The 57,671-nt window shown below is 66.7% G+C and carries 49 protein-coding genes, 1 tRNA gene and 1 pseudogene (1 of these 51 only partly in view); 28 read left to right on the forward strand and 23 right to left on the reverse strand.

Features of this window, described 5'->3' with window-relative positions; all coding sequences use genetic code 11:
- The first annotated feature begins 96 nt into the window (after positions 1-96).
- The 3 genes from BLT59_RS15920 (at position 97) to BLT59_RS15930 (ending at position 3,395) form a co-directional block, all read left to right on the forward strand.
- Entirely contained in the window at positions 97-1,470 is a 1,374-nt protein-coding gene (locus BLT59_RS15920) for a dicarboxylate/amino acid:cation symporter (protein ID WP_091782316.1), read from the forward strand.
- Positions 1,471-1,481: 11 nt separating this feature from the next.
- Complete coding sequence (locus BLT59_RS15925; protein WP_091782043.1) at positions 1,482-2,408, forward strand: ROK family protein; 927 nt, start codon at positions 1,482-1,484, stop codon at positions 2,406-2,408.
- A 90-nt stretch (positions 2,409-2,498) separates the two neighbouring features.
- Complete coding sequence (locus BLT59_RS15930; protein WP_091782046.1) at positions 2,499-3,395, forward strand: bestrophin family protein; 897 nt, start codon at positions 2,499-2,501, stop codon at positions 3,393-3,395.
- Positions 3,396-3,399: 4 nt separating this feature from the next.
- Here the strand turns inward: BLT59_RS15930 and BLT59_RS15935 are convergent, their stop codons facing one another.
- Entirely contained in the window at positions 3,400-3,978 is a 579-nt protein-coding gene (locus BLT59_RS15935) for a histidine phosphatase family protein (protein WP_091782049.1), read from the reverse strand.
- 172 nt (positions 3,979-4,150) lie between these two features.
- Between BLT59_RS15935 and BLT59_RS15940 the strand changes: the two genes are divergently transcribed.
- The 3 genes from BLT59_RS15940 (at position 4,151) to metH (ending at position 10,193) form a co-directional block, all read left to right on the forward strand.
- Positions 4,151-5,161 carry an ArsR/SmtB family transcription factor gene (locus BLT59_RS15940; protein ID WP_091782052.1) on the forward strand — a complete coding sequence of 337 codons (1,011 nt, stop codon included), beginning with the start codon at positions 4,151-4,153 and terminating at the stop codon, positions 5,159-5,161.
- A 56-nt stretch (positions 5,162-5,217) separates the two neighbouring features.
- Entirely contained in the window at positions 5,218-6,138 is a 921-nt protein-coding gene (metF, locus tag BLT59_RS15945; RefSeq protein WP_091782055.1) for a methylenetetrahydrofolate reductase [NAD(P)H], read from the forward strand.
- Positions 6,139-6,440: 302 nt separating this feature from the next.
- The gene (gene metH, locus BLT59_RS15955; protein WP_091782061.1) at positions 6,441-10,193 is read left to right on the forward strand and encodes a methionine synthase; all 3,753 of its coding nucleotides are present in this window, start codon (positions 6,441-6,443) and stop codon (positions 10,191-10,193) included.
- Positions 10,194-10,328: 135 nt separating this feature from the next.
- Here the strand turns inward: metH and BLT59_RS15960 are convergent, their stop codons facing one another.
- The 3 genes from BLT59_RS15960 to BLT59_RS15970 all read right to left on the reverse strand — a co-directional run bounded on the left by BLT59_RS15960 (position 10,329) and on the right by BLT59_RS15970 (position 13,900).
- Positions 10,329-11,333 carry an SMP-30/gluconolactonase/LRE family protein gene (locus BLT59_RS15960; protein ID WP_091782064.1) on the reverse strand — a complete coding sequence of 335 codons (1,005 nt, stop codon included), beginning with the start codon at positions 11,331-11,333 and terminating at the stop codon, positions 10,329-10,331.
- A gap of 51 nt (positions 11,334-11,384) precedes the next feature.
- Positions 11,385-13,115, reverse strand: a complete 1,731-nt coding sequence (araD, locus tag BLT59_RS15965) for an L-arabinonate dehydratase (protein WP_091782067.1) — start codon at positions 13,113-13,115, stop codon at positions 11,385-11,387.
- Between the two features lie 65 nt (positions 13,116-13,180).
- Complete coding sequence (locus BLT59_RS15970; RefSeq protein ID WP_091782070.1) at positions 13,181-13,900, reverse strand: ribonuclease activity regulator RraA; 720 nt, start codon at positions 13,898-13,900, stop codon at positions 13,181-13,183.
- A gap of 192 nt (positions 13,901-14,092) precedes the next feature.
- Here BLT59_RS15970 and BLT59_RS15975 point away from each other — a divergent pair, with 192 nt between their 5' ends.
- From BLT59_RS15975 to BLT59_RS15995, 5 genes are all read left to right on the forward strand, one after another.
- Positions 14,093-14,794 (forward strand): GntR family transcriptional regulator, encoded by a 702-nt coding sequence (locus BLT59_RS15975; protein ID WP_091782073.1) that lies wholly within the window; start codon positions 14,093-14,095, stop codon positions 14,792-14,794.
- Positions 14,795-14,921: 127 nt separating this feature from the next.
- Positions 14,922-16,592, forward strand: coding sequence for a thiamine pyrophosphate-binding protein (locus BLT59_RS15980; RefSeq protein ID WP_091782076.1), 1,671 nt, complete (start codon positions 14,922-14,924; stop codon positions 16,590-16,592).
- Between the two features lie 61 nt (positions 16,593-16,653).
- Positions 16,654-18,231: an aldehyde dehydrogenase (NADP(+)) gene (locus tag BLT59_RS15985; RefSeq protein ID WP_091782079.1), complete on the forward strand. Its 1,578-nt coding sequence runs from the start codon at positions 16,654-16,656 to the stop codon at positions 18,229-18,231.
- A gap of 80 nt (positions 18,232-18,311) precedes the next feature.
- Positions 18,312-18,386: transfer RNA gene (locus BLT59_RS15990), tRNA-Gln, on the forward strand.
- Between the two features lie 120 nt (positions 18,387-18,506).
- The gene (locus tag BLT59_RS15995; protein WP_139174053.1) at positions 18,507-20,411 is read left to right on the forward strand and encodes a DUF6538 domain-containing protein; all 1,905 of its coding nucleotides are present in this window, start codon (positions 18,507-18,509) and stop codon (positions 20,409-20,411) included.
- A gap of 616 nt (positions 20,412-21,027) precedes the next feature.
- Here the strand turns inward: BLT59_RS15995 and BLT59_RS16000 are convergent.
- On the reverse strand, positions 21,028-21,762 hold the full coding sequence (locus tag BLT59_RS16000) for a GntR family transcriptional regulator (RefSeq protein ID WP_091782085.1): 735 nt from the start codon (positions 21,760-21,762) through the stop codon (positions 21,028-21,030).
- 117 nt (positions 21,763-21,879) lie between these two features.
- On the opposite strand from BLT59_RS16000, the gene BLT59_RS16005 reads away from it, so the two are divergent.
- From BLT59_RS16005 to BLT59_RS16020, 4 genes are all read left to right on the forward strand, one after another.
- Entirely contained in the window at positions 21,880-23,253 is a 1,374-nt protein-coding gene (locus BLT59_RS16005; protein ID WP_091782088.1) for a class-II fumarase/aspartase family protein, read from the forward strand.
- Between the two features lie 61 nt (positions 23,254-23,314).
- The gene (locus BLT59_RS16010; RefSeq protein WP_091782091.1) at positions 23,315-24,655 is read left to right on the forward strand and encodes an MFS transporter; all 1,341 of its coding nucleotides are present in this window, start codon (positions 23,315-23,317) and stop codon (positions 24,653-24,655) included.
- Positions 24,656-24,703: 48 nt separating this feature from the next.
- Positions 24,704-25,561, forward strand: a complete 858-nt coding sequence (locus tag BLT59_RS16015) for a 3-oxoadipate:acetyl-CoA acetyltransferase (RefSeq protein WP_091782094.1) — start codon at positions 24,704-24,706, stop codon at positions 25,559-25,561.
- A complete protein-coding gene (locus BLT59_RS16020; RefSeq protein WP_091782097.1) occupies positions 25,558-26,004 on the forward strand; it encodes a PaaI family thioesterase in 447 nt (148 codons plus the stop codon). The genes BLT59_RS16015 and BLT59_RS16020 overlap by 4 nt, the downstream gene beginning before the upstream one ends.
- Positions 26,005-26,072: 68 nt before the next feature.
- On the opposite strand, the gene BLT59_RS16025 is transcribed toward BLT59_RS16020, so the two are convergent.
- From BLT59_RS16025 to BLT59_RS16040, 4 genes are all read right to left on the reverse strand, one after another.
- On the reverse strand, positions 26,073-26,924 hold the full coding sequence (locus BLT59_RS16025; protein WP_091782100.1) for a fumarylacetoacetate hydrolase family protein: 852 nt from the start codon (positions 26,922-26,924) through the stop codon (positions 26,073-26,075).
- A 14-nt stretch (positions 26,925-26,938) separates the two neighbouring features.
- Entirely contained in the window at positions 26,939-27,595 is a 657-nt protein-coding gene (locus tag BLT59_RS16030) for an alpha/beta hydrolase (RefSeq protein WP_091782104.1), read from the reverse strand.
- The gene (locus BLT59_RS16035) at positions 27,592-28,914 is read right to left on the reverse strand and encodes an MFS transporter (RefSeq protein ID WP_244514013.1); all 1,323 of its coding nucleotides are present in this window, start codon (positions 28,912-28,914) and stop codon (positions 27,592-27,594) included. Before BLT59_RS16035 ends, BLT59_RS16030 begins: the two co-directional genes overlap by 4 nt.
- 152 nt (positions 28,915-29,066) lie before the next feature.
- On the reverse strand, positions 29,067-29,609 hold the full coding sequence (locus BLT59_RS16040) for a carboxymuconolactone decarboxylase family protein (protein ID WP_139174054.1): 543 nt from the start codon (positions 29,607-29,609) through the stop codon (positions 29,067-29,069).
- Between the two features lie 122 nt (positions 29,610-29,731).
- Between BLT59_RS16040 and BLT59_RS16045 the strand changes: the two genes are divergently transcribed.
- The 7 genes and pseudogenes from BLT59_RS16045 to BLT59_RS16075 form a co-directional block, all read left to right on the forward strand.
- A complete protein-coding gene (locus BLT59_RS16045) occupies positions 29,732-30,667 on the forward strand; it encodes a LysR substrate-binding domain-containing protein (protein ID WP_244514014.1) in 936 nt (311 codons plus the stop codon).
- Between the two features lie 74 nt (positions 30,668-30,741).
- Positions 30,742-31,392 carry a polysaccharide deacetylase family protein gene (locus tag BLT59_RS16050; protein ID WP_091782113.1) on the forward strand — a complete coding sequence of 217 codons (651 nt, stop codon included), beginning with the start codon at positions 30,742-30,744 and terminating at the stop codon, positions 31,390-31,392.
- A 201-nt stretch (positions 31,393-31,593) separates the two neighbouring features.
- On the forward strand, positions 31,594-32,970 hold the full coding sequence (locus BLT59_RS16055; protein WP_091782117.1) for an MFS transporter: 1,377 nt from the start codon (positions 31,594-31,596) through the stop codon (positions 32,968-32,970).
- Positions 32,971-33,191: 221 nt separating this feature from the next.
- Complete coding sequence (locus BLT59_RS16060) at positions 33,192-33,425, forward strand: ferredoxin (RefSeq protein WP_091782120.1); 234 nt, start codon at positions 33,192-33,194, stop codon at positions 33,423-33,425.
- Positions 33,412-34,701, forward strand: coding sequence for an NAD(P)/FAD-dependent oxidoreductase (locus BLT59_RS16065; RefSeq protein ID WP_244514015.1), 1,290 nt, complete (start codon positions 33,412-33,414; stop codon positions 34,699-34,701). Before BLT59_RS16060 ends, BLT59_RS16065 begins: the two co-directional genes overlap by 14 nt.
- A 21-nt stretch (positions 34,702-34,722) precedes the next feature.
- The gene (locus tag BLT59_RS16070) at positions 34,723-36,003 is read left to right on the forward strand and encodes a cytochrome P450 (RefSeq protein WP_091782124.1); all 1,281 of its coding nucleotides are present in this window, start codon (positions 34,723-34,725) and stop codon (positions 36,001-36,003) included.
- Between the two features lie 104 nt (positions 36,004-36,107).
- Positions 36,108-36,485, forward strand: a pseudogene (locus BLT59_RS16075) (LysR substrate-binding domain-containing protein); the annotation flags it as partial.
- 153 nt (positions 36,486-36,638) lie between these two features.
- On the opposite strand, the gene BLT59_RS16080 reads toward BLT59_RS16075, so the two are convergent.
- From BLT59_RS16080 to BLT59_RS16090, 3 genes are all read right to left on the reverse strand, one after another.
- Positions 36,639-39,371: a bifunctional diguanylate cyclase/phosphodiesterase gene (locus BLT59_RS16080; RefSeq protein ID WP_091782126.1), complete on the reverse strand. Its 2,733-nt coding sequence runs from the start codon at positions 39,369-39,371 to the stop codon at positions 36,639-36,641.
- Between the two features lie 392 nt (positions 39,372-39,763).
- On the reverse strand, positions 39,764-40,156 hold the full coding sequence (locus BLT59_RS16085; protein ID WP_091782129.1) for a response regulator: 393 nt from the start codon (positions 40,154-40,156) through the stop codon (positions 39,764-39,766).
- Between the two features lie 61 nt (positions 40,157-40,217).
- A complete protein-coding gene (locus BLT59_RS16090; RefSeq protein ID WP_244514017.1) occupies positions 40,218-40,688 on the reverse strand; it encodes a Ros/MucR family transcriptional regulator in 471 nt (156 codons plus the stop codon).
- A 316-nt stretch (positions 40,689-41,004) separates the two neighbouring features.
- On the opposite strand from BLT59_RS16090, the gene BLT59_RS16095 reads away from it, so the two are divergent.
- On the forward strand, positions 41,005-41,961 hold the full coding sequence (locus tag BLT59_RS16095) for an AraC-like ligand-binding domain-containing protein (protein WP_139174055.1): 957 nt from the start codon (positions 41,005-41,007) through the stop codon (positions 41,959-41,961).
- Positions 41,962-42,302: 341 nt separating this feature from the next.
- Here BLT59_RS16095 and BLT59_RS16100 read toward each other — a convergent pair whose 3' ends face one another.
- The gene (locus BLT59_RS16100; protein ID WP_244514023.1) at positions 42,303-43,190 is read right to left on the reverse strand and encodes a LysR family transcriptional regulator; all 888 of its coding nucleotides are present in this window, start codon (positions 43,188-43,190) and stop codon (positions 42,303-42,305) included.
- Positions 43,191-43,314: 124 nt separating this feature from the next.
- On the opposite strand from BLT59_RS16100, the gene BLT59_RS16105 reads away from it, so the two are divergent.
- From BLT59_RS16105 to metG, 3 genes are all read left to right on the forward strand, one after another.
- On the forward strand, positions 43,315-44,100 hold the full coding sequence (locus tag BLT59_RS16105) for an alpha/beta fold hydrolase (protein WP_091782139.1): 786 nt from the start codon (positions 43,315-43,317) through the stop codon (positions 44,098-44,100).
- Between the two features lie 90 nt (positions 44,101-44,190).
- Positions 44,191-44,739: an MBL fold metallo-hydrolase gene (locus BLT59_RS16110; protein ID WP_091782142.1), complete on the forward strand. Its 549-nt coding sequence runs from the start codon at positions 44,191-44,193 to the stop codon at positions 44,737-44,739.
- A 194-nt stretch (positions 44,740-44,933) separates the two neighbouring features.
- On the forward strand, positions 44,934-46,616 hold the full coding sequence (gene metG, locus BLT59_RS16115) for a methionine--tRNA ligase (RefSeq protein ID WP_091782145.1): 1,683 nt from the start codon (positions 44,934-44,936) through the stop codon (positions 46,614-46,616).
- A gap of 228 nt (positions 46,617-46,844) precedes the next feature.
- Here the strand turns inward: metG and BLT59_RS31325 are convergent, their stop codons facing one another.
- The 7 genes from BLT59_RS31325 to BLT59_RS16145 form a co-directional block, all read right to left on the reverse strand.
- Positions 46,845-47,006, reverse strand: coding sequence for a hypothetical protein (locus BLT59_RS31325; RefSeq protein ID WP_175544029.1), 162 nt, complete (start codon positions 47,004-47,006; stop codon positions 46,845-46,847).
- A gap of 79 nt (positions 47,007-47,085) precedes the next feature.
- Entirely contained in the window at positions 47,086-48,249 is a 1,164-nt protein-coding gene (locus tag BLT59_RS16120) for a GlxA family transcriptional regulator (RefSeq protein ID WP_091782148.1), read from the reverse strand.
- A 90-nt stretch (positions 48,250-48,339) separates the two neighbouring features.
- Positions 48,340-49,059: an ABC transporter ATP-binding protein gene (locus BLT59_RS16125; RefSeq protein WP_091782150.1), complete on the reverse strand. Its 720-nt coding sequence runs from the start codon at positions 49,057-49,059 to the stop codon at positions 48,340-48,342.
- A complete protein-coding gene (locus BLT59_RS16130; RefSeq protein WP_091782153.1) occupies positions 49,056-49,847 on the reverse strand; it encodes an ABC transporter ATP-binding protein in 792 nt (263 codons plus the stop codon). The genes BLT59_RS16125 and BLT59_RS16130 overlap by 4 nt, the downstream gene beginning before the upstream one ends.
- Positions 49,844-51,070, reverse strand: coding sequence for a branched-chain amino acid ABC transporter permease (locus BLT59_RS16135; protein ID WP_091782156.1), 1,227 nt, complete (start codon positions 51,068-51,070; stop codon positions 49,844-49,846). Before BLT59_RS16135 ends, BLT59_RS16130 begins: the two co-directional genes overlap by 4 nt.
- Before the next feature lie 28 nt (positions 51,071-51,098).
- Positions 51,099-52,010 carry a branched-chain amino acid ABC transporter permease gene (locus tag BLT59_RS16140; protein WP_091782159.1) on the reverse strand — a complete coding sequence of 304 codons (912 nt, stop codon included), beginning with the start codon at positions 52,008-52,010 and terminating at the stop codon, positions 51,099-51,101.
- Between the two features lie 23 nt (positions 52,011-52,033).
- Positions 52,034-53,197 (reverse strand): branched-chain amino acid ABC transporter substrate-binding protein, encoded by a 1,164-nt coding sequence (locus tag BLT59_RS16145; protein WP_244514018.1) that lies wholly within the window; start codon positions 53,195-53,197, stop codon positions 52,034-52,036.
- A gap of 217 nt (positions 53,198-53,414) precedes the next feature.
- Between BLT59_RS16145 and BLT59_RS16150 the strand changes: the two genes are divergently transcribed.
- Positions 53,415-54,392 carry a dipeptidase gene (locus tag BLT59_RS16150; RefSeq protein ID WP_091782162.1) on the forward strand — a complete coding sequence of 326 codons (978 nt, stop codon included), beginning with the start codon at positions 53,415-53,417 and terminating at the stop codon, positions 54,390-54,392.
- 5 nt (positions 54,393-54,397) lie between these two features.
- Entirely contained in the window at positions 54,398-54,928 is a 531-nt protein-coding gene (locus tag BLT59_RS16155) for a 4-vinyl reductase (RefSeq protein ID WP_091782164.1), read from the forward strand.
- 36 nt (positions 54,929-54,964) lie between these two features.
- On the opposite strand, the gene solA is transcribed toward BLT59_RS16155, so the two are convergent.
- From solA to BLT59_RS16170, 3 genes are all read right to left on the reverse strand, one after another.
- Positions 54,965-56,125: an N-methyl-L-tryptophan oxidase gene (solA, locus tag BLT59_RS16160; protein WP_091782325.1), complete on the reverse strand. Its 1,161-nt coding sequence runs from the start codon at positions 56,123-56,125 to the stop codon at positions 54,965-54,967.
- 292 nt (positions 56,126-56,417) lie between these two features.
- Positions 56,418-57,356, reverse strand: coding sequence for an arginase family protein (locus BLT59_RS16165; protein ID WP_091782166.1), 939 nt, complete (start codon positions 57,354-57,356; stop codon positions 56,418-56,420).
- Positions 57,353-57,671, reverse strand: partial view of a M20/M25/M40 family metallo-hydrolase gene (locus BLT59_RS16170; RefSeq protein WP_091782168.1) — the 3' portion only. Its footprint extends 938 nt past the window's final position; only the last 319 of its 1,257 coding nucleotides appear in the window; its start codon lies off the right edge, out of view; the stop codon is at positions 57,353-57,355. Before BLT59_RS16170 ends, BLT59_RS16165 begins: the two co-directional genes overlap by 4 nt.

Consider the following 57,671-nt stretch of genomic DNA (forward strand, 5'->3'; position numbering starts at 1 on the left):
CCGCGGCAGATAAGCGTGCGGCCGTTGAGGCGCGGGATGATTGTCGCTAGCGTGCCCGCAAATCGGGAGGGTGCGCGGCAGTCGCACGGGATGGACATGGCACAGGCAATCCACGCGACGGCTCCCGCCGCAGCGCCCCGCGAGCCCTGGTACAAGGTGCTCTACATCCAGGTCCTGATCGCCATCGCCCTGGGCGTGCTGCTCGGCTGGTACGATCCGGCCACCGGCAAGTCGATGAAGTGGCTCGGCGACGCCTTCATCGGCCTGATCAAGATGATGATCGCACCGATCATCTTCTGCACCATCGTCCACGGCATCGCGTCGATCGGCGACCTGAAGAAGGTCGGCCGCGTCGGCCTCAAGGCCTTGGTCTATTTCGAGGTGGTCTCCACCATCGCACTCCTGATCGGCGTTATCGTCGGCGAGGTGATCAAGCCGGGTGCCGGCTTCAACGCCGACCCGTCGAAGCTCGACGCCAGCAAAGTCGCGACCTATGCCAGCAAGGCGGCCGCCGATTCCACCGTCGCCCACATCCTGGCGATCATCCCGAAGAGCTTCCTCGACCCCTTCGCCACCGGCGACCTGCTGCAGGTGCTGCTGATCTCGATCCTCACCGGCGTCGTGGTGACGAATCTCGGCGATCGCGCGGCCTCGGTGAACCACGCGATCGACACCGCCGGCCAGATCTTCTTCCGGATCATCGGCATCATCGTGAAGCTCGCCCCCGTCGGCGCCTTCGGCGCCATGGCCTTCACGATCGGCGAGTACGGCATCCAGAAGGTCTATGACCTCGCGTGGCTGGTCGGCACCTTCTACATCACGGCGATCCTGTTCGTGCTGGTGGTACTCGGAACGATCGCCCGGGTGGCAGGCTTCTCGATCCTGCGCTTCCTCGCCTACATCAAGGACGAATTGCTGATCGTGGTCGGCACGTCGTCCTCCGAGACGGTGCTGCCGCAGCTCATGACCAAGATGCGCCGCCTCGGCGCCTCGGATTCGGTGGTCGGCCTCGTGGTGCCCACGGGCTACTCGTTCAACCTCGACGGCACCAACATCTACATGACGCTGGCGACGCTGTTCCTGGCGCAGGCGGTGGGCGTCGACCTCAACTTCACCCAATACGCGACCATCATCCTGGTGGCGATGCTGACCTCGAAGGGCGCCTCGGGGGTCACCGGCGCGGGCTTCATCACCCTGGCGGCGACGCTGTCGGCGATCCCCAACAGCCCGGTCCCGGTCGCCGCCATGACCCTGGTGCTCGGCATCGACAAGTTCATGTCCGAGTGCCGCGCGCTCACCAACCTCGTGGGCAACGGTGTCGCCTGCGTGGTGGTCAGCCGCTGGGAGGGCGAGCTCGACGTCGCCAAGCTCAACGAGGTGATGGCCCACCCGGTCGCCATCGGCACCCAAATCGCCGACGAGTCGCCGCAGCCGATGGGCACCGATAGCAAGGTCGCCGCTGCCGAGTGAGCGGGTCAGCCGTGGCAGGAACCGACAATCGCCCGCGCCTCGGCATCGATCTCGGCGGCACCAAGATCGCCGGGATCGTGCTCGGCCGCGACGGTTCGACCCTGGCCCAGGCCCGGATACCCGCCCCACGCGGCGCCTACCGGGCGACCGTCGAGGCCGTCGCCGATCTGGTCCTCCGTCTCGAAGCCGGGGCCGACGCGCCCTGCAGCGTCGGCATCGGCATGCCGGGGAGCCTGTCGCCGGCCACGGGGCTCGTCCGTAACGCCAACTCCCACTGGCTCAACGGCCATCCCTTCGCGGCCGATCTCGAGGAGCGGCTTGAACGTCCCCTCCGGATCGAGAACGACGCCAATTGCCTGGCGGTGTCCGAGGCGATCGACGGGGCCGCCGCCGGGGCCCACGTGGTCTGGGCGGTGATCCTGGGCACCGGCGTCGGCTCCGGCATCGCCCTCGACGGGCGGGTGCTGACAGGCCGCAACCGCATCGCGGGCGAATGGGGCCACGGTCCCCTGCCGGCGCCCCGCGACGACGAGCGGCCGGGTCCCGCCTGCTATTGCGGCCGCCGGGGCTGCGTCGAGACTTGGCTGTCCGGTCCGGGGCTCGCGGCGGATCACGCGCGGCGGCACGGCGGCAGCCCCACCGCCGAGGCGGTCGTCGTCGAAGCGCGGGCCGGCGGCCGGGAGGCGCAGGAGACGCTCGCCATTCACATCGAGAGGCTCGGGCGCGCGGCCGCCCAGGTGGTGAACCTGCTCGACCCGGATGTGATCGTGATCGGCGGTGGCCTGTCGCGGATCCCGGAACTGATCGACGGCCTGCCGGCCGCGATCGCCCCCCATGTCTTCTCCGACACGTTCGACACGCCGGTGCGGGCGAGCCTGCACGGCGACGCATCGGGCGTGCGCGGGGCGGCGTGGCTGTGGGAGGCGGAGGCCGTCTGAAGCCGATCGGGCAGCGCCGCTCACAGAGACGTCGCTTGCGGGCCCGAAGAGGGCAGGGCAGGACGGCAGCGCCGTAGCCCCGAAAACCCGATGATCGTCCGCACCCGGCCCAACCTGCTAACCCTGCTGTTCACCCTGCGCGGCTCGATCCTGCCGCGGGTGGCGCCCAAGCTCGCGGGGATCGTCGCGGTCTCCTGCGCGGTGGTGTGGGCGGAGTCGCGCTGGCCCGAGCTGTTCCCGATCACCGCGGGGGTCACGCCGTTCACGGTGGTCGGCCTCGCTCTCTCGATCTTCCTGAGCTTCCGCAACAATGCCTGCTACGAGCGTTGGTGGGAGGCCCGGAAGCACTGGGGCAACCTGATCGGCGAGGTGCGCAACCTCGCCCGCGCCCTCCCGGCCCTGCTGCCGGAGCGTGAGGCAGCGGTCCAGCTCCGGCGCCTGTCGGCCTTCGCGCACGGGCTCCATGCCCGCCTGCGTAACCTCGACGAGGCTGCCGCGGTGGATCGGATGAGCCCCGGATCGGACCTGTCGGGCCCAAATCCCACCGACTCGGTCCTGGCCGCCATCACCCGCGACCTCGCCTTTCTGACGCGCGGAGGCCAGCTCAGCGACATCCAGTTCGGCATCCTCGAAGCCCGGATCGACGCGCTGTCGGGCGTGCACACCGCCTGCGAGCGGCTCGCCAACACGCCGCTCCCCTTCGCCTACACCCTCCTGGTGTACCGGACCGCATGGCTCTATTGCCTGCTCCTGCCGGTGGGTCTCACGGGCTCTCTGGGCTGGGCGACCCCGGTCGTGGTGGCGCTCGTGGCCTACACGTTCTTCGGCCTCGACGCCCTCGGGGACGAACTCGAGGAGCCGTTCGGCACCGAGCCCAACGACCTGCCCCTCGACGCCCTGGTCCGCGCCGTGGACCGGATCGTCCATCACGCCCTCGGCGAGCCGATGCCCGAGGCCCTGGCACCGGACGGGTGCTGGCTGCGCTAGCCGCCTACCCGTTCCAGGCGCGTAGCACGGGCTCGGTGCGGTCGTGCTCGTAGCCGAGCACCGAGACGCTGGCAGTGCAGAGGACGAGAAGCGCGCCGCCCTCCGGCTCCAGGCCGATCCATCGCGCGGCGAGCACCCGCAGGAAGTGCGCGCTGGAGAAGACGACGAGGTCGTCGTCCCGGGCGCGGGCGCGGGCGATGACCCGGTCCGCCCGGGCGCCGACGGCCGCCGCGGTCTCGCCCTCAGGGCAGCCGTCGCGGAACAACCGCCAATCCGGCCGCTCGGCCAGGATCGCCTTCGTGGTCCGGCCCTCGTAGGCGCCGTAATCCCATTCCGCGAGATCCGGATCGATGACGCGGCCGCCGAAACCCGCCAGCGCGCAGGTCGTGGCCGCTCGGCTCGACGGGCTCGACCAGACCTCCGCGTAGGCGCGCACCGCCAGGCGCGGGGCGAGGGCGCGCGCCGCGGCCTCGCCTTCCGGGGTCAAAGGGATGTCGCTGCGCCCGGTATGCTGACCGGACCGGCTCCAGGCGGTCTCGCCGTGGCGAACCAGCGTGATCTGCGGGAACGGGCTCTCGGACATGCGCGCCTCCTGGGCGCGCGCTCCGCGGCCCTGCCATCAACCCTGCCAACAACGCGGCCGCCGCGCTTCGGTCTCATCGGCGCGGCAAAACCGTCTCGAGCGGTCTCAAGATCGCGCTCGCACCCGAACATCGTGCTTGCACCCGAACCGAAACGGACATAAACATATCTTTATGTCTATCGAACGCAGGCCAGAAGCGGGGGCGATCCCCTTTCCGGAAGCCCTAGGCGTCCTGCGTGCCGCCGCGGAGGAGACGCGCCTGCGCATCCTGGCGCTGCTCGTCGAGGGGGAGCTGTCGGTCTCCGATCTCACCGACATCCTCGGTCAGTCGCAGCCGCGGATCTCCCGGCACCTCAAGCTCCTGGTGGAAGCCGGGCTGGTCGAGCGCCACCGCGAAGGGGCCTGGGCGTTCTTCCGGCTGTCCGATGCCCGCGCCGGCTTGGCGGATCCGCTCCTGTCCGGCCTCGACCGGACCGCGCCGCCGCTCTCGGAGGACCGCGCCCGGCTCGACGCCGTCCGAGCCCAGCGGGCGGAGGCGGCCACGACCTTCTTCGCGCGGCTGGCGCCCAAATGGGACGAGCTGCGCTCCCTGCACGTACCCGAGGCGATCGTGGAGGCGTCGGTGCTCGACGCGCTGGGCGACCGTCCCATCGGCAGCCTGATCGATCTCGGCACCGGTACCGGCCGCATGCTCGGCCTGCTGGCGCCCCGGGCCAGCCGCGCGACCGGGCTCGATTCGAGCCACGCCATGCTGTCCGTCGCCCGTGCCAACCTGGAGCGCCAGGGCCTCGCGCGGGTGGACCTGCGGCAGGGCGACATTCACGCGCCGCCCTTCGCGCGGGCGAGCTTCGACCTCGTGGTGGTCCATCAGGTGTTGCATTATCTCGACGACCCGGCCCGGGCTCTGCGCGGCGCCGCGCGCCTCGTGGCCCCGGGTGGCCGCCTCTTGGTGGTGGATTTCGCGCCGCACGAGCTCGAGTTTCTGCGCACGGGCCAGGCCCATCGCCGGCTCGGCTTCTCGGCCGATCAGGTCTCCGGCTGGCTCGCCGAAGCCGGGCTCGCCACGGTGGCCACCCGCGATCTGGCGCCGCGCGAGTCTGGCCAGCTCACCGTCACCCTCTGGCTGGCTCAGGATGGGCTGGCCGACGCCGACACAGAACAGCCTCAGCGCGCCGTCGCCTGAGACACTGACCTCCGCAGACTTCGTCTGAACCGACCGACATAGAGGACGAGACCCCGATGCGCCGTTCCACCCACCGCGCCAGCCGCGACGGCTACCACCCGATCCGCGTCTCGATCGAGTTCTTCCCGCCGAAGACCGACGAGATGGAGAAGATCCTCTGGAACTCCATCGAGCGCCTCGCGCCGCTGCAGCCGAGCTTCGTCTCGGTGACCTACGGGGCCGGGGGCTCGACCCGGGAGCGCACCCACAACACGGTGGCGCGCATGGTCCGCGAGACCGGCCTGAAGCCCGCCGCGCACCTTACCTGCGTCGACGCCTCCCGCGAGGAGATCGACGCGGTGGTCCAATCCTACTGGGACGCGGGCGTGCGCCACATCGTGGCTCTGCGCGGCGACCCGGCCGAGGGCGTCGGCCACGCCTACCGGCCGCATCCGGAGGGCTACGCCTCGACCGCCGAGCTGGTGGCGGGGATCAAGCGGATCGGTGACTTCAAGGTCTCGGTCTCGGCCTATCCCGAGAAGCATCCCGAGGCGGCCTCCCTCGACGCCGACATCGACGCCCTGAAGGCCAAGGTCGATGCCGGGGCCGATCAGGCGATCACCCAGTTCTTCTTCGAGAACGAGATCTACCTGCGCTACCTGGACAAGGTCCGGGCCGCCGGGATCACGATCCCGATCATCCCGGGCATCCTGCCGGTGCAGAACTTCAAGCAGGCGGCGAACTTCGCCCGCCGCACCGGCGCCTCGGTGCCCTACTGGCTGGCCGCCCGGTTCGAGGGGCTCGACGATGATAAGGAGACCCGCCGCCTCGTCGCCGCCGCGGTGGCGGCCGAGCAGGTGCTCGACCTCGTGGACGAGGGCGTCAACGACTTCCACTTCTACTCGATGAACCGCTCGGATCTGGTCTACGCGATCTGCCACCTGCTCGGCCTGCGCGCCCAGGCGCCGAAGCTGGCGGCTGCGAAGGCGGCGGCTTAATTTTCGAGGCCGCGCTCGACGCCCCCGATCCGTCATCGCGAGCGCAGCGAAGCGACCCAGGGCAGCGCGACCTCCATCAGCGTGGCGCGGCTGGATTGCTTCGCTTCGCTCGCAAAGACGGGGATGTTTCCGCGCCCACGGCACGGAAGCGTCTCAGAGAACGAAGTTTTCCACCCTCCTGAGGTGCCGCGGCAGCGGCCTCGAAGGAGAGGTCCAAGGAACACCGAGATATCTGGAGGGCTCCTTCGAGGCCTCCGCTTCGCTCCGGCACCTCAGGATGAGGTGATCTGACAGGACGCATGATGACCGCTTTTGCCCCCGTCGACGGCACCGAGATCGCGAAGGCCCTGCGCCAGCGCGCGGCGGAGAAGATCCTCGTCCTCGACGGGGCGATGGGCACCGTGATCCAGCGGCTCAAGTACTCCGAAGAGGACTTTCGCGGCGACCGGTTCAAGGATCACGGCCACGATCAGAAGGGCAACAACGACCTGCTGATCCTGACCCAGCCCGACGCGATCCGGCAGATCCACCTCGACTACTTCCTGGCCGGCGCCGACGTCTGCGAGACCAACACCTTCTCGGGCACCACCATCGCCCAGGCCGATTACGGCATGGAGTCGATCATCCACGAGCTGAACGCCGAAGGAGCGCGGCTCGCCCGGGAAGCGGCCAAGCTCGCCGAGGCGAAGGACGGCCGCCGCCGCTTCGTGGCCGGCGCCATCGGCCCGACGAACCGCACCCTGTCGATCTCGCCGGACGTGAACAACCCGGGCTTCCGGGCCGTGACCTTCGATCAGGTCAAGCAGGCCTATGTCGAGCAGGTCCGCGGCCTGATCGACGGCGGCGCCGAGCTGATCCTGATCGAGACGATCTTCGACACGCTGAACGCCAAGGCCGCGGTGGCGGCCGCGTGGCAGGTCTTCGACGAGACCGGCATCCGCCTGCCGATCCAGATCTCCGGCACGATCACGGATCTCTCGGGCCGCACCCTGTCGGGCCAGACCCCGGCGGCGTTCTGGCACTCCCTGCGCCATTCCGAGCCGCTGACCTTCGGGCTCAACTGCGCCCTCGGCGCCCGCGAGATGCGCGGCCACATCGCCGAGTTGTCGCGGATCTGCGACACGCTGGTCTGCGCCTACCCGAATGCCGGCCTGCCGAACGAGTTCGGCCTCTACGACGAGAGCCCGGAGGCGATGGGCAAGTTGGTCGGCGAGTTCGCCGAATCCGGCCTCGTCAACATGGTCGGCGGCTGCTGCGGCACCACCCCGGACCATATCCGCGCCATCGCGGAGGCCGTCGCCGGCAAGGCGCCGCGGCCGATCCCCGAGGTGCCGCGCCTGATGCGGCTGTCGGGCCTCGAGCCCTTCGTCCTGACGAAGGAGATCCCCTTCGTGAACGTGGGCGAGCGCACGAACGTCACCGGTTCGGCCAAGTTCCGCAAGCTCATCACCAACGGCGACTACGCGGCGGCGCTGGACGTCGCCCGCGATCAGGTGGCGGCCGGCGCCCAGGTGATCGACGTCAACATGGACGAGGGCCTGCTCGACTCCCAGAAGGCGATGGTCGAGTTCCTGAACCTCGTCGCCGCCGAGCCCGACATCGCCCGGGTGCCCGTGATGGTCGATTCCTCGAAGTTCGAGGTGATCGAGGCCGGCTTGAAGTGCATCCAGGGCAAGCCGATCGTGAACTCCATCTCCATGAAGGAGGGCGAGGAGAAGTTCATCGAGGCGGCACGCGTCTGCCGCTCCTACGGGGCCGCCGTCGTGGTGATGGCCTTCGACGAGCAGGGCCAGGCGGATTCCTACGAGCGCAAGGTCGAGATCTGCACCAAGGCCTACCGGATCCTGACCGAGCAGGTCGGCTTCCCCCCCGAGGACATCATCTTCGACCCGAACATCTTCGCGGTGGCCACCGGCATCGAGGAGCATAACGGCTACGGCGTCGCCTTCATCGAGGCGACCCGCACGATCCGCGAGACCCTGCCGCATGCCCACATCTCGGGCGGCGTCTCGAACCTGTCTTTCGCGTTCCGCGGCAACGAGCCGGTGCGCGAGGCGATGCACGCGGTGTTCCTGTTCCACTGCATCCAGGCCGGCATGGACATGGGCATCGTCAATGCCGGCCAGCTCGCCGTCTACGACGAGATCCCGGCCGAGCTCCGCGAGCTCTGCGAGGATGTCGTCCTCAACCGCCGCGACGATTCCACAGAGCGCCTGCTGGAGGCGGCCGAGCGGTTCAAGACCGGCGCCTCGGCCCAGGCCAAGACCGCCGACTTGTCCTGGCGCGAGGCCCCGGTCGGGAAGCGCATCGAGCACGCGCTGGTCAACGGCATCACCGAGTACATCCTGGCCGACACCGAGGAGGCGCGGCAGGGCGTGGAGCGCCCGCTCCACGTGATCGAGGGCCCGCTGATGGCCGGCATGAACGTGGTCGGCGACCTGTTCGGCGCGGGCAAGATGTTCCTGCCGCAGGTGGTGAAGTCGGCCCGCGTGATGAAACAGGCGGTCGCCTATCTCGAGCCCTACATGGAGGCCGAGAAGCTCGCCAATGGCGGCGATGGCAAGCGGCAGGCCGCAGGCAAGGTGCTGATGGCGACCGTCAAGGGCGACGTCCACGACATCGGCAAGAACATCGTCGGTGTCGTGCTCGCCTGCAACAACTACGAGATCATCGACCTCGGCGTGATGGTGCCGGCCGCCAAGATTCTGGACACCGCCAAGCGCGAGAAGGTCGACATCGTCGGCCTGTCCGGGCTGATCACGCCCTCGCTCGACGAGATGGTCCACGTGGCCGGCGAGATGGAGCGCGAGGGCTTCGACGTGCCGCTGCTGATCGGCGGCGCCACCACGAGCCGCGTCCACACGGCGGTGAAGATCCACCCGGCCTATGCCAAGGGCCAGGCGGTCTACGTCACCGACGCGAGCCGGGCTGTCGGCGTGGTGTCGAGCCTGATCTCCAAGGAGACCCGCGGCGCCACGATCGAGAAGGTCCGGGCCGAGTACGCCAAGGTCGCCGACGCCCACAAGCGCTCGGAGGTCGACAAGCAGCGGCTGCCGCTCGCCAAGGCACGGACCAACGCCTTCACGATCGACTGGTCGGGCTACAAGCCGGCCAAGCCGACCTTCACCGGCACCCGGGTCTACGGCTCCTACGAAGTCGCCGACCTCGTGCCCTACATCGACTGGACGCCGTTCCTGCAGACCTACGAGTTCAAGGGCCGCTTCCCGGCGATCCTGGACGATCCGGAGCAGGGCCCGGCCGCCCGCGCGCTCTACGAAGATGCGCAGGCGATGCTCAAGCAGATCGTGGCGGAGCGCTGGTTCAACCCGAAGGCGGTGATCGGCTTCTGGCCGGCCAACAGCGTCGGCGACGACATCGCGCTCTATACCGGGGAGAGCCGGTCGGAGCGGCTCGCCACCTTCCACGGGTTGCGCCAGCAGCTCTCGAAGCGCGACGGGCGCGCCAATACCTGCCTGTCGGACTTCGTGGCCCCGGCCGAGACCGGCATCGCCGACTACATCGGCGGCTTCGTGGTCACGGCCGGCCTGGAGGAGGTGCGGATCGCCGAGCGCTTCGAGCGGGCGAACGACGATTACCGGGCGATCCTCGTGAAGGCGCTGGCCGACCGCATCGCCGAGGCCTTTGCCGAGCGCATGCACGAGCGGGTGCGCAAGGAGTTCTGGGGCTACGCACCCGAGGAGGCCTACGCCCCCGAGGAGTTGATGAAGGAAGATTACGCCGGGATCCGCCCGGCCCCGGGCTACCCGGCCCAGCCCGACCACACCGAGAAGTCGACGCTGTTCGACCTGCTGAAGGCCGAGAGCCGGATCGGCGTGAAGCTCACCGAGTCCTACGCCATGTGGCCGGGCTCCTCCGTGTCAGGAATCTATATCGCCCACCCGGAGGCGCACTATTTCGGCGTCGCCAAGGTGGAGCGGGATCAGGTCGAGGATTACGCCGCCCGCAAGGGCATGGACATCCGCGAGGTCGAGCGCTGGCTCGGACCGATCCTGAACTACGACCCGGCGCGGTATCTGGCGCAGGCTGCGGAGTAAGCGGGGGGCACCACCGTCATCGCGAGCGTAGCAAAGCGACCCAGGGCAGCGCGACATCGGTCGGCGTGGCGCTACCCTGGATTGCTTCGCTCCGCTCGCAAGGACGGCACGGCGGCCCGAACCGCCCATCCAACCTCAGCAGGTCCCGGCGCCCCGCGTATTCACGTAGAGCGCATAGACCGAGTGCGACGCCGTCATCAGCAGCAGGTTGCGGTTGACGCCGCCGAAGCACAGGTTGGCGCAGCGCTCCGGGAGACGGATCCGGCCGATCAGCTTGGCCTGCGGCGACAGCACGATGACCCCGTCCTCGGCCTCGCTCATACCCCAGCCGCACCAGAGGTTGCCGTCGACATCGACCCGGAACCCGTCCGGCGTGCCGGTGCCGGCATCGTAGAACACGCGCCCGTTCGCGGTCTTGGTGCCGTTCTCGACCACGTCGTAGACGCGGATCAGCCGGTTCGGCTTGGCGCGGGCCTCGATGACGTAGAGCTTCGACTCGTCCGGCGAGAAGCAGAGCCCGTTCGGACCCGCCACGCCCTCGGCCGCGACGCTGGCCTGCCCCGTCTTCGGGTCGATCCGGTAGATGTTGCCGGGCAGTTCCGGCGCGGCCATCGACTCGTGCGGGTTCGGCCCGAAGGCCGGATCGGTGAACCAGACCGCGCCGTCGGAATGGCAGACGACGTCGTTCGGCGAGTTCAGCGGCTTGCCGTCGAACCGGTCGAGCAGCGTGGTGAGGCTGCCGTCATGCTCGGTCCGGGTGACGCTGCGGGTCCTGTGCTGGCAGGTGATCAGCCGGCCCTGCCGGTCGCGGGTGTTGCCGTTGGCGTAGTTCGACGGCTTGCGGAACACCGAGAGGGTGCCGGACGCCTCCTCCCACTTCATGATCCGGTCGTTGACCACGTCGCTGAACAGCAGCGATCCCATGTCGCCGAACCAGACCGGCCCCTCGGCCCAGCGGAAGCCCGTGGCGACCCGCTCGACCGTCGCGGAGGCGAGCCGGTACTTGGCGAAGGCCGGATCGAGGATCTCGACGGATGGATCCGGCACCCGCTGCGACGGTTCCCAACCGGCTCCGGCCGCCCGCGCGGCGCCGAGCAGGGCCGCTCCGGCGAGCAGACCCCGGCGTGCGATCGTGACCATGGTACCTCCCTGTGATGTGGCCCGCCGCCTGTTGCCGACGGCTCGGGCCGCTCAGTGAATCTCGGGTTCCGGAATACCGCCGGCGCCCTCCAGAAAGTCGAAATCGCAACCCTCGTGCGCCTGCCGCACGTGCTGTGCGAACAGACGGTTGTAACCACGCGGATAGGCCCGGTCCGGCGGCACGAAGGCCTTGACCCGCGCGGCGATCTCGTCCGCGTCGAGGTGCAGGTGGATCCGCCGCCCGGGCACGTCCACCGTGATGCGGTCGTCGTTGCGCACCGCCGCGAGCGGACCGCCTGCGGCCGATTCCGGCGCGACGTGCAGGATGCAGGCGCCGTAACTGGTCCCACTCATCCGGGCATCCGAGATGCGGACCATGTCGCGCACACCCTGCCGGAGCAGGACCTTGGGGATCGGCAACATGCCCCATTCCGGCATGCCAGGGCCGCCGATCGGGCCGGCATTGCGCAGGATCATCACGTGGTCTGGGGTGACGTCGAGGTCGAGGTCGTTCACCGCCGCGCTCATCGCGTCGTAACTGTCGAAGACCAGCGCGGGACCGGTATGCTGCAGCAAACGCGGGTCGGCGGCTGGCGGCTTGATCACGCAGCCGTCGGGGGCGAGGTTGCCGTACAGGATCGCGGTTCCACCCATGGCCACGATCGGCTGGTCGAGCGGGCGGATCACGTCGTCGTTGAACACCCGCATGCCGACGAGCCCGTCGCCGATCGTGCCGCCGGTGACCGAGCGGGCGTCGAGGTGGAGGAGGGGAGACAGGCGCGCCATCAGCGCGCGGATGCCGCCCGCGATGTGGAAATCCTCCATCAGCCACTGACCCGAGGGCCGGAGATTGGCGATCACCGGCACCCTCTGGGCGAACTCGTCGAACTCGGTGAGCTTCACCGGAATGCCGGCTCGGCCCGCCATGGCGACGAGGTGGATCATCGCGTTGGTGGAGCCGGCGAGCGCGTTGTGGACCACCAGGGCGTTGTCGATCGAGCGGCGGTCGAGGATGTCGGAGGGTTTCAGGTCCTCCCAGATCATCTCGACGATCCGCCGGCCGCAGGCGCCGGCCATGCGCGGATGGTCGGCATCGGCCGCCGGGATCGACGCCGAGCCCGGCAGCGAGAGCCCTAGCGCCTCGGTGATCGACGTCATGGTCGAGGCCGTGCCCATCGTCATGCAGGTGCCGGCGGAGCGGGCGATGCCTGCCTCCATGTCGTTCCATTCCTGCGTGGTGATGTTGCCGGCCTCCTTCTCGGCCCAGTACTTCCAGACGTCGGAGCCGGAGCCCAGGATCGTCCCGCCGAAATGCCCGCGCATCATCGGTCCCGCCGGCAGGAAGATCATCGGCAGGTTCATGGAGATCCCGCCCATGACGGTGCCGGGCGTGGTCTTGTCACAGCCGCCCATCAGCACCGCGCCGTCCACGGGATGCTGGCGCAGCAGCTCCTCCACCTCCATGGCGAGGAGGTTGCGGTAGAGCATCGTGGTCGGTTTGACGAAGTTCTCGGACAGCGACAGCGCCGGCAATTCGATCGGGAATCCGCCCGCCTGCCAGACCCCGCGCTTCACCTGCTCCACGCGCTCGCGGAAATGCTGGTGGCAGGGGTTGATGTCGCTCCAGGTGTTGATGATGCCGACGATCGGCTTGCCGCTGAAATCCGCCCGCTCGTAGCCCATCTGGAGCATGCGGGAGCGGTGGCCGAAGCTGCGCAGGTCGGTGGCGCCGAACCAGCGCTGGCTGCGCAGGTCGTCCAGGGTCTTCTTGCGCGCGGTCATCGCTCTGTCTCCGGCCTCACGCGCGGTCGAATGGGCCGCCGGCAGGCCGGGCGGCACGGAGGCGTTCAGCGTCCGGTGCGTTCCCGCCAGGCGGCGAAGTCGGTGAGGCTCTGTTCGTCGGTGGCAGGGTAGAGGCCGAGGATCGAGCGCCCCTTGCGCACCTCCTCGGTCACGAAATCCTCGTAGGCGGTCATCTCGACGGCCTCGTCGGCAACCGCTTCGGCGAGATGGGCCGGGATCACCGCGACGCCGTCGCCGTCGCCGACGATGACGTCTCCGGGGAAAACCGGCGCGTCACCGCAGCCGATCGGCACGTTGACGTCGATGGCCTGGTGGATGGTGAGATTCGTCGGCGCCGAGGGACGCACATGGTAGGTCGGCATCTCGAGTTGCGCGATCTCGGCGGCATCGCGGAAGCCACCGTCGGTGACGAGCCCGGCGCAACCTCGCACCATCAGGCGGGTGGCCAGGATCGAACCGGCGGAGGCCGCCCGCGCATCCTTGCGGCTGTCGATCACCATCACGGCGCCGGGCGGACACTCCTCCACGGCCTTGCGCTGCGGATGCGCGCGGTCCCGGAACACGGTGATGGGGTTCAGATCCTCGCGGGCCGGGATGTAGCGCAGGGTGAACGCCTCGCCGACCATCGTGGGGCCGCCGGCCTTCAAGGGACGCACGTCCTGGATCATCTGGTTGCGGAAGCCGCGCTTGTAGAGGGCGGTCATCAGCGTTGCCGTGCTGACCGACTTCAGCTTGGCGCGCGTCTCGGCGGACAGCCCGGCCATACGTAACTCCTCCCTGGGACCCGGTCTGCGCGATCGTGATCGATGACGATCACGCGCCGCTTGGGCCGAATTTGGTTTCGGCCTCTGCTGGACACGGACTGATATCCCAGGTCTTGAGTAGCACGGTGCGCAGCGCCATTGTCAACCAGCGCGGGTTGCGACGGACATGGTTTGATATCGACGAGGAAGCTCTTGGCCGGATTGGGATTTGCGGGCAGCGGACAGCCGCCGCCGGAGGACACGCGCAGGCCGCGCTCGCTCGCCGAGACCGCCTACGACGCCATCGAGCAGATGATCATCAGCCGCCGTCTCGCCCCGGGCGCCATGGTCTCCGAAGGCGAACTTGGCGCGGAGCTGGGTCTCGGCCGGACTCCGGTCCGTGAAGCACTGGCGCGGCTCAAGACGATCGGATTCGTGGAAGTCCATCCGCGGCGCGGCGTCCTCGTCACCCAGGTCGACATCATCAAGCATCTCGAATTGCTGGAGGTGCGCCGTCCCCTTGACGAGACGGTGGCGCGCTGCGCGATCGCGCGCGGCACGGAGGAGGACATGGCGCGCCTTCTGGACCGCGTCACCGGCCTGCGGAACGCCGCGCAGGCCCGCGATCGGGAGGCCTATTTCCAGCACAAGCGCGCCCTGCACGAGGGCTTGGTCGGCGCCGCCTACAACCCGACCCTGACCGGCACCATGACGCCGCTCCACGCGCAGTCGCGCCGGTTCTGGTACACCTACGAGCCGACCGCGAGCTTCGTGGATTGCGCGGGGATCCACGCGGACATCCTGTCCGGACTCGCGGCGCGGGACGAGGCGGCGGCCCTTGCCGGAATCGGGGCGCTGTTCGACTTTCTCGACCGGATGACCCGCCGGGCCCTCGACCGGCGTCCCCTTGTCTGACAGTCTGATCAGCTCGAACCCGCCCCTTTCCTGACCTGAGATATCAGATGCATCTCAGCTGCGGGTGGAACGGCGGCTGATCCCAGCAAAGAGCTGGGATGCGGCTCGAGCGCCAGGGAGAAACGTCTTGAGCGGATTGCCCCCACGCACCGGCGCGCAGGTGCTCGTCGACCAACTCCGCGCGCAGGGGATCGAGCGCGTGACCTGCGTTCCCGGGGAAAGCTACCTCGCGGTGCTCGATGCCCTGCGCGACAGCGGCATCGACGTGCTGGTCTGCCGGCAGGAGGGCGGCGCGGCGATCATGGCTGAGGCCGCCGGCAAGCTCACGGGCCGCCCGGGAATCTGCTTCGTCACCCGGGGGCCTGGCGCCACCAACGCTTCCGCCGGCGTGCACATCGCGCGCCAGGATTCGACGCCGATGATCCTGTTCGTCGGTCAGATCGCTCGGCGGATGCGGGACCGCGAGGCCTTCCAAGAGGTCGATTACCGGCAGATGTTCGGCGGCGTCGCCAAGTGGGCGGTGGAGATCGATGACGCCGCGCGCATCCCGGAGATCCTGGCCCGGGCCTTCCGGGTCGCGATGCAGGGCCGCCCGGGCCCCGTCGTTGTCGCTCTGCCGGAAGATATGCTCGACGACGTCGCGGCCGTGTCCGACGCGCCGCGCGTCGTCCCGGCCGCGCCGGCTCCGTCGGGGAACGATGTCGCGCGCCTGCGGTCGATGCTGGCGGAGGCGCGGCGGCCGGTGGTGCTGCTCGGCGGCTCCCGCTGGACGCAGGGCGCCGTCGCAACCCTGGTCGCCTGGGCCGAGCGCCACGATCTGCCGGTGGCGGTCTCGTTCCGGCGGGCGCAGCTCTTCCCCGCCGACCACCCGAACTTCGCGGGCGAACTCGGGATCGGGCCGAACCCGGCGCTGCTCGCCCGGATCAAGGAGGCCGACCTGCTGCTGATGGTGGGCGGGCGCCTCTCCGAGATGCCGGCGCAATCCTACGGCCTGCTCGGCATCCCCGATCCTGGGCTGCCGCTGGTTCACGTCCATGCCGACGCGGCGGAGCTCGGCCGCGTCTACCAGCCGGCACTGGCGATCGAGGCGGCGCCCGAGACATTCTGCGCCGTCCTGCCGGATTTCGTCCCGACCGCGAGCGGGCGGGCCGCCGAGGCCCACGCCGCCTATCGCGCGTGGTCTGAGACGCCGGAGCCGAAGCCCGGCGCGTTCCAGTACGGGGAAGCGATCACGTGGCTGCGCGAGCGTCTGCCGCCGGACGCGGTGATCTGCAACGGCGCCGGCAACTTCGCCACCTGGGTCCACCGCTACTACCGGTTCCGCGCCTTCGGCACGCAGCTCGCGCCGACCTCGGGCTCGATGGGCTACGGCCTGCCCGCGGCCGTGATGGCCAAGCGCAGCCATCCGGAGCGGATCGTCGTTGCGCTCGCGGGCGACGGCGACGTGATGATGACCGTGCAGGAATTTGCCACCGCCGTGCAATACGGGATCGCCATCGTGGTGGTCGTGCTCGACAATGGCATGTACGGCACGATCCGGATGCATCAGGAGCGCGAGTATCCCGGCCGCGTCTCGGCGACAGAGCTTCGCAATCCCGATTTTGCAGCGCTCGCCCGCGCCTGCGGCGGCCACGGCGAGTTCGTGGAGCGCACCGCCGAATTTGCCCCCGCCTTCGAGCGCAGCCTCGCCTCCGGACTGCCGGCGATGATCCATTGCCGCGTTGATCCCGAGGCGCTCACCCCGACCATGACCCTCGCGGCTATCCGCGAGAAAGCCCTGGCGGCACAGCGGGGCTGATTGCCCATCGCGCGTCCGTCCCGGTGCGGCCCGCCCGCACCCAAACGAAGAGGAGCAGCTCATGACCCTGCGCGGCGAGAACCTGATCGGCGCCGAGGCGCGGCGCGGCACCGAGGCGGCCTTCCGGGCCGTCGCGGCGGCCACCGGCGAAGCCCTGGAGCCGGATTTCCCGGGCGCGAGCCGGAGCGACCTGGACCGGGCCTGCGCGCTCGCCGAGGCCGCTTTCGACACCTACCGCGAGACCGATCCTGAGGCGCGGGCCGGCTTCCTTGAGGCGATTGCCGCGAACATCCTAGAGATCGGGGACGATCTCGTCACGCGCTGCATGGCCGAGACGGGGCTGCCCCGGCCGCGGATCGAAGGCGAGCGCGCTCGGACCGTGGGCCAGCTGCGCCTGTTCGCCGGCGTGGTCCGCGAGGGCAGCTCCGTCGGGGTGCGGATCGATCCGGCCCTGCCGGACCGCAAGCCGCTGCCCCGGCCGGACCTGCGCCTGCGCCGGATCGCCGTCGGCCCGGTGGCAGTGTTCGGCGCCTCGAACTTCCCGCTCGCCTTCTCGGTCGCGGGGGGCGACACCGCCTCGGCCCTGGCGGCAGGCTGCCCGGTGGTGGTCAAGGCCCATCCCGCCCATCCCGGCACCTCGGAGCTCGTCGGCCGCGCCATCCAGAAGGCGGTGGCGTCCTGCGGTCTGCCCGAGGGGACTTTCTCGCTGCTGTTCGATGCCGGTCAGTCGATCGGGCAGGGGCTGGTGGCCGATCCCCGAATCGCCGCCGTGGGCTTCACGGGCTCGCGCCGGGGGGGCACCGCCCTGATGGCGATTGCGGCCGGGCGCCCGACGCCCATCCCGGTCTATGCCGAGATGAGCAGCATCAACCCGGTGCTGCTGTTCCCCGGCGCGCTGGCCAAGCGAGGCGCAGAAATCGGCAAGGCCTTCGCGGCCTCCCTGACGCTGGGTGCCGGACAGTTCTGCACCAATCCTGGCCTGATCCTGGCACTCCCCGGCCCGGGCCTCGACGCCTTCCTGGAGGCGGCCGGCGCGGCCCTGCGGGAGAGCCCGGCCGCGACCATGCTCACGCCCGGCATTCAGCGCGCCTACAGCGAGGCCGTCGCGCGAGTCGCCGGCCACGCCGCCGTGACCCGTATCGCAGAGGGTGCAGAGGGTGGGGCAATCCAGGGCCGGGCCACTCTGTTTGCCGCGGACTCGGACGTGTTCCTGGCGGAACCCGAGCTGCAGGAGGAGATGTTCGGCGCGTCGGGTCTCGTGGTGCGCTGCGCGGATTTCGACGCGATGCGGTCGGTCCTGGAGCATCTGGAGGGGCAGCTCACGGCCTCGCTGCATCTCGTGCCGGAGGATCACGCGGCCGCACGGGAACTGCTGCCGCTCTTGGAGCGCCGTGTCGGCCGCATCCTGGTGGACGGCTTCGGGACCGGGGTCGAAGTGGCGCACGCGATGGTCCATGGCGGTCCCTATCCGGCGACCTCGGACGGGCGGACAACCTCGGTGGGCAGTCTCGCGATCGACCGCTTCCTGCGGCCCGTGAGCTACCAGGACTTTCCCGACGCCCTGCTGCCGGCGGCGCTTCAGGCCGCCAATCCGCTGGGGCTTCCCCGGCGGATCGACGGCGTGCCCGAGCGCCGCTGAGCCACGGCGGGCGGGCCGATCAGCCGTGATCCACGGCTTGCCAGGGGAGAGCGCGGCGTCTAGACAGCGTCCGCTCACCTTGGGGCGTCGCCAAGTGGTAAGGCAGCGGTTTTTGGTACCGCCATTCCCAGGTTCGAATCCTGGCGCCCCAGCCAAACGCCTGTGATTCTCAGCCGACCGTTGATTCTCCGGCTGTTTTCGGACCCGCCCGGGCCGACCGCTCCGTCCAGGTCCACTCGGGAGGTCCACAGTTCTGGACGGCAAGGAGTCGCGCCTTGCCCCGCATCAATATCCGCCGCCGCGGACAGACGATCCTATTTCGTCGTATCATCCCCCACGATCTGCGCCCACGGTTCGGCCAGCGTGAGATCCTGCGCTCCCTTGGCCACGCCACACCCGGCGAGGCCCGGCGAATGGCGCAGCGTTTGTGGGAGAGGACAGAGACCTTGTTCACCCTCGTCCGCTTCAACCGATCGCTCACACGCGCAGACATCGCACGGCTTGCCGAGCAATATCTCGACTCTGAATCCCTTAGGCACGACGGTCTCATCGCGACCATCGGGCACTATCCCGAACCCGAGGATCTGCCCGCCGCCGACACAGTTTTTGGACACGCCCCAACTGACGGCGGCGATCCAGCCGAGGAGGCCTCACAGGCAAGCCTCAACGATCCAGCCGAATGGGCGTTTCTCTACGCGAACCGAATCGACGGCCTGAAGCGCGACCGCGCGCTCAACAACTTCGCCTTCGTCCGCGGCCAAGCACAAGACCTCGCCCTGCGCAACGAGATCGATCTCGACACGCGCTCACAAGAACACGCGCTTTGCCGCGCCCTGCTCGACGTCGACATCACGGTCGCTGAGGAGAAGCTGGCTTATTTGCGCGACGTGGTCCTGCCGCACCACCCCCTGCACGCAACCACCCGCCGGACGAGCGCTCCTGCTCTGCTGTCAGAGCCCCAGACGCCGGCAACCACGACGCTGCGTGGGGCTCGAGACCTTTTCAGCGCGAGTTGGGAGACCTACGGCCGGGATCGCGTCGCGAGCGGTGACTGGAAGTCGTCAATCGAACGCCAAGCCCGATCCACGGGGCGCTTGTTCGTCGAGATCTGCGGGGACAAGCCGCTCAGTGCCTATGGACCGGCGGATGCCGCTGAATTTAAGCGCGCTCTGCTCGCGTTGCCCGCCAATTACGACAAGAACACCGAATGGCGTGACATCCAGCGCCGATGCGGCATCCGCGGCCTGATCGAGCACTGCAACGGCAAGCCTGGCATCAATCGGCTGAAGCCGCAAACCTTCAACCGGCACCTCGCGGCCTTGTCAGGGATCTGGCCGTGGGCTCAGAACAACGAAGTCGTCTCCAAGGGTCTGCCGTCCATCTTCGAAGGTCTGCACATCAACCTGAAGCGCATGCGAGGACAGCACCACAAGGCTAGAGACGAGCGGCCGATGTGGGATCAGGCCGAGCTTGCGGCCGTGCTGAATGCGCCCTTGTTTACGGGAGTTCGAAGCCGGCGGAGTTGGAAGACGGCGGGACCGACCGTCCTGCGCGACGAAAGGTACTGGGGCATCCTTATCGGCTGTCACAGCGGCATGCGTCGTGGCGAAATCTTCCAGCTTCGCGTGCGTCACGTGGTTCAGGACGCGGAGAGCGGGATCTGGTACTTCAATCTCACGGAACGGACCCTCGAGCTGAAAGCGGAGGGCAGTGCTCGCTGGGTTCCTCTCCATCAGAATCTCCTGAGGCTGGGCCTCATCGAAGCGCTGGTTAAAAACCGAGGTGGGGACGACTTGCTTCTGCCTGAGGGCGAGGCCGGCGCCGAGGAAGAGGACGCTCTCGACGATGGCGAGGAGGCGTCATACGGCAGCGCCTTCGGCAAATGGTTCCAGCGCTTCAAGTCAGAGTACGGCGTACGGAAAGATGTCGTGTTTCACTCTTTCCGACATACCGCGACGACTCTCCTGTGCAACGCCGGGGTCCAGCGCGAGTTTGTTGAAGAGCTTATCGGACACGAGAGCAAGGAAAGGCGTTCCGAGATGATGCGTTACAACAAGGGGCAGACCCTGATGATGCTCAAGAACGTTGTCGATCACCTCGTTCTACCGATCGACCTTGAGAGAATGATCGATGCGGCGGCCACTGGCGAAGCTCGCCGGGTATTCCGGCCGCGACGGTAGTGGCCAGCGGGGGCGCGATCGAGCGGATTGTGTTGATGGTCATCCGTAGGATCCATCTGAAACAATCCTGACTCAGCGCCTGCCCTTCCGATGAGCAGCTACCGCAGCGGTAGGGCCGTTGCCATCGCGGACGCTGATTTTGAGGCTGATGAAGCCTCCTCCAAGCGTGACTGTTCCGACGCCACTGTTCTGCGCCTAGCTGCTCTGCCTCTGATCCAAGTCAGCTGTGCCGACAGCCGTTGGCGCCTCCAGAACGCCACTTTCTTGGGCGTTCAGGAATTTCGACTTTGAGTCGACTGCGGAAGCTGACCCGCCGCCCGTAAGCGGACGTTCTGGAATGCGCCCAATTCGGTCATCCTGCAGAACCAGCGGATTGCCCAACAGCAGACATGCATGCGGGCGAGGCAAGCGATTGATTAGATTGCCTGATAAGCTGGGAGCTTTCATGGCTTCGCAAGTGCGGCAGTCCCGCGGACCTGAGGCTTGGGTAAAGATCTGCCGCTCGATCATACATGTCGCAATTCGACCCGAGGGTACCGCGTGTTCGCGCAAGCCCATGACGTCTCGTGTGATTCCGCTTGAGATGAATCATCCGAAACTGAGCTGTTGAAGCGACTCAGCTTGTGCGTTCCCGATGGAGCAGCATGGAGAACTTGAAGCGCCCAGCCGGGTGGATGGTGAGCGTGATCTCGAACGCCGCGCCCGCACTGTCCTGATAATGCCGGATGATGCGCAGGGCCGGTGACCCCATCTCGACTTGCAGAGGCGCGGCCAAGTCCGCCGGCACCAGCACCGCGTCGACATCCTGCCGGATGTTAGCGATCGTCTTACCGTGGCGCTTCTCGATGAGGTCGCTGATCAGCACGTCCGGCGTCGAACGGATCGCCTCGGCAAGGTCGGCATAGGCCGCATCGACATAGGCGTCGGTCCACGCGACGGGCGGTGCACCCGGCTCCCCGGTACGGCGCAGGCTCGACACGCGCAGCCATTCCCGGTTGACCGCACAGCCGAGCGTCCTGGCGAGGGCGCGCCCCGCTGTGACGGGAGCAATCGTCTGAACCTCCCGCGTATGCGACACGCCGAACTGTATGAGGTCATCGACGGAGCCGAGGGACTGGCGATAGCCCGCCTGAGGCGACGCGGCCTCGACGCGGGTCCCGACCTTCTTCCGGCGGGACACGAGCCCGAGATCCTGCAACTCCTGGATGGCCGACCGGATCGTGTGGCGGCTCGCACTGTACCGGTCGCAGAGCTCGAGTTCGGTGGGCAGGAGCGAGCCGACCGGAAACCGTCCATCCTCGATCGCCGCCGTCAGGTCCCGGGCGACCAGCGCATATCGTGTTTGGCTCATGTCACACGTTTAACCCGTTCGCGCGCGCCCGTCCCGATCTTCGCGATTGACGATATGTCCGGACATGATAGTGATCATTATGTCCGGACCTGAGAGCCGCGACGGAGGAAATGCACCATGCCGGGACCGTCGCGCCCCACGGCCACGACCGTGCTCGACTCCATCCTGTTCCGGGATGCGTTCGGCACACCCCAAATGCGAGAGATCTTCTCCGACTACGCGCTGATCTCCCGTTACGCCGAGGTGGAGATCGCCCTGGCCAGGGCGGAAGCCCGCTGCGGTGTGATCCCTCAGGAAGCGGCCGAGGAGATCGCCCGCTTGACCGACGTGTCTGCGCTGGATTTCGACCTGCTGCGGAAGGAAACCGAGATCGTCGGCTACCCGATCCTCCCGCTCGTGCACCAGATGGTGAAGCAGTGCGGAGATGCCGGACGCTACGTCCATTGGGGCGCCACCACCCAGGACATCATGGATACGGCCGTCATCCTGCAGGTGCGGGACGGCCTCGCGCTCATCGAGCAGGACATCACCGAATTGCGGCGCATCCTGGCCGGTCTCTCGTCGCGCTACCGCGATGCGCCGATGGCCGGCCGCACGCACCTGCAGCAGGCCCTGCCGGTCACGTTCGGCTATAAGACGGCGATCTGGCTCGCGATGTTCGACCGCCATGCCGAGCGACTGGAGCAGCTGAAGCCGCGGGTGTTGGTTGGCGAGTTCGCGGGGGCCGCTGGTACGCTCGCCTCGCTCGGCGACAAGGGGCTAGAGGTTCAGGCAGCGCTCTGCGAGGAGTTGGGCCTCGGTATCCCGGTCTCGACGTGGCACGTTGCCCGGGACGGATTGGCCGAGGTCGTCAATTTCTTCGGACTCGTCACCGGCTCCCTCGGCAAGATCGCCCTCGACATCATGATCATGGCCTCGACCGAGTTCGGAGAGGTCTACGAGCCGTTCGTGAAGGGCCGCGGCGCGTCCTCGACCATGCCGCAGAAGCGCAACCCGATCTCGTCTGAACTGATGCTCGCGGCGTCCAAGGGCGTACGCCAGCATGCCGGCCTGATGCTCGACGCGATGGTGCAGGATCTCGAGCGCGCGACAGGGCCGTGGCACGCCGAGTGGATGGCCATTCCGGAGAGCTTCGTGCTCACGGCCGGCGCACTTCATCAGGCGAAGTTCGCCCTCGCAGGCCTCATCGTCGACGAGGCCAAGATGGCCGAGAACCTCGATCTCAGCCGCGGGCTCATCGTCGCCGAGGCCGTCATGATGGGCTTGGCGCCACAGATCGGCCGGCAGCAGGCCCACGACGTCGTCTACGACGCCTGCCGAGTCGTCAACACGCGGGGCGGCACGCTGGCGGAGGCCCTCGCCGCCGATCCTAGCGTCTCCGAACGCATCGACCGCGCCACCATCGATCGGCTGACGGCACCCCGGAACTACCTCGGGCTCGCGCCCGAGATGGTGGATCGCGTGCTGGGCTCAGTGCCCCGCGACGCTTGAGGCACTCACCTGCCAAGCCGGGCAACCGGCGCGATCGGTCCGGACGGGCAAGGGGACAATAATGAACGAGAGCGCTAGTCTCGATGCGGCCGCCGCGACGACGGAGCAGGGCATTTCGCCTGTCTATCGAAAAATTATCTGGCGCCTGATCCCGTTTTTGTTTCTTTGCTACGTTCTCAATTATATCGATCGCGTGAACATCAGCTTTGCGAGCCTTCAGTTCCGCGAAGACCTCGGAATCAGCACGGCGGCCTACGGCTTCGGCGTTGGCATCTTCTTCGTGGGGTACGTGCTCTTCGAGGTACCCAGCAACCTGATGCTGCAGCGGTTCGGCGCACGGACGACCATCATGCGGATCATGGTCGCCTGGGGCCTCGTCTCGATCTCGACCATGTTCGTCACGTCGGCGACCCAACTCTACGTCGTCCGGGTGCTGCTCGGCATCGCCGAGGCGGGCTTCTTCCCCGGCGTCGTGTTCTACCTGACACTCTGGTTCCCGTCCGCGTTGCGAGCCCGCATCATGGCGATGTTCGTGCTGGCGATCGCCGTGGCCGGCGTGTTCGGCGGCCCCGCCTCCGGTTTCATCATGAGTAGCATGTCGGACCTGTGGGGTCTGCGGGGATGGCAGTGGCTGTTTCTCCTCGAAGGTATTCCCCCGGTCATCGCCGGCATCGCGGCGTACTTCCTTCTGAGCAACGGTCCGCACGATGCGGATTGGCTGAGTGAGGAGGAGAAGGCCGTCGTCATGTCGGATCTCAACGCCGAGACGAAAGCCCGCGCGAGCGGCAAGCACGGATCCTTCCTGATGGCCGCGCGGGATCCGCGCCTCTACGCCATCGCGGGTGCTTGGTTCACGATCGCTTGGTGCGGCTCCGTCATAAACTATTGGTCTCCCGCCATTATCCGCAACTCAGGCATATCTGATACGCTCTCCATCGGACTGATTTCGGCCATTCCGTACGCCGTCGGCGCGCTCGGCATGCTGATCATCAACAATCACTCGGACATCAAGCTGGAACGCCGCTGGCATTATGCGTTCAGTGCCGGCTTGGCGGCCTTGGCCATCGGGTTGCTTCCGCTGGCCGCGAACACCTGGCAACTCGCGATCGTGCTGCTGACGATGCTGTCCGTCGGCTACCTCGCCTCGGTGGCGCTCTTCTGGTCGATCCCGACAGCCTACCTGTCGACGGGTGCGGCGGCCGGAAGCATCGCGCTCATCAGCAGCCTGGGTCAGCTCGGGGGTCTCACGGCGCCGAACATCATCGGATGGACCCAGCATGTCACTGGCAACTTCGCGGCGGGCTTCTACACGGTGGCCTTCGGCATGATCTTGGGCACGGGGACCATGCTGATCTCGGTCCCGGCTAAACTGTTGAAGGAACGGCGCATCGTCCAACAATGACGATGCGTGCCATCGCCCTGTCGCGGCGATCGAACTGCACATCCTCAGATGAGTGAGCGGATGAAACCCACAGTCGTGTCCTGCGCCATCACCGGTTCCGTCCCGGGCAAGAAGGACAATCCGGCCTTGCCGGTGACGCTGTCCGAGCAGATCGAGTCCACACACGAAGCTTTCGAAGCGGGGGCCAGTCTCGTTCATCTTCACGTGCGCAATGACGACGAAAGTCCGTCTTCCGATCCAGCGCGGTTCGCACGGGTCAAGGAAGGGATCGAAACGCACTGCCCCGGCATGATCGTTCAGTTTTCGACGGGAGGCCGGGGGCGAGATCCGTCTGAGCGCGGCTCGGCCCTGTACCTCGGCCCCGACATGGCCTCCCTATCGACCGGATCGGTGAATTTCCCGACGGTCGTGTACCAGAACCCCACGAGCCTCGTCGACGATCTCGCCGGCAAGATGCGGGATTACGGCATTCGGCCCGAGATTGAGATCTTCGATCTGTCGCATCTCCACGGCGCGCGCCGGCTCATTGAGAAGGGGCTGATGGATGATCGCCCGCACGTCCAGTTCGTGATGGGCGTCCAGAACGCGATGCCGGCTGAGGAGCATCTCCTTGATCTTCTCCTCGCGGAGCTGCGCAGGGTGCTGCCCCACGCGACGTGGACGGCGGCCGGGATCGGTCGCGCCCAAGCCACCGTCATGGAATGGGCGCTCGCCCGGGGGGCGGACGGCGTGCGCACTGGATTGGAGGACAACATCCGCGTGACGCGGGACAGGCTGGCCCGCAGCAACGCGGAACTGGTGCGATTGGCGGCGGATGCGATCACGCGGCACGGCGGCCTGGTGGCAACGCCTCAGGAGGCACGGCGGGCTCTCGGACTCCGCCCGGCGGCGGAGGCCGTTCATTGACGCCCGATCTGTCACCGGATGCGTCCGTCACGGAAGCCGTTCCGAGCGGCTGGGAACGGCTTCCGACCGAGGCGTTCGGCAACCATGTCGGTCCCTTCTGGCGGCCGCCGGGTGAGGGAGACTGCCTTTGCGGGTTCATCGCGGACGGACGTCACGGCAACAAGCGCGACGTCGTGCATGGCGGCATGGTGGCGACGGCCTTCGATATCGGATTGGGCCATGCCTGCTGGAGCGCGGCCGACCGTAATCCGATCGTCACGGTGTCGTTGCTCATCCAGTATGTCGACGCCCTCAGGATGGGCGAGTTCGCGACCGTCCAGACTGAAATCGTGCGCACGACGCGAAGCATGGTATTTGTTCGCGGCGTGATGAAAGTGGCGGACAGAACGATTGCGACGGCCGATGGTGTTTGGAAGCGCCTCGCGCCGCGGGCCGCTTCCTGAAGTCGGTCGAAGTGCAGCGAAGATGGAGGGCGGGTCGCCCTCCCGACCCCGGGCCGGCCGACAGCGCCCTAGCCGTGATCGGCCCGCCGGATGCGCTGGCTCTGCTGCCCGAGGCCCTCTATCCCTAGCGAGACCGTGTCGCCCGGCTGCAACCAGACGGGCTCGGGCTTGATCCCCATGCCGACGCCCGGCGGCGTGCCCGTCGCGATGATGTCGCCGGGTAGGAGCGTCATGTATCGGCTGCAATAGGCGATGATCTTGCGCACGCCGAAGATCATCGTGCGTGTATTGCCCGTCTGACGGCGGGTTCCGTTCACGTCGAGCCACATGTCGAGATGCTGCGGATCGGGGATCTCGTCCATCGTCACGAGCCAGGGTCCGATCGGGCCGAACGTATCGCATCCCTTGCCCTTGTCCCATTGGCTGGACTGAAGCTGGAAGGCCCGCTCGGAGACGTCGTTCACGACGCAGTACCCGGCGACATGATCGAGAGCCTGTTCCTCGGTGACGTACCGTGCCGTCGATCCGATCACGATACCGAGCTCCACTTCCCAGTCGAGCTTGGTGGAGCCGCGGGGCTGGATCGTGTCGTCGTTCGGCCCGCAGACGGCGCTCGGGGCCTTGAGGAAAATGATCGGCTCGCTCGGGATGGCCATGCCGGCCTCGGCTGCGTGGTCCGAGTAGTTGAGCCCGATGCAGATGAACTTCGAGAGGCCCGTGAACGGAACGCCGAGGCGGGGGCTTCCTTCTACCCGGGGCAGGCGTGTCGGATCCGTCTGTGCGATCCTGGCGAGACCGCCGGGGGTGAGTTCGGCCGGGCCAAGATCACGGCACACCGACGAGAGGTCGCGGAGGACGCCTGCAGCATCGACCAGAGCAGGCCGCTCGGACCCAACCTCACCGTAGCGACAGAGCTTCATCGATCATCTCCTGATTAGGGGCGATTCAAGTGGGTGGAAACCGGTCCAGCGGGTGCCCCTTCGGCGAAGGAGCCGAGCCAGTCGCGGGCGAGGGTCACGTCGGCCGCCGTCAGGTCGTGGCCGCAGGGTAGGACATGGTGGGCTGCTTCGGCGCCCTGCTTGGTCAGGCAAAGTGCCAAATCGGCCCCGAGTGCCGGCGGCGCGATCGAATCCGTCTCGCCCGAGACGACGACGGCGCGCCGCCCGTCGAGGGCAGCGGGCGCGGCACCAATCAGCGGTGGAACGGCGCGCAGCAGGATCGCGCCCGCCAGGAGAGCGGGATGCAGGAGCATGATGGCAGCCGCGATGTTGGCTCCGTTCGAGAAGCCGAGGGCGACAGGGGGCGCGAAGCCATAATGGCTGCGGGCGGCCGCGACGAAGGTGGCGAGTTCATCGGCCCGTCGGACGACCTCGGATCTCTCGAAACGTCCGTCCGGATGGCGGGCGAAGTGGCGCAGCTTGCCGCCTTCCGACACGGCCCCGCGGACGGCCAACATCGACGCGCCGGGGGCCGCCGCCCGGGCGAAGGGCACAAGCTCGTCTTCGTCACCCCCGGTGCCGTGCAGGAGGAGAAGCGACCACCGCCCTCCTTGCGACGGATGCCAGCTGTAGGCCAATCCGTCGAGGCTCACCGGCTGACCTCCGGCTCGAACGCGAGCCCGGGGGCGGCGGGGTGGAGTGTAGCCCGGGTGAACGGGCGGCGTGTAGCCAGGAGCAGCACTACGATGCCCGTCAGCATCAGGCCGGTCATGAACCAGAGGCCGGGCGTCAGGCTCCCGGTCGCGTTCCGGATCCAGCCGAGCAGGAAAGGGCTCACAAAGCCTCCCGTGAGGCCGAGGCAGTTGATCAGCGCCAACCCGCCCGCGGCCGAACGCTCAGGGAGATAGGCCATTGGGATGCCGTAGAAGATCGGCATCGCGCCGAAGAGCGTCGCGGTCGCCACCGAGAGGAGGGCCAGGACGACGGGGAGGTTGGCCCCGGCGAGGGACGCTCCGATCAACGCGCAGGCCCCCACACCGACGCAGACGGCGTAGTGCCATCGCCGCTCCTGCTGCCGGTCCGAGCGTCGGGACAGCCACACCATGCCGATGCCGCCGATTGCATAGGGTATCACGGACCATAGGCCGATCGCGGCGGCTCCCTGGACTCCGGCGGCCTGCATCATCACCGGCATCCAGAAGGTGATCGCGTAGAGTCCGCAGACGAGGGTGAAGTACGCCAGCGCGAGGACGTAGATCCGTGGATCGCGGAACGCAGACCCGAATGCGTGGCCGCCGGCAGCCAAGTTCGCGTCCCGGTCGATCTCCGCCAGGAGGAGCGTCTTCTCGGATGGTGTTAGCCAGGGAGCATCCTGAGGCTTGTCGACGAGGATCCGGAGCGCGACGAGCCCGAGAAGCACGGCCGGCATTCCCTCCAGGAGGAACATCCACTGCCAGCCCCTGAGTCCGAGGACGCCCTGCATGCCTTCGAGGATGAAGCCCGAGACGGGTGCGCCGATCACGCCCGCGAGCATGCTGCCGCTCAGGAAGATCGCAGTCATCTCTGCCCGGCGACGGTTCGGATACCAGAGCGTCAGGTAGTACATCACCCCGGGGGCGAGGCCCGCCTCGAACGCGCCCAGGATCAGCCTCAGCGCGTAGAACGAATGGGGCCCGGTGATGAACATCGTCGCCGAGGAGGCGAGCCCCCACAGGATCAGGATGCGCGCCAGCGTTCGCCGGGCGCCGACGCGCTGAAGGACGAAGTTGCTCGGGACTTCGCACAGAAAATAGCTGACAAAGAATAGTCCGGCGGCGAGGCCGTAAACCGCGTCGTTGAAGCCCAGCTCCGCGCGCATGTGCAACTGCGCGTAGCCGATGTTCACCCGGTCGAGATAGGCGGCCACGTAGCACGCGAAGAGGAACGGCAGCAGCCGCCACTGCAATTTTCGATAGAGCGCGGCGCTATCCACATCATCCGTCGCGAATGACTCGGCCGGCGGCCGGCCAAGCACGGGCGGTTCACCTACGGGCGTCACGTCCATTCCTATGTCCTCCCTATCTTGTTCCGGAACTTCCGTCCGGTTCGAGGGCGCGCCGGGCGCATGCTCTCTCGCGCTCGCCCTCAGAGGCGCGCAAACCAGTCCTCTAGTTCGATATTGAGGGGGAGGAGGATGCGGACGACGCAGTTGTACCAAGCGGTCGTCAGGACCAGTTCCAGTCGCTCCTGCTCGTCCAGGAAGCCGCACAGTTCGGCCCAGAGGCCGTCATCGACACGGCCGGTCCGCGTCACGTCGCGAGCGAAGCGCATGACGGCGCGTTCGGAAGCGGTGAACAGGTTGTCCGTCTCGAACTGCGCAAGCCGCTCCAGCTTGGCTTGGGGCAGCCCGGCCTTCACCGCCGAGTTCCAGTGATGCGCGACCTCGTAGTCCGCCCGCGTCTCGAGGCCGACGGTCAGGACGGCGAGTTCGCGAAGTTGCCGGTCGAGCAGAGTGCTCTGGCGCAGAGACATCGCCATGGCGAGGACCCCGTCACAAAGGGCAGGAGCATTCGCGACGGCGAGAAAGACGTTCTCGACCGGCTTTCCCCGCAGCGCTTCCAGGCGGTCGAACAATCCCTGGTGATTTGGTCCGACGCTGTCCCGGCTGGCGTTCCCAATCCTCGGCACTTCGAGCTCCCAATCAGGGCGTTTGCGCAGGGTGGCGGACCATGAGGGAGGGAGCCGTCAGCCCAGGTCACAACCGTATAGCGCGCCGGGTTGCATCGATATAATGATATCGATGCATTCAATTGATCGATGCTGTCGATGGAACGGGCAGACCGATGGAACTCCGTCACCTGCGTTACTTCGTGGCTCTGGCCGAGCACCTGAGCTTCACCCGGGCCGCGCGGCAGACGCACATCACCCAATCGACCCTGTCTCACCAGATCCGGCAGCTCGAGGACGAGGTCGGGCAACGCCTGTTCGACCGCGTCGGCAAGCGCGTGTTCCTCACGGAAGCCGGGCAGAACCTGCTGCCCCGTGTTCTGCGGGCCCTCGGCGAACTGGACGAGGGGCTTCGGGCGCTCTCCCCCCAGGATCAGGTCCTGACCGGCCGGCTTAGGATCGCCGCTACGCACACTTTCAACGTCAACCTCGTCCCCGCCTGCCTAACCGAGTTCCTCACCCGCAACCCCTCGATGCGTGTGGTCGTGGAGGAACTCGCCGCTAGCGTGATCGAGGAGCGGCTCCTTGCCGGCGCCTTCGATCTCGGAATCTCCTACAGGCCGGACCACCAGCAGGATCTCGCCTTCGAGCCCCTCTATGACGAGCCTCTGGATCTCGTGCTGTCGCTTGACCACCGGTGGGCAGCCCGGAAATGGGTCCGGATGGCGGAACTCCACCATCAGCCGGTCGTGTTGCTTTCACCGGAATTCACCACACGCAGGCTGCTTGATGAATGCTTCCGGCAATGTGGCGCCGTCCCGCACCTAGTCGCAGAGATGAACACGATCGGTCCCATCCTCGGCCTCGTTCGGCGTATGAACATCGTCGCGATCCTCTCGAGACAGGCCGTCCCGGAAGATGGGACGCTGTTGTCGGTCCCACTGGAGACTCCCACACCCATGCGGAGCCCTGGCGTGCTACTGCGCCGGAACGAGGCCCTGCCTCCGCACGTCGCATCCTTCCTGCTCACGCTCCGTCGAGCCTGCGATAAGACCTCTCGCCCGCCGCGGCGGCTGTAACGGGAATGTCGTCGCGGAAGCTCGCCAGCGTGTCCACGACCCCTACGGCGAACGAGCCCGAATTGGAGTGAGATATGGCAGCCAAGCAGGTCACCCTCACCTTCGACAACGGCCCCACACCACATGTGACGGATCGGGTCTTGGGAATCCTCGACCAGGCCGGGATCAAGACCACCTTCTTCGTGATCGGGCAGAGGCTCGACGACCCCGCTGCAGCCGATCTCATGCGGGCCGCCCATACAGCGGGGCATTGGATCGGGAATCACACCTTCACGCATTCGGTGGCGCTCGGGGACCGGACGGCCCGGGACTATGCGCTCCGAGAGATCGAGGAGACGCAGCACCGGATCGGATCGCTGACGCGACCGGAGAAGCTCTTCCGTCCCTACGGGAACGACGGGCTGATCGGCCGGCATCTGCTGAGTCGTGCGGCGCTCGATCACCTCCTCGCTGAACACTACACGACGATCACCTGGAACAGCGTTCCCGGTGACTGGAAGGACGCGGACGGCTGGGTTGAGACCGCGATGGCCCAGGTGCGGGAGCAGGACTGGAGTGTCATGGTCATCCACGACATCGAGGCCGGATGCCTCGCCCGGTTGCCTGAGCTGATTCAACGTCTGACGGATCTTGGGGCGACCTTTGAGCAGGCGATTCCGCGGTCGGTGATCCTGACCGAGGCCGGTCGGACCGTATCGATGTCTCCAGACTTCATGGCCGATTGATCGGCGCGCACCCGCAGGACGCGCGACAGATTTGCCGGCATCATCGATCGATGTCATCGATTGAAACGATGCAAATATATCATCGCAACACTGCAAAGTGACCTGCTATGCTTCATCGCGAGACTTGGCTCGGTCGGGACGGCGCGAACTCCTCGAACAGGGTCGCGCCGCGGAAGCCAAGCTCGCGATGGGGGATTCGGAATGGCCGATGCGTCCACGCCGCGCGTTGCGATCGAGCAGGCGTCTGAAAACGAGCGAGCCATGATCTATCGGAAGATCGGCCTTCGGCTGATCCCGATGATCTTCCTCTGCTATGTCCTGAACTACATCGATCGTGTAAACATCAGCTTCGCCAAGTTGACGTTCCAGAGTGACATCGGTCTTTCGGACGCGAGTTACGGCTTCGGCGTCGGCATCTTCTACGTCGGGTACATTCTCTTCGAGGTGCCGAGCAACCTTCTCCTCGGCCGCATTGGCGCGCGGAAGACGCTGACGCGCATCATGTGCCTGTGGGGCCTCGTGTCCTGCTCGATGGCGTTCGTGACGAGCCCGGCGACCTTCTACCTGGCCAGGATCCTCCTCGGTGCGGCCGAAGCTGGCTTCTTCCCGGGTATAGTCCTCTACCTCACATTCTGGTTCCCCCATCGCCTGCGCGGGCGGGTGATGTCGCTGTTCGTCCTCGCCATCGCGGTGTCGGGCATCGTAGGCGGGCCAGCCTCCGGTTGGATCATCCAGAACCTCGCCGGGGCGGCCGGCTTCAAGGGTTGGCAATGGCTGTTCCTCGTAGAGGGGGCGCTGCCGGTACTCGTCGGAGTCGGCGCGTTCTTCGTGCTGAGCGACCGACCCGCGGATGCCGCCTGGCTGACGCTACGGGAGAAAGCGATCGTGGCGGCCGATCTCTCGTCCGGGACCGTCGAACAGGGACACGCGCCCGCGAGGGCCTTCCTGTCGGCCCTGCGGAATCCAAAGCTGTGGATCGCGACCTTCGGATACTTCTCCATCACCTGGGCGGGGACCGTTCTGAACTTCTGGGCGCCGACGATTATCCAGCGATCGGGCGTGGCCGACGTGTTCAGCGTCGGGCTCCTGTCGGCGATCCCCTATTGTGTGGGCGGTGCCGGCATGCTCCTGCTGTGCCGCAGTTCGGACCGGCGGCTCGAGCGGCGGTGGCATTTCGCCCTGGCCACCTTCCTGGCCGCGACGGCCGCCCTCGCCATCTCGATCGTCGCGCAGAACGTTGCGGCGGCCATCGCCTGCCTTGCCCTGCTCGCCATCGGCTATCTGTCGGCGACCGCCCTCTTCTGGACCATACCGGTGCGCTTCCTGACCGAAGCCGAAGCCGTGGGAAGTCTCGCCTTCATCAGCAGCATGGGGCAGGTCGGAAGCCTGACAGCACCAATCGCGTTCGGTTCTTTCGCGAGCTGGACCGGCAGTCTGGCCGTCTCGACGGGCCTCGTCGCCTTTGTCCTTGCCGCCGGCGGAATGGCCATTCTCTCGCTCCGCGGCTTGCGTTCGGGAGAAGGCTCTTTGTCATCGATGCCAATAGACACGAGCAGCGAGTTCGGCACGCGGCCGTGACATCGGTCTCTCATCGCGAGTGCCCGAATCTACGGCGGGCACCCTCTGAAGCGGACGCGCTGCTTTCGGCCAAGTGCTGTCATCCAGGCCGCCGCGGCTGCCGGCACGCGGTCGTTCCGAAAGCCCACGCTAGGCCGAGCTTCGGCCTTCAGGCTACGAGGACTGGACGGCGGCCTCCGCCGCCAAGCGGAACTGGTGCACTTGGGCTTGGTTGCTAAGCTATGTCCTCTCCGGCCCCGCAGCCCAGTCTTCGCGTGAGCGTCGATCTCAACCTCTGCCAAGCCTACGCTCAGTGCTGCTACGCAGCGCCACAGCACTTCCGTATCGAGGGGCACGAGGCACTGTTCTACGACCCCGCGCCCGCCGCGCGGGATCGCGCCGACATCGAACGGGCGCAGATCGCCTGTCCCGTTCAGGCGATCCGGGTCGAAGACAAAAGCCATGAAGGCGCATGACATGGGACATGGCCAGCCCAGCCGTGCGTTGGTGATCGGTGCCGGCCTTGCAGCCCTGCGCGGGGCCGAGGCGATGCGCGATGCAGGCTTCTCTGGCGCCCTCACGATCGTCGGGGCCGAGCCCTACCGTCCCTACGACCGGCCGCCGCTCTCGAAGCACGTCCTGACCGGCGAGATCGCCCCTGACGCCACCACCGTGCCGAGCAGCCTCGGGGAGGACGTTGACTGGCACCTCGGCAGCCCAGCTGTAAGCCTCGACCGCGCAGACCGCCTGGTTCACCTCGCGGACGGCACAGCGCTGACCTATGACCGCCTGCTGATCGCCACCGGCACCCGCGCCCGGCCCTGGCCGAACCCACACGAGGGCAGGCTCGCGGGGGTCTACACCCTGCGCGGCCGCGACGACGCAATTGCTTTGCGCAAGGCACTCACTTCCAGCCCGCAACGCGTGCTGGTGATCGGCGGTGGCCTGATCGGCTGCGAAGTAGCCAGCGCATGCCGGCAGCTCAGCCTACCCGTGACCCTGGTCCAGCCTGGCCCGGCGCCGCTCGCGCGTGTACTCGGCCGGTATATCGGAGCGATCGTCGGCGCAATGCACGAGGCTCGCGGCGTCGACCTGCGCCTCGGTGCGGAGGTCGAGTGGCTGGAGCAGGCCAACGGCCGGCTCGTGCGCGCGCACCTCGTCGATGGCACGGCAATCGAGGCGGACATCGCGTTGTTGGCGCTCGGCGCAATGCGCAACACCGAGTGGCTCGACGGATCCGGTCTGTCGTTCGACGCAGGGGGCGTCGACTGTGACGCAGACGGTTACGTGCTCGACGTGGATGGCCGCCCCGACACCGCGATCGCGGCGGCGGGCGACGTGGCGCGTTTCCCCCACCCGCTCTACGGCGGGCGCCGCATCGCGGTAGAGCACTGGGGCCATGCGGTCGCGCAAGGCGTGCATGCCGGGCGCCTGCTCGCAGGGGATAAGCCCGAGCGGTGCTACGCCGCGCTGCCGGCTTTCTGGTCAGGGCAGGCGGGCGTCACGCTCAAGTCAGTCGGCCTGACTGCCGGGGCGGACGCGATGACGATTGCCCAGGGCGATCCGGCCACAGGCCGCTTCCTCGCCGTCTACGGCCGAGAGGGACGGTGTATCGCGGCCGTGTCGGTCGATTGCGGGCGCTGGCTGCCAGCCTACGCCGAGCGGATCGCAGCAGCGGAACCCTTCCCGCCCGAAGAGACAGTCATCGATCGGGCCGGTTCGCCCGCCATCCTGGCTCCTGGCTTTTCCTGACGCGTAGGCACCGGATCCGACATGGCCGACGCAACCCTCCTCAGCCAAATCAAGGACTTCTCCAACCGCGCCGACCCGTACCCGCTGTACGCCCGCCTGCGGCAGACCCCAGTCTCGCGCCAGCTCGACGTGGGTCAGGGGGACGAGTCTTCGGGCGACGAAGCACGGGGCGTGTGGGTGGCAGCGAGTCACGACGCCGTCATGCGCTTGCAGAACGACCCGCGTCTCAGCGTCGAGACCCAGCCGCCGACGAAGCGCCCGCCCACCGGCAACCCGGTCACTGACTACCTCGTCAACCCGGTCAAGAACCGGATCACCGACAGTCACCAGCCGTTCCTGTTCCGCGACCCGCCCGCGCACGATCTCCTGCGCGTGGCCACCGTTCATCAGTTCACCCCTGCTCGCGTCCAGGCGATGCGCGCCCGCTCGGAGCGGCTGGTCGACGAGCTGCTCGACCGCAAGATGGGCTCGCACGAGATCGATGTCGTCGCCGACCTCGCCTACCCCCTGCCTGTCGCGGTGATCTGCGAGCTGTTCGGCGTACCGGAGGGGGACGAGGCGAGCTTCCACGATTGGTCGAGCCAGCTCGCCACGGCGGTGGAGCCTGGTGTTGTCGTCAGCGAAGAGACCCGCATCGAGAACGCTCGGACCTTCGACGCCATCTCGGATTACCTCGCCGACCTCGTAGCTGAGAAGCGTCGCCAGCCGCGCGACGACCTACTCTCAGGGTTGGCCAATCACGCCACGCCTGACGGCTACCGGATGGGCGACCTCGACTTGATCTCGACCGCGATCCTGATCCTCGTGGCCGGCCACGAGACCGCGGTAAACCTGATCGGCAACGCTTGGCTGACGCTGATGCGCCACCCGGACGAGTTGGAGCGCCTGCGCGCCGAACCCGGCCGTGCCCCGCGGGTGGTCGAGGAGGTGATGCGCTACGATCCCCCGGTGCAACTCGTCAGCCGCAAGACCCTGAGCGCCATCGATATCGCCGGCACTACGATCCCCGAAGGCGAGGCCGTCGTCCTGATGCTCGCCGCTGGCAATCGCGACCCGGCCGCGTTCCCCGACCCGGATAGGTTTGACCCGGATCGCGTCGGCACGCGCCACCTCGGCTTCGGCGGGGGGCTGCACTACTGCGTCGGCGCCCCCTTAGGCCGGTTCGAGGCTGAGGCCGCGCTCACTGCGCTGGCACGCCGCCTGAAGGCTCCGCGCCTGATCGAGGACCCGCCGCCCTACAGACGCCCAGCGACCCTGCGCGGACCGGAGCGTCTCCGGGTAGCGGTCGAGAGGATCCTTTAGCACGCGTCACCGTCTGAGCCGCCACTTTCAGCCGGCTGCTTCGCGCCCATCGCGGTCATTCAAAGCCGGAGGACAACTTCTCCGAAGCGGACACCACTGTGCCTCCTGGCCGACCGAACGTGCTTCGGGTCGTGATCGAGCAACTTGCGGCCCGCCACGACGTCACCCCGGTCGCTACGGATTGCGAGACCCTGCCAGCAATCGCGGAGCTCGTGCGCGCCCAGGCGTTCGCGACCGTCATGCCGCACTTCGCATTGGCCCCGGAGATCGAGCGCGGAGAGATGGTCGCCATCCCAATCGTCGATCCGATCCCGTCCTGGCGGCTCTCCGTCGTCGTCTCCCAGCGGACCCTCAACGCCCGCGGCAGCGAGGCTGTTGCCGAGGTTCTGGCGAGCGTAATTGGAGATCTAGTTGAGCGCTCCATCTGGCGAGCCCAGCTCAACCCAACGGAGCGTACCGCGTCTGCGCGCGCCCGCGCCTGAAAAACAGCCGTAACATCTTCAATGCGAGATTTGGTTGGGCGTCTGAGTGTGGAGAGCGGTGACAGCCGGACGATAGACTATAATTCATAAACGACCGCGCCTCCGACGGAAGATGCTCAAGCTGTTTCATCCGGAATTTTTCTGATAACAGCCTCATCTTCCGCCTGTGATGCTGGAAGATTGCACGACCCTCAGGTGCGATTGAGTTTGCGGCACCATAACCTGTCGCGAGGCTATTGCCGCTGTGAGGAAGGTTTCAGCGTTCGTCGGCTTCCCATAACGATAGCCCTGACCCTCATGACAGCCGTGAGAGGCAAGGAAGGCCTCCTGCGCCCCCGTCTCGATGCCCTCGGCGATGACTTCGAGCCCCAGGCTGCTGGCGAGCGTCAGGACGGACTCCACAATGGCTGCATCGTGGTTGCCGGGCGCCAGCTTCGTGACGAAGCTGCGGTCGATCTTCAGCCGCGTCACCGGGAAATCTTTCAGCGCCGTCAACGACGCGAAACCTGTTCCAAAATCGTCGAAGGCGATCCCGACGCCGCGGTCCAAGAGCACTCTCAGGGGCATGAGCATGTCTGGCTGTTGCTGCAGAGCGATGTTCTCCGTGAGTTCGATCTCCAGCGTCTCGTGCGGCAGTCCGGCGGAGCGGAGCGCCGCTTCGACGACTTCGACCAGGTCGCCCGCGACCAGCTGTTCGCCGAAGAGGTTTACCCCCACGCGCAGGTTGAAACCGGCTTGGCGCCATGCAGCGGCCTGATGACAGGCCTCATGGATGATCCATGAGCCGACCGTTCGAGCGTGCCGGCTGCCTTCGAGCGTCTCCAGGAAAACTGCCGGCGTGAGCAGGCCACGTTCCGGATGCCGCCAGCGAAGAAGGGCTTCCGCGCCTGTGAGTGCGCCATCTCTCAGGCAGACCTGCGGTTGGTAATGGAGCTCGAACTCACCACGCAGGGCGGCTTGCTCAACCTCCTCCTCAAGGCGACGCCGGACCTCGTACTCTTTCCGATCAAGCTCCGTGTAGGTCCGCACCGATCCGCCACCTGCGGCCTTCGCGCCGTAAAGCGCTAGATCGGCGTTGGCGAGGAGCTTCTCGGGGCCATTTCGATCCCCAGTTGAAGTGATGACGATCCCCGCGCTTGCGGCGATGCGCAGGATATGTCCCTGAACGACGAAATGCTCATCAGCTAGGCTTCCGAGCATCCGCTCGGCGGTGGCTTCGGCGCTTGAGGCCGCGGCCAGACCAGCGAGCAAGGCCACGAACTCATCCCCGCCGAGCCGTGCAAGCGTTCCCTGGCTACCCAACGCCTGTGTCAGGCGCGCAGCCGCCGCGCGCAACAACTCGTCGCCCGCGGCATGGCCCAACGTGTCGTTGACGTGCTTGAAGCCGTCGAGATCCAGCAGGACTACGGCGATCGGCTCACCGGTCTCCAGGGCACGTGCAGTCAGCTCCCAGAAGCTCCTCCGGTTCGGCAGGCCTGTCAGTCCATCCTGGTAGGCAAGCCGGCGAAGCTCCTCCTGCGCCCGTACCTGTTCGGTCACGTTCCTGATGAACGTGACGATCCCGCCGTTCGACGAAGGAAAGACGTTGGCTTCGAGATGCCCACCGACGGACTCGTTGAAGAAGGTAACCTGTGTGGGAGCCCGCTCGTCCATGGCTGTCTGGAAGGCGACCGAGACCGGGCTGCCGACCAGGTCCGGAAACGCCACCCAGAAATGCTCTCCGACCAGCTCTCGACCATCGAGCTGTGCGCGGCCACGGCCGTTGATGAAGGTGATGAGCCAGGCCTTGTCGATGGCCCAGACGCTGTCGGTCGTGCTCTCAAGCGCATCGCGAAGCCGCTTTTTTCGCTTCGCGACAGCCTCGGCCATATCGTCGAAGGCGCGTCCGAGTTGCGCGATCTCGGTCCCGGCCTCGATTACCCCTGCGCGTGCCTGGGTATTACCTCTCCGCCAGCTCTCCACCACGGTGGTCAGGCGGGCGATCGGTTGCCGGATGAACCTCACGGCGAACCACCAAGCCCCGAGCAGGGCCGCTGCCAGCGTAGCTGCAGAGACCGCCAGCACCCACAATCCGCGCCGGTATGCGCCTGCGAGAGCCTGCTCGTGATCGATGCCGACAGCCACGACGAACGGGGCTCCAGGCTGTGCAGCTATCGGAACGACCCCAACGATCTGGCGCCGACCGCTCGTCCATTCCAAGTCCAGGAGTGCCGGCTCCGCCACATCGACGACCTTCCGAAGCGGGGGCGGAAGGAGCTCCCCGACCCGTCGTCCGGACGGAAGATCGACGAGCACATGGCCGTAGGGACCCACCAAGGTCAGTGTCGATCCTGGCGCCAGAGGGCTGCCGCCAAGATCTGCGGCGAGCCGTTCGAGATCCAGACCAGCCGTCACGATACCGAGAAGGCGACCGTCTCCATCATGCATCGGCAAGGTGAAATGAAGCGTCCGGCGACCTGTGACGCGACCCACGACATAACCGCCGATGGCGAAGGCTCGCGTTTCGACGGCTTGGCGGTAACCGGGGCGCATCGAGATATCGGTTCCCGGCTGTGCACTGCTGCACCAGATCCTGCCTTCCGGCCCAGCCACCCCAAGAACGGTATAGACTTGGAACTCGTCGGCGAGACGGCGCAGCATCGGACCGCACTGCGTCTCGTCATGGTCTCGAATGGCCGGCACCGTAGATAGCGCAAGCAGCAGTTGCCGGGCGCCGTCCACAATCCGCTTCTGCCCGGCGGCAGCGAGTTGGGCTTCGCGCTGGGCCTTCGCCGAGACCTCCGACAGTTCGTCCTGTTGCTCCCCCGCAGCGTGCCACAGCGCCAGGAATGACGATGGAAGCACGCCGAGCATCGCCAGCAGAAGGAGGCGCGTAAGAAGACTCACTGCTCACTACCTCGCTTACTGGCACCGCAGCCGTGGCTCGTTCCGCCACTCAACCTAAAAGAAAATAGATGCGTAGCGGTCCGGGGCATTCGCGTTCTAGTTGAGGAAACTTAAACGCCGAGCGCAGTTTTGCCGTGACCTTAGGTAACAAAGCCCACACGAGGCACCCGTCTCGCGCGGGCTTAGCGGCATAGACCCGACATTTGGTATGCATTCCAAAGGAATGCGTTGTGTGGATCTCTGTTCATGCGACTTCGGATAAACCATGCTTTTCGGCAGATGTAATCATCTGCACAGTAAAGATTTATCAAACTCAATCATCTTTGTACCCCAACTCGTCCCGAATATGCCAGCTAACATCTCGTTCGAGGCCTACGGTAGTTCACGTTGTGTCAAGCGCAGCCAAATGCCCTGAGCAGTTGACTGGATCGGTAGGGTTTACGCACGAATGTCCCTTGATCCGGGACTGCTTGGTTGGACAGCCGGACACGTCCGGAGGTGATCACCAAGCGGATCTTTGGCCAATGCGCGGCGACGCGGCTGGCAAGGTCCAATCCGTTCATCGAGCCTGGCATTTCGATATCAGTGAACAGGATCGCGATGTCGTCGCGCGCTTTCAGGATTGCCCAGGCCGCATCGGCCGTAGCAGCCTCGACCACCGTAAATCCCTCATCCTCCAGCAAGTCGGTAGCCATCAGCCGCACGAGATCGTCGTCCTCGACAACCAGAACCACAACAGTTCGAGCAGAGGGTGGAAAGCCACGGAGCAGAACGTCTTGACGCATGTTGAGGTCCGCTGGACAGCATCAAGATCCACGATGCGGGCTTTGAAGACGTGCTCGACGTTCAACGTGCTTTGCGGCGGGCGCCAACGCTTGCCTGCTCAAGATCCCCAGTTCTGGGAGATTGTCCCAGACCGATAGCCTTGGCGAGAGCTGAACGCTGCGCCGCGTAGTTCGACGCGACCATGGGGTAATCTTTGGGCAGACCGTAGCGCTGGCGGTAACTGTCGGGGTGGAGCCCTTGCGATGTGAGATGCCGCTTAAGTGTCTTGTACGGCTTGCCGTCGACGAAGCTTATCAGAGCATCTGGCGTAATCGACTGGCGTATTTGAGAAGGTGTCGCCTTCCGGACCTCGGGTTCCTCTGGACTGGCCTGCGGTGCACCAGTGGCAAGGCCCTGCAGAGCCGAATGCACGGTGGCGATCAGAGCCGGCAGCCCACTGGCTGGCACCGGGTTGTTAGCCACGTAGGCCGACACGATCTCGCCCGCGAGGTCAAGGAATGCCGAAGCTCGCTCTTGATTGTAGTTTAGCAACTGAGGTCTCCAAATGTTTCTCGCAATGCGCGCGGCGGAACGACGTATTGCAGCAGGATGAGCGGCAAAGCGGCGCATAAGACTAGAGCACCGTCACTGCAGCTGGGGATGAGTAGTCGCCCTGAGACGCTTCAGAAAGTCGCAATCACTGATCCAAGTCAGCATGTCGGCCGTGTCGAAATAGGCATGGCGCACGCCCTTCCATTCCGGCAGAAGGCAGGACTGTGTTGCCTCTGCAGATGGCATATAGCTGGGGGACGAAGCGCTGGATCGGCTCAGCCGGATCAGATCGTCGGCCGTGCAAGCTGAGGGAGTCGTGCGGAAAATATTCTCGACTGACGACGTTCATCCCCGTGATCGGTTTGATTACTGGATGGGGATCGTTCGCAAAGCCATCATTCACAATGATGCGGCGCCGGCGCGCAGGACAGCCTTCAGGGCGGAGCTCTGCGCAGGATCAATTGGTTCGGTCAATCTTGCGCTCGCTCGAAGCTCTGCTGTGAAGATCTCGCATACGAAGCATCACGCTGGGCAAGCGAGCGATCGTCAGCTCTTCATCTTCATGCCTATGGCTGGATCGAAAGTCCTTCGGCAGTTTGGCCGCCAAGTCATACTGCAGCCAGGTCAGCTGGCGCTGATCGACCCACGGCTGCCGCACGAAGGACGCTTCTCTGATGCCTCAGAAGTCCTCACGTTAATCTTGGACCGCCACCTACTGGAGAGCCGTCTCGGCTCGATCCAGGATCTGACGGCGCGTCTGATCTCGCCGGATACGGCAGAAGGTCGTCTCGCATCGGGCTATCTCACGATGCTGCTGTCCCAGGCAGCTCGCCTGAGCTCCGCGGCCGAGGACATGGTGGAGACTCACCTGCTCGACCTGATCGCGCTCGCCCTCGGCAAAGCGGCAGAAGGGAAGGTGTCGCTTGGCTCCTCCACCCGTTCGCTCGTTCGCACGAAATTGTACGCGGCAATCGAGGCACAGCTATCCAGCCCGGCGCTCGACGCCGAAGCCGTCGCGAGCGCGGCTGGAGTGAGTGTCCGTTATGCCAATACCGTGCTCGCTGAGGAAAACACATCGTTGGGGCGGCTTATCCAGGCCCGGCGTCTCGCCCGGTGCCGGGAGGCGCTTGCGGATCCAGGCCAAATGCACCGAACGGTGAGCGAGATCGCGTACGGTTGGGGGTTCTCGGACATGACCCACTTTGGCCGCCGGTATAAGGCTGCCTACGGGCTTCTGCCCAGCGAGTTCCGCCGCCACTCGCGGAAGGCATAGCCTCACGGCCATGGCCGCCCGCTCCGTACGTCGAATCGGTTAGGCCGCACGATGCCACGGCATGGCTCGCGCCCGCTGGCGCTGATCGATCCACAGCTGCCGCAGGAAGGACGCTTCTCTGATGCCTCAGAAGTCCTCACGTTGACCCACCGTAGCGGTCCCAGAGTTTACACCTCGTCTCCGGAGGCTACCAAGACAGCGAGTCCTAGCCTCCGACCGCAGGTGCTAAACTAAAGCCTGAATTAATGGTCTTTCGCGCAGTCGATGTAACGATTATTGGATGGTAGATTGGCGTGAAGCTCCCGTCATCGATGCCGCGTATTGCTGTCGAACTTCGGTGCTCATGTACTCTCAACCTTCGGTGAGGACAGCCACTCGACCATGAAGTCGATGAACGCGCGCGTGGGGGCCGGGATCAAGGTTCGGTGGGCCCATAGCAGATAAAGGGGAAGCGAACGTTCCCGCCATCCCGGCAAGATCTCGACCAAAGTACCAAGTTTCAGGTGGGCATCTAGCATAAAGCTCGGAGCCAGCAGCACGCCGCGACCGAGCAGCGCCAGACGGACCAGAAACTCGACATCGGACGCTACGACGCGCCCCTGGAGTGCAACCGCGACCCGTTTCCCGTCCGGCGGCCCGAAGCTCCACCGCGTCGGCACTTCCGTTTGCGCGTAGATCAGCGCCTCGTGTCGGGAGAGGTCCTGAGGATGCTCGGGTACGCCGGCGCTCACCAGATAAGCGGGCGAAGCGGCGAGGATCAGCGGATAGATGGCCAGACGTCGCGACATCAGGCTGGACGTCGCGAGCTCTCCAAGCCGGACGGCTAGATCGTAATCTCCCGCCAGAAGGTCGGCTTTTTGCTCGGACAGGTCGATCTCGACGGTGACGTTTGGATATCGTTCGAGGAACGACGTGATAGCCGGCGCCAAGAGCGCGTTGCCAAAGCCGAGCGGGGCGGTCAGGCGGACACGGCCGCTTGGCTCCGCCTGACGCGCCCCAGCCTCAGCGTCCGCCAGCGCGATCTCTTCCAGCGCTGCGACGCAGCGATCGTAATAGGCTCGGCCCACCTCAGTGGGGCTGAGGCGCCGCGTGGTGCGACTGAGTAGCCTGACGCCGAGATTGGCTTCCAGAGCCTTCAGATGCTGGCCGGCCATCTCGGCCGATATACCCGTAGCGCGGCCCGCAGCCACGATGCTTCCAAGTTCCACGGCGCGGCGAAACACCGTCATGCTCACGAGCCTATCCAGCGCCATTCCAAATCCATGGTTCGGAGTGAACCTGCTATTCGAAGGATTATACCAATGAGCGTCGGCGCATAGCTTCTAAGGCAGCTTTTGAGCTTGGAGCAGAGAGATGCGTTCACAGACAATTTTCACCAGGGGCGCTGAACTCGTGGTCGACGATGCTGGCCGCGATGAGCCGGCGCTTATCTTCTTGCATTACTGGGGCGGCTCGGCGCGAACGTGGGGCACGGTCGCCTCTCAACTGCCCTCCAGCATCCGGAAGATCGCCATCAATCAGCGCGGCTGGGGAGGCTCGCAGGCGCTCGACGGTCGGTACGGTCTGGAGGCGCTCGCAGATGACGTTATCGACACTGTCGAGGCGCTCGGCATCGGGCGCTACGTCGTGGTCGGGCACTCGATGGGCGGCAAGGTCGCCCAGATTCTAGCCGGGCGGCGTCCACACGGACTCGCCGGCCTAGTCCTGATCGCGCCAGCCCCACCGACGCCGATGCAGGTGCCCGCAGAGGTTCGCGCCGGCATGTTGGCCTCCTATCAGTCGCGGGAAGGTGTCCTGCAGGCGCTTGATGTCCTAGTGGGAGCGGTGCTCGACGACACGCAGCGGGAGCAGGTTATCCAGGACACACTGCGCGGCGATGCGGAGGCCAAGCGATCCTGGCCGGAGCAGGGCATGATAGCCGACGTCAGCGCGGCGCTTACCGGACTAGACCTGCCCGTCGAAATCATCCTGGCGGAGCGTGATCCGATCGAACGCGAGGCGGCCCTGAGGCCGATCTTCGCTGAATGCCTGCCGCAGGCCACGCTCTCTACCATCCCTGACGTCGGCCATCTTGTACCCCTGGAAGCGCCTCACGCGGTCGCGTCGGCCTGTGAACGCGCCTTCGCTTCCATGAGCTGATGGCGATGGAAGGTGCAGCCGCCGACACCAGCACTCCGCGATGGAGAGCCTTCCACCTCAGGCGCACAGGGGGCAGACCGTGAGAGCTCGATGACCACGCATCGCATCGTCACCGTTCCGATTCCGCCACGAGGAATGGTGAACAGCTTCATCCTCGTCGGTGACCGCGCCGTATTGGTGGGCACGGGCGTGCCCGGCAGCATGCCTAAGATCCTGGCGGCCCTGGCACGCGGAGGCTTGGCGCCGAGCGACATCTCGCTGTTCTTGATCACCCACCGGCATGTCGACCATACCGGCAGCGCGGCGGGGTTGAAGCACGCCACGAGCGCGTCTGACGCGGTCCAATCTCTTGACGCGGAATGGCTGAGGCGTGGCGACGGCAGACTGCGGCCACTGACCGGCTGGGGCGGGCGGCTGCTCGACCGAAAGGTCTTGCCTCGCAACCTGCGTGTTGAACAGCAAGACACGGTCGGCCAGAGTCCGTCAGCTTTTTTGGCAAGCCCTCACCGAAGCAGACTGGCGGCTTTCGGCCAATTCTGGCGATGCTGCCGCATCTGTCCCCTGCCTCAGTCGGGTGGGAAGCGGTCACGCTGTCCAGCGCAAGCCCTGAGCATTGATCGCTCGCGGTTAGAACGGTAGACACTTCCTATGCGTCCGGTTTTCGCCCGCACCCTGCGAATGACCCGGCCCGACCGCATGAGGTCCGGCCGGAGAGGGTGACGCGCGTCAGAGCGCGATAGGCGAGAGCGCCGAACCCAGCCCTTCCGTGCCGTGCGGGAGGGCTTTTTCTTTGCGGGTTCGGCGCGTCCACTCCCTGCATACGGGACGCCCTCATGTCGCACCGCATCCTCATCACCAGCGCTCTGCCCTACGTCAGCGGTGCAAAGCACCTTGGCAATCTCGTTGGATCCCTCCTGCCCGCCGACGTGCACGCCCGCTTCCACCGTCAGATCGGCAGCGAGGTGCTCTTCGTCTGCGCCACCGACGAGCATGGCACCCCCACCGAGATCGCGGCCGCCCAAGCCGGTCTCGATCCTCGCAGCTTCTGCGACCGCGAACACGACCGGCAGGCGGACGTCTATCGCCGCTTTGGTCTCAGCTTCGACCATTTCGGCCGCTCTTCCGCGCCCAGCAATCACGCGCTCACCCAGCACTTCTACCGGCGGCTCGACGCGGCCGGGCTGATCGACGAGCGGGCCGTTCCGCAGATCTGGTCGCCTGCCGACGATCGCTACCTGCCCGACCGCTACGTGCTCGGCACCTGCCCGCACTGCGGTGCTTCCGATGCGCGGGGTGACCAGTGCGATGCCTGCGGTACCCTGCTCGATCCCGTAGACCTGATCGCGCCGCGCTCAGCGCTGTCCGGGGATACCCGGTTGGAGGTGCGCGAGAGCCGCCACCTGTTCCTGCGCCAGTCGGCGCTCGTAGATCGGTTGAACAGTTGGCTCGATACCCGCTCGGGCTGGCCGCCCTTCGTCGCCTCCCTCGCCCGAAGCTGGCTGACCGCGGACCTCAAGGACCGCTGCATCACGCGCGACCTCGCCTGGGGCGTGCCGGTGCCGCGGCCCGGGTTCGAGGGTAAGGTGTTCTACGTCTGGTTCGACGCGCCCATCGCCTACATCGCCGCCACCCAGGACTGGGCCGCTGCTCGGGGGCGAGACTGGAGAGAGTGGTGGTGGGGCGAAGCTGCCCGCGGGACCAGCTATGTGCAGTTCCTCGGCAAGGACAACGTGCCGTTCCACGCCGTCAGCTTCCCCGGTACCTTGCTGGGCTCGGGCGAGCCCTGGCGGACGGTCGACGTGATTAAGGGCTTTCACTGGCTCACGCACGAGGGCGGCAAGTTCTCGACGAGCCAGGGGCGTGGCCTGTCGTGCGAAGCGGCGCTCGACGCACTGCCTGCCGACCTTTGGCGCTGGTGGCTGATAGCGAATGCGCCCGAGAGCGCCGACGTGGACTTCCGTTCTGTGCGGTTTGCAGCGGACGTGAACAAAGACCTCGCCGACGTGTTCGGCAACCTCGTCCAGCGGGTGACGCGCTTCGCACGGTCGGCGTTCGATGGACGCGTGCCCGCGGGTGGCAAGCCGGGTGAGGCCGAACGCGCGCTGGCGCTGAGCGTCCGGCAACGCGTGAGCACCATCCGCACCCATCATGAGGCACGCGAGTTTCGACACGCTGCGGCGGAGACCCGGGCACTCTGGGCGGCCGCGAACGCCTACGTCCAGGCCGCAGCACCCTGGTCGTTGCTCCGAACAGACCGCCCAGGTGCTGCGGTGGCAACCCGTACTGCCCTGGCACTCATCGAGGTCTGCGCTACCGTGGCATGGAGCATCATTCCGAACCTCGCGACCTCGGCCATCACCGCGGTCGGTGGGGAGGTGAGCGCGGGCCCACCCCCGTGGCCGGACGATGTGGCCGATCAGCTTCTCAATGAACGACGAGCAGGAGTGGCCCTTGCGTCCTCGTTCGCGCCTGTAGCCAAACTCAGCGTCGAGGCTTCCGGCTTCGCAGGTTGGTGAACAGGAAGCAGGATAAGCTGTACCGCCCGGCATTGTGGTCAGCAGGCGTCGGTGGGGGCTTATCCGCTTTCCCATAGGGCTTTCTCTGAAGCGGACCAGCGGCTTTCGGCCAGACTACGTCGCGCCGATCGCCAACGCATGCAGGACCGGACATTCGGCTTCGCGCCCATCCCGGCCATTCGCTCGCTTCCCGTGGCGTCTCCAAAGCAGACTTGAGCTCACCATGAGCTACCATTCTCGCCGCCGTACTTCGGCCTGTCCCGTGGTCAGCGGAATGTCGGAGGCGGTCATGCCGATCCGCAGCACGCGCTGCGCCGAAGCGGAGTTGCTCAGGCTCATCAGGGGGGCGCAGGACAGGATCGCAGATTGCCACTGCAGCGCCGTCCGCATGTCGGGACCTTGATTGTGTGCCGACGTCGGATGCGCCGGCGGCGACCCCGTCCAGCCAATCGCCAGCCCCGCCTGGGGGCTACTGGGCGTAGGGACGCCGCTCACAGCTCAGGAACCGATCGATTCCGAGAACCCCGGCCGGTTCGTCGTTCAGGTAGCGATGGAAATTGCCCTGGCTGTCGGGAGATCCGGCCAACGCCCGCAGACTGTCCCACTCCTCCGACGCCTGCGCCGAACCTTGGCTGTCACCCCGACGCATGGTCGATGGCGAACATCCGAAGCTGCGACGGAACAGGCGGTTGAAGTGGGATACGTCCGAGAACCCGCATTCCGTGGCGACCTCCGTGATGGTCTGCGGCGAGTTCGCCAGGAGCCAGCGTCCATAGAGGACGCGAAGGTCTCGTGAGTATTCCTGGACGCTCTTGCCGACGAGCTTGCGGAAGACCCGTTCGAGCTGTCGCTTCGACAGTCCCACGGTTTGCGCGATCTTCTCGACCCGCTGAGGCGTGCTGAGGTTCTGCTCGATCAGCAGCATCGCCCGGCGGACCCGGTTGTCCTCGACGATCCCGGCGCTCGGCGGCTGGGGCTGAGCCCCGGCCGCGGGACGAGCCCGGTCGGTGACCATAATATGCAAGCTCTTCTGGGCATGTCCCGGACCAAGGTGCCGGTCGATGAGCCAAGCCCCAAGATCCAGGCTGGCGAGACCGCCCGCGCAGGTGATGAACGGGCCATCCTCCACGAAGAGTTGGTCCGCGACTGGGATCACATCGTCATGCCGCGCGACGAGATCGGTGAAGTGGTACCAACTCACGCAGCAGCGGCGGCCGCGCATCAGCCCCGCCTCGGCCAGGGCGATGCCGCCGGTGCAGATGCCGATGAGGCGCACCCCGGCAGAATGGGTCTCTCGCATGAAGGCGAGGGTCCGGGAGTTGTATGGCTCCCGGTCGAGCAGTCCGCCAACGACGACGATGTAATCAAACCGGGTCGGATCCGAGAACGTCTCCCAGGGCATCACCTGGATCCCGCAACTCGACGTCACCGGCTCCAGGTCCGGGGCCAGCAAGCTCCATGAGCAGCGCTCTGGTCGGCTGCGATCCCCCTCGTCCGCGGAGAGGCGCAGGATGTCGATCAGGGTCGAGAAGGCCACGAGGGTGAAGTGGGGCAGCAACACGAAACCGAGCGACAGCTTGCGACGGCTCGCCGCCTGCAGGGGTGTGGTCGGCAGTGTCCGGGGTATGGTCATGCCATCCGGTGCGTTTGCCCGGACTGTGATCCGGTCGGCCCCCTGCTGCAAGAGGCGGACCAGGGGCGAGCGAACAGCGGGACGCCGGCGTTAGTGCATAGCGCCGAAATAGGCCCGTTGTAGTTCGGGGTCGTCCCGCAGCGTCGCGGAGGAGCCCTGCGCCAGGATGCGCCCGCCGGATAGGACATAGCCGTAATGGGCGATCGCTAGGGTCTGGTTCACGTTCTGCTCGACGAGCAGGACCGTGACGCCTGTCGCATTGATCCGGGCGATCACATTGAAATTCTCTTGCACGAAGAGCGGCGACAGCCCCAGCGAGGGCTCGTCGATCACGAGGAGCTTCGGATCGGTCATCAACCCCCGGCCGATCGACACCATGGCCTGCTCGCCGCCGGACATCGTCCCGGCGAGCTGACGTGCCCGCTCCGCGAGACGCGGGAAGACGGCATGCACGCCGTCGAGCCGACGCCGGATCTCCCGCTCGGACGACACGCGGTAGGCGCCGAGCCGCAGGTTCTCCTCGACGGTCATCTTGGAAAAGATCCGCCGGCCCTCGGGAATGCAGCCGATCCCGAGGCTGACCACATCGTGCGTCTGCATCCCGTCGAGTTTGCGCCCATCGAAGGAAATGGAGCCCCGGTGCGGCGGTGTGAGACGCAGGATCGAACGGATCAGCGTGGTCTTGCCGGCGCCGTTCGAGCCAAGGATGCAGGTGATTCGCCCAGGGGCCACCTCGAGGGTAATGTCGTCGAGGACATCGACACGGTCGTAGGTGGTGAAGACGCCGTCGATGATCAGGCGCGCGGTCATGAATGCCCCAGATAGGCTTCGCGGACGGTCGGGTCGGCGGCCACTTCGTGGAAGCGGCCCTCGCAGATCTTGCGGCCGTAGTTGAGGACGACGCAGCGGTCGGTGATGCGCTCGATCAATCCCATCTCGTGTTCGACGATGATGACGGTCAGATCGCCACGGCTGCGCTGCACGTCGAGGATTTCGTCGATGAGCTGGTTGGTCTCGTCGTGGGTCATGCCGGCGGAGGGCTCGTCGAGGAGCAGGATTTTCGGCCGTCCGATGAGGGCCCGGCAGATCTCGACCCGGCGGCGGTCGATCATGCCGAGGGCGACGGCCGGCTCGTCGAGACGCCGGGCGAGGTCCGGGTTGAACAACCGGGCTAGATCCCGTGCCTCCTCGGCGAGGGCCGCGACAGTCCGCGCCAGAGTGCGGCGGCGCAGAAGATTGTCGATCACACCCTGCGGTAGACGCTCTTGTGCGCCGAGCGCGATGTTGTCGAAGACGGAGAGCGGCAGGCACAGACGCGAACGCTGGAAGGTCCGGGCGAGACCGAGCCCGGCGAGCGCGTGGGCGGGCTCGCGGGTGATGTCGCGGCCATCGAGGACGATGGTGCCGGCCGCCGCCGGGTAGATGCCGCTCGTCACGTTGAAGAGGGTGGTCTTGCCCGAGCCGTTCGGGCCGATCAGACCTAACACCTCGCCGCGCCGGACCGTCAGGTCGAGGGCGTTGAGGGCGAAGAGGCCGCCGAAGCGGACGGACAGGCCCTCTGCCTCCAGGATCGCGGGGGCTGCCGCCACGGCGCTCATGCCTGGCGCCCCGCGACGAGGGTCCGGGTACGGCGGGGCAACAGGCCGCCGGGGCTGAGGACGAGGACGAGGATCACCAACACCGCGAAGAGCAGAAGCCGGTATTCCTGGATGAATTGCAGCTTCTCCGGCAGCAGAACGACGATCATCGCGGCCGGCAGTACCCCCCAGCGGTTGCCGATCCCGCCTAGGATGACGATCGACACCATCATCAGCGAGTCGCCGAGGGTGAAATTGTTGGGGGCGATGAATCCGGTCATCTTGGCGTAGATCGCCCCGGCCATCCCGGCGAGCACGTTGCCCAGGGTGAAGGCGAGGATCTTCCAGCGGGCGATTCGCAGGCCGAAGACCTGGGCGGCGACCTCGTCGAGCCGCACCGCGTCGAGACGGATGCCGATCCACGATCGATCAAGGAGACCAACGAGCGCCAGGGCCGCCGCGGTGAGGGCGAGGCAGAGCAGGACGTAGTTGGCGTAGAACGAGAACGTCATGCCGAACAGGCTGAGGTCGTTCGAGAAGTCCCAGCCGAACAATGTGATCGGCGCGAGCTTCAAGCCTTGCGGACCGCCGAGCATCTCGTTGGCGTCGAGGAAGACGTTGAACATCACCCCGAAGGCCAGGGTCGTCAGGGCGGCGTAGTGGCCTCGTGTCCGCAGGAGCGGCAGGACAAGGAGCGAGCCGATCGCGACGGCGACGGCGCCCCCGAGCAGGATGCCCGCGAGGTCCGGGATGGCGATTCCCTCGGCCTGGCCGAGGGCCGCTGCGGTATAGCCGCCGCAGCCGAGGAAGGCCGCGGCGCAGAAATTCGAGAGGCCGGCATAGCCGAGCTGGATCGTCAGACCGAGACACACCGTGGCGTAGATCAGCACCGTCGCCAGCATCAGGAGGCCGAAATTGTCCTCGCGGAGCACGACGAGGATGCCGAGGCAGGCCGCTACCAGCACGAGCCGCGCCGGCCAGGGATGAGCGGCGGCGCCGCGCTCCACGGCGGCGATCACCCGGAACCGGGCGGCGGCGAACCACGCGATCCCGCAGGCCACCAGCGCCGAGAGGACGAGCCTCTGGTCCTCCGCATGGACCAGGAAGGCGACCGCCCCGGCACAGGCGGCCACGACGACCGCGAAGACCGCGAAATCCGAAGTCCGCCGGGCTCTCACCCCGGCCGCCATCGGCAGTGCGTCCCGGGGGACCTCGTCTTGGGTGGAGCGGTGGCGCATCAGCATCGGTACGTCATCCGGGCGGGAGGAGAGGTCAGACGCGCTCGCTGGCGCGCTCGGCCAGCAGCCCGGTGGGGCGCCACGTGATCAGGGCGATGACGGCGACGAAGGCGACGACGTTCTTGTATTCGCTGAAGGCCGGCAGGGCGGCGACGACCGCCGTTTGGAGGCCTGCGAAGAGGTAGCCCCCGAGGATCGCCCCCCAGAGATTGCCGAGGCCGCCCACGATGGCCGCACTGAAGCCGATCACCGCGATCAACAGGCCCATGCCGTAGTTGATCTCGCTATAGTACAGGCCGGAGATCACCCCCGCGAAGCCCGCCGTCGCCGAACCGAGGGCGAAAGTCAGGGGGACGACACGGAAGAAGTTGACGCCCATCGTTCGGGCGGTTTCCTGATCCTCCGCCACCGCCCGCATCGCGAGCCCGAAGCGGGTGCGGTTGATGATGTGGTGGACGAGGGCGATGAGCAGGAGCCCGGCCACGATCAGGATCAGCCCGTCGTAGCGGACGAAGACGCCACCGACCGTCGCCCCCCCAGGTGGCAGCAGGGCGGGGAAGCGCTGCGAATTGGTGCCGTTGGGGAAGAACAGCCGGATCGCCTCGCGGATCACGGTGCCGACCATCATCGTCATCAGCAGCAGGTTGAGGGGCGGGGCGGAGCGCAGGGGCAGGATCAGGAGGCGGGAGATCCCGGCGCCGAGGAGCGCGGCGAGACCTACGGCCGTCGAGACGGCGGCCAGGATCTGCACGCTCGTCGGCAGCCCTGCGGCGGCGGCGGCAGTCGCCGCGACCAGGGCGCCGAAGGCCCCGAACGTCATCACGTCCCCATGGGAGAACTTGATGACGTTCATCACACCGAAGAAGATCGTGAACCCCATCGCCACGAGGCCGTAGATCGTCCCCTGCATGAGCCCGTTGAGGACGTACTGGCCGATCGCGCTCATCGCATGTCTCCGATCGCTCGGTCTCAGCGGTGCAACAACTTGCGCTTGCCGCTCGCGTACTCGCTGTCCTCCCAGACCACCCACTTTCCGTCCTGCACCACGTACTTCGTGGTGAGCGGCGTGATGTTCTGGCCGTGGTCGTCGAAGGTGATCGGCCCGACGATCGAGGGCACGTCCTTCACGTCACCGAGCGCCGCGGTGATCTTCGCCCGGTCAGGCCCCACCGCCTCGATCTTCTGCATCAGCAGGTGGGTGGCGATGTAGGCGAAGGGGCCGTAGGCCTCCGGCGGCTCCCGGTAGCCCGCCGCCTTGTAGTTTTCGGTGAAGGCCGCGCCGCCGGGCATCTTGGAGAGGGGCGGCGAATCGAAGAAGGTCACGGTGCCTTCGGCGAGATCCGGCCCGACGGCGTTGATGAACGCATCGCCCATGATCCCCGAATTGCCTTCGAACTGCGCCTTGATGCCGAGCTTGTCCATCTGGGTCCGCAAGCGCGTTCCCAGCGGCGTGAGGCCGCCGAAATAGATCACCTCTGGATTCAGCTCCTTGATCTTCGTCAGTTCGGCGCTGAGATCCTGCTGATCGGGCGCGACCGCGAAGCTTCCGAGGATGTTTCCACCGTTTTCCTTGGTGAACTCGGTGAAATATTTGTTCATCGACTTGCCGTAATCGGTCGAGTCGGCGAATGAGACGAAGGTCTTGTAACCCTTTTCCTTCATGAACTGCGCACCGACCCGGTTTTGGCCGATCAGAATGCCGCTCACCCGGTGGATCTCCGGGTATTTGTTGGCATAGGTGATTTCGGGCAGCACAGCCGCCCACACCACCATCGGCAGCTTGAAGCGGTGGAACACATCGACGGTGGCGATTGCGGTGGCCGAGCAGTAATGCGGCACCGCCGCCGCGATGCTCCGGTCTGAGCCGAGCTTTGTCACGACCTGCACGCCGACATTCGGCTTACACTCATCATCCTGGACGACCAGTTCGTACTGGTAGGTGTGGGCCGGATCGGCGTTGAACAGCTTCACGGCAAGTTCGGCAGAGTTGCGGGCGCCGATTCCGTGCGGAGAGTTCGGACCGGTGAGGGGACCGACGAACGCGATCTTCACCGTGTCCTTGGCCTCGGCCCATCCTGGAATGAGAAGCGTGCCCGCCACCACCGCGAGGCACCGCCGCATGATCCGACCCATTCCGCCTCTCCGTCTGAATTCGAGGGCAGACTAGGCAGCGCGGCCATAAGCAGACTAGCACGCAAGCGCGCTGGCCCCTGAACGGATGCGCCATCGGTGCCACCGCGGAGCGAGGCGCATGCGTACCGACCCGATGACGGAAACGTCCTAGCTGTCGTCCGACGGAAGGGTCGATCAAGGACGACCCAAACCCCGGAAGCCCCAGCGGAGACCGCGCATGCCGTCCGAACTGCACGACCGATCGATCGTCATCGACGGCCTGATCATCTCTGATTTCGGCCGATCGGTCTTCGAGGACATGCGGAAGGCTGGGCTCACCGCCGCGAACTGCACCTGCTGCGTCTGGGAGAACTTTACGGAGACGATGCGCAACGTGATGCGCTGGAAAGCGTATTTACGCGACCATACGGACCTGATCACGCAAATCTACACCACCGCCGACATACGGGCCGCTAAGGAGGCCGGGAAAACCGGGATCATCCTTGGCTGGCAGAACATCACCGGCATCGAGGACCAGATCGGCTATCTCGGCCTGTTCAAGGAACTCGGTGTCGGCATCATCCAGATGGCCTACAACACTCAGAACCTCGTCGGCACCGGCTGCTACGAGAGCCGGGATGGCGGCCTTTCCGATTTCGGGCACGATGTGCTGGCCGAGATGAACCGGCTCGGCGTCCTGGCCGACCTCTCGCATGTGGGTCCCAAGACCAGCGAGGACGTGATTGTCGCCTCGAAGCAACGGGTTGCGTACTCCCACTGCCTTCCGGCCGGGCTGAAGGCGCACCCGCGCAACAAATCCGACGAACAGCTACGCTTCATCGCCGAGCGGGACGGGTTCGTCGGCGTGACCATGTTCCCGCCCTTCCTCAGGCGCGGGCTGGAATCGACGGTCGACGATTACGTCGAGGCGATCGAGTACGTCCTGAACCTGTGCGGCGAAGACAAGGTCGGCATCGGCACCGACTTCACGCAGGGTTACGGCCGGCCGTTCTTCGACTGGATCACACACGACAAGGGCTATGGCCGCCGGCTCACTGATTTCGGCGAGGTGATCAACCCAGAGGGCCTGCGCACCATCGGCGAGTGGCCGAACCTGACGGCGGCGATGGAGCGCCGTGGCTGGCCGGACGCCCGTATCGAACGGGTCATCGGCGGCAACTGGGTCGCGCTCCTGCGCGACGTGTGGGGAGCGTGAGGACCATGGGCAAGCCGCAGGTCGAGATCCACGTCGACGACGCCACCGGGCGCTGGTCCGTCGATGCGCTGCCGATGATCCTGGTGCCGCAGCACTTCTTCCTCAACAACCACTTCGCCCTTGAGACGGAGCTGGGGCCCGAACGGCTGGCCGAGGTGCTGCGGCCCGCAGGCCATCGCTCGGCCTACCATTGGTGCGAGATGGAAGCTGCTCATCACGGGCTGGACGGCCTCGGGGCGTTCCACCACTACATGCGGCGCATCACCCAACGCGGCTGGGGTCAGTTCGAGGTACTGGACGTTGATCTTGGCGCTGGCAACGCTTCGGTCCGCCTGCGGAACTCGGCCTTCGTGGACGAGGAGCGCCGACGCCTCGGCCGCAAGGTCTGCACGATGTTCGCCGCGTGGCTCGAAGGCTCGCTTGAGTACGCGGCGGCGGCCTCGGGCCGGACGCTGCATCTCCAGGCCCGGGAAGCCTACTGCGCTGCGGAGGGCACACACGACCATTGCCTGTTCGAGGTCACGCCGCGGGTATAGGCCCCGGCTCTTTCCTTTCCCGTGACGCCTTCGGCACTACCGACCGGCGGGGCGCAGGCCCGGCCGGTCGAGGCCCAGGAAGCCGATTTCGTGGCGGGTCCGCCCGTCGCCGCTGGCAAGGTCCGCCAGGATCTCGCCGATCACCGAGCAGAACTTGTAGCCGTGCCCCGAGCACGGCGAGGCGAGCACGACCTGCGGATGATCCGGGTGGTGATCCAGAATGAAGTGCTCGTCGGGGGTGTTGGTGAACATGCAGTCGCGCAGGGCCATGGTCGGCCCACTGCCGGCGGGGAAGTAGCGTTCCGCAAAGTCGCGCAGGAGGCGCTCGTCGGCGGCGTCCGGCTCCCGCCGCAGGGCGTCGGGAGCGCCGGTCTCGCCGAGGTGATGGTAGCGTCCGAACTTGAACCCCGGAACCTCATAGACGGGCAGTCCGTAGTAGCGCCCCTCCGGCACCTGCAAGTTGAAGACCGGAAAGCGCGACGGCTCGAACCAAGCGGGCTCCTGCGGCTGGAGCCATGCCAACACTTGGCGCTCCGGGGCGGCAAGACCAGCCAGGGGCGCGGCGAGGTCCGCCGCCCAGGCCCCCGCCGTCAGGACCAGCCGCCCGGCTTCGTAGGTGCCGTGATCGGTCCGCACGACGACCCCACCTCCCGGGGTCGCCTGCCAGTCGAGAACCTGCTCGCGAGCATGGATCTCCGCGCCGTGGGCCTGCGCAGCCCGGACATGGGCGACGATCGCCCGCTCGCTGGCCACGAGCCCGCCCTGGGGCTGATAGACGGCGCGCATGCCCTCCGCGAGCCGGTAGGCCGGGAACCGCTCGTTGACCGCGTTGGCGGTGAGGACCTCGTGGGGCAGGTCGTGCAGCCGGGCCGAGGCCAGGGCACCCTGAAAGACATCGCTCTCCTCGGCGCCGCCGTCGATGGAGCCGGTGATCACCAGGATTTCGTCGCCCGTTGCCGCCTCAAGGTCCCGCCACAGCGCGTAGGCCCGGCGCAGGAGCGGCACATAGGCCGGATCCTCGTAATAGGGCAGACGGATGATCCGGCTGATCCCGTGGGACGAACCCATGGCGTGGGGGATGTCGTAGCGCTCCAGCCCGAGCACACGCTGACCGCGCTTGGCCAACTGCCAGGCCGCGGCACTGCCCATCCCGCCAATCCCGACCACGATGACATCGTAGGGCGTGTCCGAACGCATGGCGGCCTGCATCATTGACCTGAGGGCAAAGGATCGCGCCCCGCGCATGGTCATCCCGCGGAAGGCCGGGGATCGGCTTGGACGCAAGCGGCGCATCGGTAAGCTGCATGCGCCACGAGCGGGGCCGTGCTTTGGCTACGATCCCCCGTGACGGACCGCAGGCGCCGGAGGACGGGCGTGCTCGCCCACTGCGGGAGGGGGCAGCCCCTCCACATGCCCCCGGTATCGCCTCTCCTCAGGGCATGGGCGCCGAGGGCGATCTCTCACACCCGGCTGGTCGGGCCGACGATACTCAGGCCATGTCCTGGATCAGGTCATGCCGGCGGGCCAGCAGAAGCATACCCTCCATGATCATGTGCGCACACAGATGCGCGGCCATGTCGTTCACGTCCTGCGGCGGGCTCACGGTGTTGAAGTCCATCGCCACGATGTTCAGGCCGCTCAGGCTGCGGATCAGCTCGATTCCCTCCCGCGCCGTCAGGCCGCCCCAGGTCGGCGTGCAGACACCGGGGGCGACGGATGGATCGAAGACATCCATGTCCCAGCAGAGATAGACCGGTCGTTCGCCCACGGTGCTGTGGAACTCGGCCATGGTCTGCGCGAAGCCCCGCCGTACCAGCGTCTCCGCGGTCACGACACGGAAACCAAGGCGGGTCGCGTGGTCGAGGACGCCGCTGCAATAGGTGAACCCGCGCACGCCCACGTGCCAGGACCGGGGGGCATCGACCCAACCCTCCTCGGCCGCGTTCGTGAACTGCGTCGCGGCGTTGTACCGGTCGTCCGGCTCATAGGGATAGGCGTCCGTATGGCTGTCGATATGGAGTGCGACGAGCCCCGGATGCCGGCGCCCCGCCGCCCGCATGAGCGCCAGCGATACCGAGCCATCGCCGCCGATCCCGACCGGCACGGCCCCCGCATCGAGGATCGCGCCGGCTGCCGCCTCGATCCGGGGCAGCGCATCGTCGATGCGCCCTGGTGTGAGGGCGACGTTTCCACAATCGACGGCGCCGAGGAGGCTCAGCACATCGACATCCGCCAGCGAGGGGTGGAACCGGCGGATTAGGCCGGATTGGCGGCGCACGGCGGTCGGGCCCTGCCGCGCCCCTACCCGAAAGGCGTGCGTCCCGCAGTCGAACGGGACGCCGAGGATCGCCGCCCGGCATCCGGGACCGGGGCTGCTAGCGGGAAGCCCCATGAAGGTTTCCGGCGCGGTGAACAGCGATTCGGTCAAGGCTGCGTGTCCCTCAGGAAGTCGAAGGCGGTGAGCGCGTGGACGCGCGCGACCTGCCCGAGTTCGGCGATGGTGGCGAACTCGTCGGGCCCACCCATGCCGTGGGGGGTAGGCCCGTAGACGACGGTGGGGATGCCGCGCATCCGGAACCAGCGGGCGTCCGAGCCGCCGACCCGCATGTTCACCGCGATCGGGGCGCCGATCACCTCTCCGGCGGCGGCGGCGCAAAAGCGCACGAGGCGATGGTTCGGGTCGGTGTGGTTCGGCGCGAAGTTTCGCAGCACCCGGACCGTCAGGTCCGGATCGTCGAGGGCG

The sequence above is a fragment of the Methylobacterium sp. UNC378MF genome, from assembly GCF_900103195.1.
In the GTDB taxonomy this organism is placed as follows: domain Bacteria; phylum Pseudomonadota; class Alphaproteobacteria; order Rhizobiales; family Beijerinckiaceae; genus Methylobacterium.

Coding starts and splice junctions, on each gene's coding strand:
- BLT59_RS16060 (WP_091782120.1), top strand. CDS start 33,192: ATGTCCTCTCCGGCCCCGCAGCCCAGTCTTCGCGTGAGCGTCGATCTC.
- BLT59_RS16055 (WP_091782117.1), top strand. CDS start 31,594: ATGGCCGATGCGTCCACGCCGCGCGTTGCGATCGAGCAGGCGTCTGAA.
- metG (WP_091782145.1), top strand. CDS start 44,934: ATGTCGCACCGCATCCTCATCACCAGCGCTCTGCCCTACGTCAGCGGT.
- BLT59_RS15940 (WP_091782052.1), top strand. CDS start 4,151: ATGTCTATCGAACGCAGGCCAGAAGCGGGGGCGATCCCCTTTCCGGAA.
- BLT59_RS16140 (WP_091782159.1), bottom strand. CDS start 52,010: ATGAGCGCGATCGGCCAGTACGTCCTCAACGGGCTCATGCAGGGGACG.
- solA (WP_091782325.1), bottom strand. CDS start 56,125: ATGCGTTCGGACACGCCCTACGATGTCATCGTGGTCGGGATTGGCGGG.
- BLT59_RS16105 (WP_091782139.1), top strand. CDS start 43,315: ATGCGTTCACAGACAATTTTCACCAGGGGCGCTGAACTCGTGGTCGAC.
- BLT59_RS15985 (WP_091782079.1), top strand. CDS start 16,654: ATGACCCTGCGCGGCGAGAACCTGATCGGCGCCGAGGCGCGGCGCGGC.
- BLT59_RS16025 (WP_091782100.1), bottom strand. CDS start 26,924: ATGAAGCTCTGTCGCTACGGTGAGGTTGGGTCCGAGCGGCCTGCTCTG.
- BLT59_RS16070 (WP_091782124.1), top strand. CDS start 34,723: ATGGCCGACGCAACCCTCCTCAGCCAAATCAAGGACTTCTCCAACCGC.
- araD (WP_091782067.1), bottom strand. CDS start 13,115: ATGACCGCGCGCAAGAAGACCCTGGACGACCTGCGCAGCCAGCGCTGG.
- metF (WP_091782055.1), top strand. CDS start 5,218: ATGCGCCGTTCCACCCACCGCGCCAGCCGCGACGGCTACCACCCGATC.
- BLT59_RS16135 (WP_091782156.1), bottom strand. CDS start 51,070: ATGCTGATGCGCCACCGCTCCACCCAAGACGAGGTCCCCCGGGACGCA.
- BLT59_RS15970 (WP_091782070.1), bottom strand. CDS start 13,900: ATGGCCGGGCTGTCCGCCGAGACGCGCGCCAAGCTGAAGTCGGTCAGC.
- BLT59_RS16145 (WP_244514018.1), bottom strand. CDS start 53,197: ATGGGTCGGATCATGCGGCGGTGCCTCGCGGTGGTGGCGGGCACGCTT.
- metH (WP_091782061.1), top strand. CDS start 6,441: ATGACCGCTTTTGCCCCCGTCGACGGCACCGAGATCGCGAAGGCCCTG.
- BLT59_RS15930 (WP_091782046.1), top strand. CDS start 2,499: ATGATCGTCCGCACCCGGCCCAACCTGCTAACCCTGCTGTTCACCCTG.
- BLT59_RS16120 (WP_091782148.1), bottom strand. CDS start 48,249: ATGACCATACCCCGGACACTGCCGACCACACCCCTGCAGGCGGCGAGC.
- BLT59_RS15935 (WP_091782049.1), bottom strand. CDS start 3,978: ATGTCCGAGAGCCCGTTCCCGCAGATCACGCTGGTTCGCCACGGCGAG.
- BLT59_RS31325 (WP_175544029.1), bottom strand. CDS start 47,006: ATGCGGACGGCGCTGCAGTGGCAATCTGCGATCCTGTCCTGCGCCCCC.
- BLT59_RS15920 (WP_091782316.1), top strand. CDS start 97: ATGGCACAGGCAATCCACGCGACGGCTCCCGCCGCAGCGCCCCGCGAG.
- BLT59_RS16005 (WP_091782088.1), top strand. CDS start 21,880: ATGCCGGGACCGTCGCGCCCCACGGCCACGACCGTGCTCGACTCCATC.
- BLT59_RS16085 (WP_091782129.1), bottom strand. CDS start 40,156: ATGCGTCAAGACGTTCTGCTCCGTGGCTTTCCACCCTCTGCTCGAACT.
- BLT59_RS16155 (WP_091782164.1), top strand. CDS start 54,398: ATGGGCAAGCCGCAGGTCGAGATCCACGTCGACGACGCCACCGGGCGC.
- BLT59_RS16000 (WP_091782085.1), bottom strand. CDS start 21,762: ATGAGCCAAACACGATATGCGCTGGTCGCCCGGGACCTGACGGCGGCG.
- BLT59_RS16100 (WP_244514023.1), bottom strand. CDS start 43,190: ATGACGGTGTTTCGCCGCGCCGTGGAACTTGGAAGCATCGTGGCTGCG.
- BLT59_RS16010 (WP_091782091.1), top strand. CDS start 23,315: ATGAACGAGAGCGCTAGTCTCGATGCGGCCGCCGCGACGACGGAGCAG.
- BLT59_RS16110 (WP_091782142.1), top strand. CDS start 44,191: ATGACCACGCATCGCATCGTCACCGTTCCGATTCCGCCACGAGGAATG.
- BLT59_RS16050 (WP_091782113.1), top strand. CDS start 30,742: ATGGCAGCCAAGCAGGTCACCCTCACCTTCGACAACGGCCCCACACCA.
- BLT59_RS16125 (WP_091782150.1), bottom strand. CDS start 49,059: ATGACCGCGCGCCTGATCATCGACGGCGTCTTCACCACCTACGACCGT.
- BLT59_RS16150 (WP_091782162.1), top strand. CDS start 53,415: ATGCCGTCCGAACTGCACGACCGATCGATCGTCATCGACGGCCTGATC.
- BLT59_RS15960 (WP_091782064.1), bottom strand. CDS start 11,333: ATGGTCACGATCGCACGCCGGGGTCTGCTCGCCGGAGCGGCCCTGCTC.
- BLT59_RS16015 (WP_091782094.1), top strand. CDS start 24,704: ATGAGTGAGCGGATGAAACCCACAGTCGTGTCCTGCGCCATCACCGGT.
- BLT59_RS16130 (WP_091782153.1), bottom strand. CDS start 49,847: ATGAGCGCCGTGGCGGCAGCCCCCGCGATCCTGGAGGCAGAGGGCCTG.
- BLT59_RS16065 (WP_244514015.1), top strand. CDS start 33,412: ATGAAGGCGCATGACATGGGACATGGCCAGCCCAGCCGTGCGTTGGTG.